The organism is Vibrio sp. 1402 (assembly GCF_033340275.1).
This window is the reverse complement of the sequence record NZ_JAWOWE010000011.1, coordinates 115,343-173,013: the sequence shown is the minus strand read 5'-3', so window position 1 is coordinate 173,013 and position 57,671 is coordinate 115,343. Positions and strand designations below refer to the sequence as shown.

Sequence of the window (57,671 nt, the reverse complement as noted above, 5' to 3'; positions counted from 1 at the left end):
AAGCATTAATGCAGGAGCTTAGAGAGAAAGCGGCATTACCTTGGACACAAAATGGTATTTTTCACGCCGTATATATCGGGGGCGGAACGCCAACGGATTTATCTCCAATACAGGTTCGTGTGTTAGGCCAGGCTATCCGAGACCACTTTCCTTTGGCCGCAGACTGCGAAATCACCTTAGAAGGTCGCATCAATCGTTTTTCTGATGAGTTGTATCAAGGCGCTTTAGACGGTGGGTTTAATCGTTTCTCTTTTGGTGTGCAAAGTTTTAATACACAAGTGCGCCGCAGCGCAAAACGTTTAGATGATAGGGAAGATGTCCTCAAACGAGTGAGCGAGATCGCCAAAGAAGACAAAATTCCGGTCATTATCGATTTACTCTATGGCTTACCTTATCAAACCAAAGAAGTGTTAGAGCAAGATTTAAATGATTTCCTCTCGACTGGCGCACACGGACTGGATTTGTATCAGTTAGTGGTTGGCGGGTCAGCTCCCATGCTCAACCTCGTAGAAAAGGGAAAAATCCCGCCACCTGCGACCACACCAGAAAAAGCGGGAATGTATGAGCTCGGTGTGAACTTTATGGCCAAACACCATATGAAGCAACTGAGTGTGAACCATTGGGCAATCGATAACCGCGAGCGTAGTTTATACAATAGTTTAGCCAAGACTTATGCAGAGGTATTGCCAATTGGCTGTGGTGCTGGAGGTAATATCGGTGGCTACGGGATGATGCAACACCGCACACTAGAGACCTATATTAAAGCGGTCAAAGAAGGTCAAAGCACCATCGCGATGATGATGAAGCAAAGCCCTCTAGAACCACTTTTTTCTGCACTCAAATCTGCGTTTGACCGTGGCATTGTTCAAGCAAATCAACTTCCATCATTTATGGGAGAGGACGCGTTCGGGTTTTTATTGCCTCTATTTAAAGTGTGGCAAGCGAAAGGCTTAGTACAACTACATGAACGTAGCGCAATCCTTACTCTTGCAGGCAGCTTCTGGGCAGTGTCATTGGCTCAAAGTTGTATTCAGGTACTCACGTCAGAGATGCACGAAACCGTACCGAAAGCATCCAATAATTAATGAAAACAAATTGAACAAAAACGGAAGACACAATGGAATCAATCAAGCAACAAGTTGAAGTATTACTAGAGCAAGAAGCACAATTATTGCCAGCTGCGATGGCAGAGCGTCTTGGCATTTCCGAGTTTGAGGTTGTTGCGGCTCTACCTCAGGAAATGGTGGCTATTGCACCAGGAGAGCAAGCGCAAAGCATCTTAGAAAGTTTGGTTGGTTTTGGCCCGGTGACGACCATCGTCCACTCTTTTGGTTCTATCTTTGAAGTTAAAGCGCCGTTTCCAAAAGGAAAAGTGGCGCGTGGCTATTACAATTTAATGGGTAGAGAAGGTGAACTGCACGGCCACCTTAAATTAGATAACGTTAAAAATGTCGCATTAGTCAGTAAACCGTTTATGGGTAGAGAGAGTCACTATTTTGGTTTTTTCTCAGAGTGCGGAAGCAATATTTTCAAGGTTTATTTAGGCCGTAACGAAAAGCGCGAGTTGATTGAAGAGCAAGTCACCGCATTTCGCGCCCTACAAGCCGAATTAAAAAAGTAATCACAAACATAATCGAGGCTTAACTCGAATACTAATTAGTAAAGTCAGGTATCAATATGGATCAACAAGTTAAACAAGAGCGTTTGCAAGGTCGTTTAGGGCCAGAGATCAAAGAGTTCCGTCAGGAGCGTCGTACACTTCAGCTTGCAACTGTCGATGCAGAAGGTCGCCCGAATGTAAGCTACGCGCCTTATGTCCAAAACCAGGAAGGTTATTTCGTTCTCATTTCTAAAATCGCTCGTCATGCCCGTAACCTTTTAGAAAACCCAAACGTTTCATTGATGATGATCGAAGATGAAGAGTCTTCAAAGCAGCTGTTTGCTCGTAAGCGCTTAACTTTTGATGCGGTAGCAAATGTAGTTGAGCGAGACACAGAGATGTGGCAACAAGTTGTTGGACAAATGAAAGAGCGTTTTGGTGAGATTATTGATGGTCTAAGCCAGCTAGAGGATTTCGTTTTGTTCAACTTAAAGCCAGAATCGGGGCTATTTGTTAAAGGTTTTGGTCAGGCGTATCAAGTGTCTGGTGATGATTTAGTAGATTTTGTTCACCTTCAAGAAGGCCACAAGAAAGTCGAAAGTGCCTGATTGTAAACCGATCATATGAATGTCGATCATTTGGCATAATGAACGTTTAAAGGGAGTTAGGTTATACTGACTCCCTTTTTTATATTGGAACAAAAGCATGAAACCTGTAAGTAAGGAATTGAGCGAGATTTGCTATCCGTTTATTTACGAGGACAGTCCGGTTTGTGACTTTGAAATTACAGCAGATGAACTTTGTAGTCGTATTGGCCTTGTTCTCGCTATGGAGTTGGACGAGTTTAGCCGCGATATACTGACAAGAATGCAGCCTAATGTTTATCATCTAAATGGTTCGGTTCGCGGAAAATTAGCGATTACAGAGGCGGAAGTTGAAGAGTTAAAGGCCGATTATGCTTTGCTCAAGCAACGTATTGATGGCGGCTTCAAAGGCTTTGTTCTACCCGGAGGGCACCCGGCAGCCAGTCAATTGCATTTGTGCCGTTGCCAAGCTAAAAAAACGGTACGAGCATTAGTTGCCGTTGAACATACAGGTAAGAAGCAGCCCGCACCTATTTTGTTTCGTTACGCGAACTTATTAGCGAATGTACTTTACAGCCTAGCTTCTTATATTAATCATGCTCAGCAAGTCAAAGAGACGGAATTCGTTTCTCGTAGTTACGCGATGCCAAAGAAGTGAGCTGAGAAATTAGCGGATGTGAGCATCAGGGATAGGACAAGCACTGCATTATATTCTCAAATCAAGTCGTCCAATAAGAGTTAAGAAGTCATAGCTTTGGCTTCTAGCTCTTTTGCTCCGCGAAGCATCGCTTCGATTAGTTCTCCTGCATTGAATTTCTCAAGTGCCTCATGCGCGCCAACTTGGTGAGCTCTGTCTACACAGATTTCGCTCGATAACGATGTATGTAAAATGCGGTATGAATGGTTCAGAGAGGAATTATTCTGAACTTCAAATGCTAATTCATAACCGTCTAATCCGGGCATTTCAATATCGCTGACCAGAATATCAATTGGGCGATGAGCCGCAGCGTCACTTTTCATCAGTTCCAATGCATCTAAACCATTTTTACAGATTTGATACCCAATATTGATGCTATCGAGTGCGTCACACAGCTGTTTACGAGCGATGGAAGAGTCATCCACCAATAGAATACTGAGTGCTTTTAGGCGTTCTCGCTCAATATCTGTCAGCATTGGGATCTTTGAATTCTCGTACTGCGGATAAATTTTGGAAAGTAGCAGTTCCACATCCAGCATTTGAACAGTTTTATCCTCGTAGCGAGTAATTCCAGTCACGAAAATATTTTTTCCAGCGCTCGGAGGTGGCGTTTCAATAGCTTTCCAATCGCACTCAATGATCTTCTCTATACTACGAACCATAAAAGCTACCACGGTTCGCAAGCAATCTGTCACGATCAAGTAGCAGCTTTTATATTCTTCTTCACTTATAGGACGAAAGCCAACAGCCGCTGACATATCGATCACTGGTACTGTTAAGTTACGTATCGTAACGGTTCCAATGACGTGATGATGCGAGTAAGGGATCTTTGTTGTTGGCATGTACGGGACGATTTCACGGACTTTTAGCGTACCGATAGCGAAACTCTGTTGCAGGGTGAGCTTAAACATCAACATGCCCTGAGATTGATTCGCTTTGCTAATGACTTTTGCCATGAAAATAACCTTATAAACACCACCGAATTGTGTCTAATCTAATCTTATCAGACGAAGGCTTCAACCATCGGAGAGACAAATGTGAGCTTTTTAGACAATCTTTTAGAGACATAGTGATTAACTGAGCAAAACTTGTTTGTATTTTAAACTCATTATGTAGACGATTTTATATTCCTCGTGTATTAGGGCCTTTACCGCTGAGCTATTATTAAGAAATGTTTGGTCTGTTAAAAAGGATTGGGTACACTTGCGCGACCAGAATAGTGAGAGATAGATCAATGGCAAATACAGCAGCCGCATTACATATTCTTGTGAAGCACAAAGAGCAAGCGGAAGACATAATCAAGCAACTGAAAAAAGGCGCAAAGTTTCAGACATTAGCGAAGAAGTATTCAACTTGCCCGTCAGGCAAACGCGGTGGTGACCTTGGTGAATTCCGCCGTGGTCAAATGGTACCTCAGTTCGACAAAGTGTGCTTTTCTGGCGAAGTGTTAACGCCGCATTTAGTTAAAACCAAGTTCGGTTGGCATGTTGTGAAGGTGCTTTACAGAACATAAGGCTTGGTATCGACCTAAACATTGTCAGATGAAACCCACAAGCATTAAATATCATCTGTACGGTCTCTTTTCACCAATCACTACCGTTATGACATGGCAGATACATTCTGATCTGCCATGCTCAACCAAACGCTAATCTTTCCAAACTAGAAACTCATTTATATGCAATTAACTTGGCTTTTCTCATAAGTCGTTATCCTATTTCAAGCTTTGGTATGAGAATACGTTTGCTGGTTGTATCAATTATCAATGCTATTCCTTGCTGGCGAACTTTGGTTCATGTTCGGACGCCATTCGCATATGATAGCGACCTTATAAAAATTAACCCTGTTCATAATTTAAGATGTCCCTGACTCATAAAGACTATTTTAAAATCGCATTTCCTTTCATCGTTTCTACTGTTACCCAACCATTATTGGGGGCGGTGGACACCGCGGTGATCGGTAAACTCGGTGTGGCTGAGATGATTGGTGGTGTAGCGATCGGCACCGTCATCATGAATACCTTGTATTGGCTGTTTGGCTTCTTCCGCGTCAGTACTACCGGGCAAAGTGCAATCGCATTAGGTAAAAATAGCCCAGAGGATCAAGCGAGTAGCTTATTGCGTCCTTTCGTGCTTTCGCTCTGCCTTGGCTTGATTTTCATTGCGTTGCAGTCCGTGATTTGGATGGGGGCAGAGCTGATTATCTCCCCTGATGCAGTCGTGGCCGAAAACGCTAAGACTTACTTCGATATCATGATCTTTGGTGCGCCGTTTGTACTGCTGAACTACACCGTGATTGGTTGGTTGATGGGGCAGGCGAAAGCCAAAGAAACCTTGTTCACGCAAGTGTTTGGTAATGTTCTGAACATCGTGCTGGATATCGTATTTGTGTTGTACTTTGATATGGGCATTGCTGGTGTTGCGGTGGCGACACTTATCGCGCAAATCTCGACGTTTGTTATTGGTGCGGTGCTGGTGCTGAAAACTTGTCGCTTCCCGCTGTTTGATTACATTCAGACCGCAAAAATGACGCGTAAAGATCTCAAAGTTATCGCATCTTCCAATATGGATCTGCTGCTTCGTACTGTGTGTCTATTGGTGTTCTTCAACATGATGGCGCGTGTAGGCTCTCAACTAGGTTCTGATGTGCTCGCGGCGAACGCAATCATGATGCAAGTGACCTTTATCGTCAGCTACATGTTTGATGGTGTGGCGAATGCGTCGAGTGTCTTCGCTGGTAAAGCGGTAGGGCAGAAGAATCCGACATTGCTTGATAACGTGATTAAGCTAAACACGCAATGGACCGCGGCGTTCATTGTTGTATTGACCTTGCTGTTGGTGCTGTTCAAACACCAAGTGGTGACGTTGTTTACCACTTTGCCAAACCTTGTTGCGTTGTACCTAGACATGAGCCCTTGGTTATTGGCATTCCCGTTGGTTGCTGGTTTTGGTCTTACGTTTTACGGCATCTTTACTGGCACAGGGACGACGCGACCAGTACGTAACTCTACCTTTCTAACCATGGTGTTGTTCTTAGTGACTCAATTTATTGCGGTGCAATATTGGGGCAATCACGGTTTGTGGCTGGCATTCACCTTGTTCTACGTTGGGCGCTTTGTCTTCTTGTTCCCATACCTCGAACAAGTCAAACAAAAGTGTCAGTAATTCACACTGTCACAAACGACCTAATTTAGATGTTCTTATAACAAGGGTGGGCTCATCTGCCCTTGCTGATAAATCTGAAAAAGGTGATGAAATAACCTTTCCGACTGGTTTCCTTGCTTTAACCCGCATGATATTATTTGTGATGTTATATTATTACATTTAGTTTTATGCCGTGATTTCTCAACCAATACTCTCCGTTAATAATCTCAGCCTTACAGACTCAGAGCGCACACTCTTCAAAGACATTTCTTTTGAGCTGTTTCAAGGTGAAGTTCTTGCCATTATGGGACCTTCCGGCATTGGTAAATCCATGTTGTCGAAAGCCGTCGCAGGTTTTTTGCCGTCTGATATTTGGGTAGACGGAAGTATCCAGCTTAACAGCAGTGAGGTCGCACAAACTGCCATGCTGCAACGGAGTCAATCTCAGCGTCCTGCGGTCATTTTCCAAGATGCACTTAAAGCACTGAATCCATTGGCCTCTGTCGAACAACAACTGTGTTTGGCATTGACGGGCAACAAAACGCGCTTGTCTTCAGCAAACCGAGAAACGGTGACGACCTTGTTGTCTCAACTCGGATTTGCGGATCCAAAAGCAGCATTAGCGCAGCATCCAAGTCAGCTATCTGGTGGTCAACGTCAGCGTATTTGTATTGCCATTGCATTGCTTGGTAGTGCCAACTTGATCATCGCTGATGAGCCCACCAGTGCGCTCGATCCAATCACCGAAGCGGAGATCCTTGAGTTGTTCCGCTGCAGTGTTCAGCAACGCAGCATCAGTGGTTTGTTGATCACGCACGATCTGTCTGCGGCTTTGGCGTGTGACAAAGTCTTGGTGATTGCGGACAACACCATGGTGGCTTATGGCGCACCGTGGCAAGCCATTCAGCAAAGTTCGCATCCTTTCTGCAAACAACTTGCGCAACTGCTGCCTTAACCTCATCTCTGGAGCCTATTTTGACTAAGCACAACTTGAGCGGGCACACACAGCCTAAATCGGCGGAAGTTCGCTTTGAGCAAGCCAGTGTTCACTATTACTCCAAACCAAGTTGGTTAGGGGGCAAACCGTTCAAAGCGCTCGAACAATTGGATCTTGCCATCGACACAAAGAACATTGCGATTGTTGGTCCTTCTGGTGCGGGTAAATCGACTTTGATTGAGCTTCTGTTTGGTCTTCGTAAACCCACATCTGGTGAAGTGTATGTGTGTGGTTATCCGTTATCGCGTAGCTCGGCTAAGCAGCGACAAGAGTTGTGTCAGCACATTCAGCTGATCCCACAAGAGCCGCAATCGAGCTTGAATCCGTACTACACCGTTCGCCAGATCTTACTGGAGCCGCTAAGCAATATTGGTTTAACGCAAGAGCTTAACGAGAAGGTGGAAAAGGTTTTGGCGGATGTCGGTTTAGATCTCACATTGTTAGATCGTAACCCGCAGCAATTATCAGTTGGGCAAGCCCAACGTGTGGCTATCGCTAGAGCTTTGATTGTCGAGCCTTGTGTGTTGGTTGCCGATGAGCCAACCAGCAGCCTAGACCCCGTCAGTCGTAAACAGGTTCTTGACCTGTTGGCAGGCATTCAAAAGAGTCGTCAGATGCGCCTGATTTTGGTGACGCATGACCTCGATGCGGCACAAACCCTATGCGATGAAATCCTAGTGTTAGACAAAGGACGTGTTGTCGAGCACGGCACAGCACAGAACGTGACAAATAACCCATCACACTTGATCACGAGAGCCTTGATGAGCGCTCAACACAAAAGTAATGAATTCACAAAAACCATTGGAGAGGTTTCTTATGCACCTTAGTACTCCCAAGTTAGCTTTGTCGCTGGCTTTAAGCGCACTGCTGACGGGTTGTTTTGACTCTGGCGAAAGCAAGCCAGAAGCGGAAAAAGCAGCTGCACCGCAAGCAGCGGAAATTCGCGTTGCGATGATGCAACCACCACGCACAGGTTTGTCACCACTTTCAGATGACGCGTTCAAACTGTCACGTTGGAGCACAGCAGAAACGCTAGTGAACTTAAACGATCAGTCGGTAGCAGAGCCTATGCTGGCAACAGAGTGGGAACAAGTTGATCCGATGACGTGGCAATTTACGGTACGTAAGGGCGTGGAATTCCACGATGGTTCTGACCTTGATGCCAACGCGGTTGTGAACTCTCTACAAAAAGCATTAGATGCCGCACCAAAGCCACGCATTTTGGATGGTATCGAATGGCAAGTTCGCGCATTGGACGACTTCACTGTTGAAATCAAAACGACCTTTAACGATCCATTGTTGCCAAGCCGTCTATCTAGCCCACAGCTAGCGATCCTTTCTGGTGCTGCATATCAAGAAAACGGTCGCGTTGTGCCAATTAATGCGGGTACCGGTCCATTCGTTCTGACAGAAATCAACGGTACAACCAGCGCTAAATTGAAGCGTTTTGACGGTTACTGGGGCGAAAAAGCAAAAGTAGACAGTATCTTTGCTGAATACGTACCAAACGGTTTTGCTCGTGCTGCGGCACTACGTACCGGTGAGGCGGATGTCGTTGAAGCCGTTCCTGTATCGCAAATCGCGATGATGGAATCTTCACAGCTGCACGAAGTCGCAATGCCACGTACCAACACGCTTTACCTAAACAATAAATCAGATGTGTTTAGCCAGTTCGGTTTGCGTAAAGCAGCGGCTCAAGCGGTTAACCGTGAGCAAATCATCAAAACGGTTTACGAGAACCACGCCGACTCAGCGAAAGGTTTGTTAGGTCCTGCATTGGCATGGGCTCAACCAATTCGTGATGCGAACCCTCGTATGGAAACCATGGAAATGCGCCACGCGAACGGTGAGAAGATCACCATCGGTACATTTACCGACCGTGCTGAGTTGCCAGAAGTGGCGGTGCTGCTAAAGCAACAACTTGAAGCGGCTGGCTTTGTGGTTGAGCTAGATGTTCGTGAATACGCACAAATCGAAAACGATGCACTAGCAGGTAAGTTCGATGCGTTCTTGTTGTCACGTGCAACGGTGCTGGATTCTGGTGACCCAGTGGCGTACATGCAAAGTGACTTTAGCTGTAAAGGTTCTTACAACCTAGGTCAGTTCTGCTCTGAAGAAGTGGACGCAGCATTGAAACACGCTGATCGTCAGCCTTTGGGTGAGAAACGCCAACAAGCGATCATCGAAGCAGAAAGCAAAATCCTTGAGCAATACGCTGTGATTCCACTGCTTCACGAGCGTGTAATCCAAGGTGAGAGTGACCGCGTGAAGAATGCACAACGTGACCCACGTGAGCGTCGCCTGATCGACCAGTTTACTGAGGTGAACTAACTCGATGTCGTCTGTTGCCAACATGCGCTCTCGTTGGAGCGCTTGTATGCCTGAGTGGTTTACACGTTTTTTGTCGCGCTTCCTGTCACTCGGGGTAGTGGTTGTGCTGGTGGGTTTGATGCCGGATATTGCCGGTATCGATCCAAGCCAATCAATCCTCCGTGCCCGTGCGGGGGCTCAACAATTGCTGACGGCAGAAGCTCTGCAAGCAATTCGAGAAGATCTTCAACTTGACCGCAGCGCTGCTGAGCGACTGTGGGATTGGTTGGCGCTTGCCATGCAAGGTGACTTAGGTGTCTCTTGGGTGAGTGGCGCATCCGTGATGGAGAGCGTTCAACAAACTGCAAAAACGTCGCTACTATTGATGCTTACAGCGCTGGGCATGGCATTTGTAATGTGCATGGCGAGCGTGCTTTACACCGTGCGTCGTTGGCAACAGAATCGTTTAGACAAGCATCATGACACGCTCAGTTCGGTGTTGGTTTCATTGCCTGAATACGTGATTGCTTCGCTGCTGATCATGGTATTTTCCATCTGGTTGGGTTGGTTCCCGCCTTATGGTTGGCAAGGTGTACAAAACCTTTGGCTGCCCAGTTTGGCAATGGCATTGCCTGCTGCTGGCTTGTTCGGTCGCTTGCTCAATGACAGCCTCAAGCGTGTACTAGATGAGCCTTGGGTGATCACTTGGCTATCGGCGAACGTCAGTAAGTTTCAAATCTTACGCTTTGCCTTGTGGCGTGCCGTTAGTAACTTGATTCCTCAAATCGCAATGACGGTGATTGGTTTAACCGGCGGCGCGGTTGCTGTGGAACAAGTGTTTTCCATTCCGGGCATCGGACGACTAATCTTAGGCGCAGCGAAGTCACAAGATCTGCCGATGCTGCAAGGTGGCTTGTTGGTGTTACTGGTGTTCTCGATGTTGATCAGCAGTGCGAGTATTTTATTGCAACGCTGGTTACTCGGACACAGTGTCACAAGTGGCAAGTTGATCAGCAGTCACAGTACGTTCCGTTTTACCCAAAGCACTACCAAACGCATCGTCAGTGCCACAATCTTTGCCTTGCTGATTGGTTGTGCGGGATGGGCGTTAATGCGCGATCCTTACACCATCCAATTTACTCGCCTTGAATCGCCAAGCTTAGCAGCCCCGTTTGGTGCCGATGCGGTCGGGCGAGATCTGCTTGCTCGTGTTGGCGGGGGTATGATGTCGACAATCAAAATGGGCATCATCGCGACGTTCCTAAGTTTGGTGATTGGTTTGCTGCTCGGCTTTGTGACTCGTTATAGCCAAGGCTTAATTGAGATCACCAAAGGTGTGCCATACATTGTGGCGGGTCTGCTGATCGCTGGTCTAACGGGAATGAACCCAAACAGTGCCTTGATTGCGATTGTTATGGTGTCATGGGCACCATTAGCGGCGCACTGTGCGAGCTTGTTGATGGAAGCCAAAGCGCAGCCTTATACGCATCTTGCGCCCATTTGGGGAACCAATCAGTGGCGAGTACTCCGCTACTACTTGTTGCCTTATGTGCTGCCGCCATTGATTCGTCACGCGTTTCTGCGTTTGCCGTACATTACGCTCAGTCTGACGTCTCTGAGTTTTATCGGACTTGGCGTTAAGCCGCCAGAACCTGAGTGGGGCTTATTGATTGCAGAGAATCTGCCTTATATCGAGCGCTCGCCATTAGGTGTCTTACTACCAATCTCAGGCTTGGTTTTGATGGCAATTGCGGTGAATTTGATTTTTGATGACAAGTGACGAGCAGCGATAAAGCGAAGTGAGCTTCCATATCCAGATGTAATCAGTAATTTGGTAATTTAGAAAACAAAAGGATGTGTTTTCTGCCAGAAAGTACACAGCACGGTCTACGTATATTGGAAGCACCTATAAATTAACGAGTATAAAAGTTACGCGAACTCAGATGTTTAGGTAGTATTACTCTTTATACACACGTAATCCTTTATCCGTTAATTCTTGAGTGACCACTTCGGATAGGTTTCGATCGGTAATAATTCCGTCCAATTGCTCGATGTCTAATGCATGAAAGCTCGCTATCTGACCGTATTTAGTTGAGTCTGAGATCAGATAATTGGTTTGTGCCGCCTTGATGATTGCTTTTTTAACGAGAACTTTATTTTCATTAGGTGTTGATAAGCCTTTCAAGCTCCAAGATGAAGTCGAAATAAAGGCGATATCAATATTTAGCCCATTCAAGAACTCTGCGACTTTTCCACCAATGGTGGATTGGTTCTCGCGGTCAATTTTTCCCCCTGTGTGGTAAAGCTCACATTCACTGTGCGTCATAAGGAAAGCAGCAATAGAGAAGTCATTGGTGATCACTAAAAGATCATTACGATTTGCTATTTGATGGGCGATTTCTAGAGAGGTTGTTCCCGCATCCAAGTAAATCGTAGCGTCTTGACCAATTAACGTAGCCGCCAGCTTACCAATTTGAATCTTTTCATCCGCTTGTTGCTCGACCTTCGCATCATGGGAAAGTTCGGAATGTAGAGCTTGAGCGAGTTGCACTCCACCAGAAACAGAAACGACTTTACCTGAGGATTCAAGCTTCACGATATCACGACGAATGGTCATATGTGATACGCCAAGGTGGTCGGTTAAATCTGAAATGCTTAACACTTCTTGATGTGATAACAGGGATAATATGGTTCTTTGACGTTCTGCTGGGATCATAGTTTCACTTCTATATTCTTGTTTTTCAGTATCCTACCAATCTTTTCATTTGTTGTGAATATCTGTGAATTATGTTCTCAACGTTGTAAGAACAGCCTTCGCTTGTGTTAACTGCTCGGAATATCTCTGCCCATAAAGAGGTATATATCACGACATTGTTAATTTGTGTGAAAAAATGTGATTCAAAGCGAGGTCTTAGTATTAATCTTCACATATAATCACATCAACCAAACAAGAATTAACAAAGTTTAATAGACCAGAAGGCATTGTTTTTATGAGTGAAGTTCAATCTGTAGGTGTTATCGGTTTAGGCTCTATGGGAATGGGCGCCGCAAAGTCATGTGTGCGTGCAGGCCTAGATGTCTATGGTTTCGATTTAAATTCTCAAGCGCTTGAAGAGTTAGGTTCATTCGGTGCAAAAGCTGTTTCTACAAATGCAGTTGAGTTTGCAGATAAGCTTGATTCGGTTCTAGTTCTTGTTGTGAACGCAGCTCAAGTTAACACGGTCTTGTTCAAAACCGGTCTTGCTACAGCGCTTAAGCCGAATACGCCAGTAATGGTTTCAGCAACCATCTCAGCAGAAGACGCAAAACAAATTGAAGCGAAATTGGCAGAACACAATCTTGTGATGCTTGATGCACCGGTATCTGGTGGTGCTGCAAAAGCAGAATTAGGTGAGATGACTATTATGGCGTCGGGAGCGCAAAGCACATTTGATGCACTTGAACCAGTACTCAACGCAACGGCAGCTAAAGTCTACAACATCGGTGAAGCGATTGGCCTAGGCGCAACTGTGAAGATTATCCACCAATTGCTAGCAGGTGTTCATATCGCAGCTGGTGCTGAAGCAATGGCATTAGCGGCACGTGCAAACATTCCTCTTGACCTGATGTACGACGTGGTGACGAATGCAGCGGGTAACTCTTGGATGTTTGAGAACCGCATGAAGCATGTAGTTGATGGTGACTACTCCCCTAAATCTATGGTCGACATCTTTGTGAAAGATTTAAACCTCGTATCGGACACAGCAAAAGATCTCAAATTTCCACTTCCTCTATCAAGCACAGCACTAAACATGTTTTTGAGTGCAAGCAATGCTGGTTTTGGGCAGGAGGACGACAGTGCCGTTATCAAGATTTTTGATGGTATTGAGCTTCCAGGTGTAGAAAACAAACAGAAATAAGCGCACGTAAAACGGAGAAAAAATGATGTTATTAGGCGTTATCGCAGACGACTTTACTGGCGCAACAGACATCGCAGGTTTTCTTGTAGAAAACGGCATGCGCACAGTTCAGCTTAACGGTATTCCAAAAGAAGAGATTGATGTAAACGCAGATGCGGTCGTGATCAGTCTTAAATCTCGCTCTTGTCCTGTAGATGAGGCAATCGAGGATTCAGTAGCAGCGCTTAAGTGGCTGCAAGCAAATGGCTGTCAGCAGTTTTACTTCAAGTACTGCTCAACGTTTGACAGCACAGCAGAAGGTAACATTGGTCCTGTAACGGATGCACTGCTTGAAGAGCTAGGTGAAGCGTTCACCATTGTATGCCCATCATTACCAGTGAATGGTCGCACAGTTTTCAACGGCCATCTATTTGTATTCCAAGACTTGCTAAGCGACTCAGGTATGCGTAATCACCCTGTGACACCAATGACTGATTCAAGCCTAGTTCGTATGATGGATGCTCAATCTCAAGGCAAATCTGGCCTGGTGAACTTCCAAATAATTGAACAAGGTCCAAAAGCGGTAATTGAGCGCTTTGAAGAGCTAAAAGTACAAGGCAACCGCTACGCAGTGGTTGATGCATTCAATGCAGAGCATCTCGTCACACTTGGCCAAGCAGCGAAGTCTCTAAAACTGGTAACTGGTGGTTCTGGTTTGGCTGCGGGTATTGCTAAGAACTGGATAGAGAACCTTGAAGATCAAAGTGATGCGAAGCAAGAGGGGAACCCTAAAAAGGCACCAACCGTTGTGTTATCTGGATCTTGTTCTGTCATGACCAACCAACAGGTCGCTGTTTACAAAGAAAAAGCGCCACACTTTGCTATTGATGTGAAGGCGTGTCTGACGGAAGAAGACTACTCAAATCAAGTGTTTGATTGGGTCATGACCAACATCGAAAGCGAGTTCGCACCACTGGTTTACGCAACCGCAGATGCAACGGCGTTAAAAGCGATTCAACAAGAGTTTGGCGCGCATGCTTCAAGTCACGCGGTTGAACAGTTCTTTAGCCAACTTGCAGTTAAACTTCAGCAGCACGGTGTGAAAAATTTCATCGTTGCGGGTGGGGAAACCTCAGGGGTTGTAACCCAAAGCCTAGCCGTAAAAGGTTTTCATATCGGTCCTCAAATCGCACCTGGTGTACCTTGGGTGAAGTCACTTGAAGGCGAGCTTTCTTTGGCTCTGAAATCGGGCAACTTCGGCGATGAACACTTCTTTGCCAAAGCACAGTCGTTTTTTGAATAGGTGAGGTTGTGATGAATAAAGAATTGATGACAGAACAACAACTGCGAGAGCAAATGGTCACTATGGCTCGCTCTATGTTTGAACGTGGCTATGCGACTGGCGGCGCTGGCAACCTTTCTCTAAAGCTGCCTAATGGACACTTTCTGGCAACGCCAACTGGTTCCTCGTTCGGCCGCTTGATTGCTGAAGAGCTTTCGGTTGTGGATATTGATGGCAACCATATCTCTGGTGAAAAGCCATCAAAAGAAGTGGCTTTTCATCTGGCGATTTATCGAAATAACTCAAAGTGTAATGCGATTGTGCATCTACATTCTACTTACTTGACGGCGCTTTCTTGTCTTGAAGGTTTAGATCGCGAGAATGCCATCAAAGCTTTCACACCTTACTTTGTAATGCGCATTGGCGAACTGCCAGTGATTCCGTACCTGCGCCCGGGCGACCCTCAGATTGCTGAAGAACTTGCGCAGCGGGCAAGTGACTACCGAGCTTTCCTCCTGGCGAACCATGGTCCAGTGATCACGGGTACGGACTTTGAAGATGCAGTGGATAACGCAGAAGAGCTAGAAGAGACAGCGAAGCTAGCGTTCATTCTTAAAGACAGCAACATCCGCTACTTAACGGATACTGAGATTCAAGACCTAAAAGGGAGAGGTAAGTAATGGCTAAATTCGCGGCAAATCTGACAATGTTATTCACAGAAGTTCCTTTTCTAGATCGTTTCGAAAAAGCACACCAAGCGGGCTTCAAAGCGGTGGAATACCTTTTCCCATACGCATTCGAAGCGCAAGAACTAGCAAGCAAGATACAGCAGTTTGGTTTTGAGCAAGCGTTATTCAACATGCCTCCAGGTGATTGGGATGCAGGTGAACGAGGTTTTGCAGCTATTCCGGGGCGTGAGGATGAATTTAAAACGAGCGTCGAGACTGCGCTGATGTACGCCAAGGCACTGAACTGTAAAAAGGTTCACGCTATGTCTGGCATTGTTGATTCACGCTTCACTCGTGATCAGCATATTGAAACCTTTATCTCAAACATTCGTTATGCAGCGGATAAGTTTGCCGAGCAAGGTGTTGAGCTGATGATCGAGCCACTCAACAATCGCGATGTACCGAACTACTTTGTTGCACATCAACGTGAAGCGGTGGAACTCATCAAACAAGTGGCTCGTCCAAACGTGAAATTGCAGCTCGATCTCTATCACGCACAAATTATGGACGGTGATCTGAGTACGTTGATTCGCGATGTGGCGCCATACACAGGCCATATTCAAATTGCTTCTGTGCCTGAAAGGCACGAACCATCGGAAGGCGAACTGAATTACCCACACCTATTCAATGTTTTGGATGACTCTGGTTACCAAGGCTGGATCGGTTGTGAATACAACCCAAGGCATAGCACGCAGCTGGGCCTTAGTTGGGTTAAACCATACCTATAACAATTTTAATTTCTATCCATAAATAACTTGAAACCAATTACAAAAACAAAGGGTCGTGACTATGAATATTATCATAACTGGAGGGGCGGGTTTTCTCGGAACCCTACTTGCCAAATCACTACTAAAAGAAAACAAAGCTGAAAGTATTACTATTGTCGACATTCAAAAGTCGCGCTTAGAGGGCATTGATGACCGAGTCGTTTCTTTAGTCATGGATATGACAAAGCGAGAAAATATAGACCAAGTTATTACTGCCGAAACGACACACATTTTTCATTTAGCGGCAATTGTATCGAGCCATGCTGAGCAAGATTTTGATTTAGGCGTAGCTGTAAACCTGACGACCACACAGTTATTGCTTGAGCGTTGCCGTAAAGTAAACCCTAATATTCGTTTTACGTTTGCTTCATCTTTAGCTGTATTTGGTGGTGATCTTCCGGAAACGATTACACCAATAACAGCTCTTCATCCTCAGTCATCCTACGGGACGCAAAAAGCCATAGGTGAATTATTGGTTAACGACTATGCCCGTAAAGGCTTTGTTAAAGCTGTATCCGTACGTTTACCGACTATTTGTATTCGCCCTGGGAAACCAAACCTTGCCGCTAGCTCTTTCGTAAGCGGAATTATTCGTGAGCCTTTGAATGCTCAAGAATCAAATTGTCCTGTAGACCCTACGCTAAAACTTTGGATATCGAGCCCGTCTAGAGTGGTGGACAATATTCAATATGCAGGGCTAATGCCTTATGAGCAGTTAAATAATCTGTCCTATAGAACGCTTAATTTACCTGGTATTCAAACTACACCAGCTGAGATGATTCAAACAATGGACACTCTAATGGGTAAACAACTTTCTAATTATATTACCTATGAGCATGATGCGGGTATTGATCGTATTGTGAGTAGTTGGCCACAAAAAATTGATTGTACTAAAGAACTGGAGCTTGGATTTAAATCAGACAGTAATTTCAAGGATGTATTACAACAATTTATTTCTGTTAACAATATGGAGATTGTCTAATGTTACCAACCTCAGTAATTGGACTAATAGTAGCCGTATCAGTCCTTGTTTTTCTTGTATTACGTACAAAAGTACATGTGTTAATTGCGATGTTAATTGCGGCATGTATCGCAGGTATTATTGGTGGGTTAAGTGTTGACGACACGATTGCGACCGTTAGCAAAGGATTTGGTGGAACATTAGGCGGTATAGGGATTGTCATCGGTCTCGGCGTTATGATGGGGGCTATTTTAGAGGCTTCTGGAGCAGGAGAAAGTATTGCCTATAATTTTATAAAGTGGTTAGGAAAAAAGAAAGAAGAGGCCGCTCTTGCTGTAACTGGCTATATTGTTAGCATCCCAATCTTTGTGGATAGCGCGCTTATCATTCTTTATCCAATTGCGAAGTCTTTGTCAAAAACGTCCAATCGCTCGATTTTAACGCTTACGGTTGCTCTGGCGGGCGGCTTGGTCGTAGCGCATCACGCTATTCCGCCGACTCCAGGACCTTTGGGCGTTGCTGGTATCTTTGGTGTCGATCTTGCCAGCATGTTAGGTTTTGGTTTGATGATCGCAGCGCCTTGTGTCATGGGTATTGTTTGGTATGCAAGATGGTTAGAAAAGCAGTTTCCTGAATTCATTCCAACCGAACATTTCTCGAAGTCTAGTGAGCAACTGATTAATGATCACAAAGAGTACATTGCAAGTAAAGAAGCGAAAGACCTACCATCTTTAAGTAAATCTATCGCTCCAATTATTATCCCTATTTTACTTATACTTGCGAAATCAGTTATGGGTTTATTAGAGGGGACTTTCGGTTTCGAAGGGCTGACTGCAACAACATTTGGTCAATTTATCGCTTTTATCGGCAGCCCTACTATTGCACTATCAATAGCGACGTTACTAGCGGTTTACACATTGGGTAATAACCTTACCAAAGAAGAAGCGAATGAAAAGATGGAACAAGGAATCTCCACTTGTGGCATCATTTTGTTAGTAACAGGAGCTGGTGGCGCGTTAGGTGCCGTATTGCGTGAAACGGGTGCGGGCGCAGAGATTGCCAACCAAGTTGCAGGGCTTCCTATTTCTGCGGTTATGATTCCATTTATTATTGCGACGTTAGTTCGTATTATTCAGGGCTCTGGTACAGTCTCCATGATAACCGCTGCTTCTATATCTGCCCCAGTTTTAGTGAATATTCCTGACGTTAACCTTTTATTCGCAGCGACGGCAGCTACGATGGGATCTCTATTTGCTGGCTACTTTAATGACTCGCTATTCCATATTGTTAATCGATTAATGGGGGTGACTGAGGTTAAGAAACAACTCATTATTTGGACTATTCCAACAACAATTGCTTGGGCTATTGGTGGTTCATTAGTCATGATTCTTAACTTATTCTTCGGATCTCATGGTTCAATCTTTGATCCTGTGTTACCACTTGCTGTACTTTTGGGGTGTGTTGCATTTACAAAATCTTACAGCGCTAAGCACGTCGAATTACAAGAGGTATAAAGGTTTACTTGTACTCTTCCATAAAGTAAAAACCTATCACAATATGTATTTTTATCAGATAGTTTAGAGTTTTTTAATAATATGAACGGCCCTATGTTTGGGCCGTTTTAGTTCTTATAAATAAACTATTTAAATTGAACCGATATAGGTTCCGTTTTCAACTTAATCAATATGAAATGGAATTGTTATTTCCCGCTTAGTAAGAGATTACCTATAAAGGTTCTATTCGAGTTTAACTCTAGTGATTTTACTCTAGCGAAGTAGGGTTACTTTATATAAGAGTCCAGTACTTTTAATACGACTTCCATATCTTTTTCACGTTGAGTTTTGTCTTCCTCAAGTACGACGTGTTCAAGTAAGTGACCTTTAATTACTTCTCGCATCAAACCATTTACTGCTCCCCGAATAGCGGCAATCTGCTGCAACACATCTTGGCATTCATGCTCTTCTTCCAGCATTTTTTTAAGTCCATTCACCTGGCCCTGTATTTTACTGACTCGAGTGTTGAGCTTCTTTTGATCTCTGGTTGTATGCGACATGTCTTATCTTCTTTAAGTTACGGGCCGAGTTATTCTAACTGATAATGTAGCACTCAATTTATACTGGGGGGTAGTATTTGATACTAGGGGGGAGTATAGTTTGCGATAAATTAGAATCAACAACAGAGAACAACAATGGATTTTGTCGCGTTACTACAACAAGGTAATGGGTGGTTCTTTATTCCCAGTGCCATTTTGCTTGGCGCCTTGCATGGTTTAGAACCTGGGCACTCTAAAACGATGATGGCGGCGTTCATTGTCGCGGTGAAAGGAACGGTCAAACAAGCCGTGATGCTGGGTTTAGCTGCCACACTTTCTCACACTATAATTGTATGGTTAATCGCTGTTGGCGGGATGTATATTAGCCAGAAATTCACCGCTGAAGCGGCTGAACCATGGATGCAACTTATCTCTGGGGTCATTATCGTGACAACCGGCGTATGGATGTTTTGGCGGACATGGAGCGATGAGCGAGCTTGGAACAAAGCTCAGGATCATGCTCGCGACTGGACGACGCAAGTTGTGGATACAGGACATGGGCATGTTTCGCTTTCGATTACACAGGAAGGGGAGCATCACCGTTTCCAATTGCGAACACTCAGCGGTAAACCTTTAACTGCTGAAGGTATCAAGGTTTCGGTATCGAGTGATGGTTATCAACCTGCTGATATCTATCACTTTATAGAGCGTGATGGATACTTGGAATCGGCGTCTTGCATTGAAGTCTCTAATGGACTTTCTGTCACTTTGATCATCGGGCACCATGATCATACCCATGACTTTGATGTACATTTCCGTTCTGGTTCTCATTTAGAAAGCGAAGATAAGGAATATCAAGATGCTCACGAACGCGCTCACGCTTTAGACATTCAAAAACGCTTTGAGAATCGAGACGTGACGAATGGGCAAATTCTGCTGTTTGGATTAACGGGCGGTTTGATTCCATGCCCTGCTGCGGTAACGGTTTTGCTTATCTGTTTGCAGCTTAAGGCAATGACTCTTGGTGCGACTTTAGTTGTGTCATTCAGTATTGGCTTAGCCTTGACTCTGGTTGCTGTTGGCGTTGTGGCAGCATTGGGCGTGCAAAAAGCGACATCTAAATGGAGCGGTTTGAATGATGTTGCACGTCGAGCTCCTTACTTATCGGGCGTCTTGATCAGTGCAGTTGGTTTATACATGGGTATGCATGGATACATATCGCTGACGAGTTAAACTCTGTGATAAAGACTCTTTTCCTTTCTTTTTGTATGGGTAATGGCTTCATGCCTTGGTTTGCATGTTTTGCTGCCGATTCTTGATTGAGAATCACTCGATCCGACATCGCTGCCATATCTACAAACCAAGTCATTCTCGCTTCACCAAGCATCTCGGATTACAACCGCTGCAATTGTGGCTCTAATATCTGAACCTGAGATACTAAATGATAAAACGGGAGCACTGACCACAGCGCTCCCGACGGCAAAACGCTAATTAGAACTCTTTTCTTTAATGTTCGATACCAATTTGGTCGCATAGTTAAATTTAACTATGCAAACGTTTCCTTTTGCGTACTCGTCCCTTCGCCAAACCTCGTAGAAATGTGACGTTTTGAAGACTTTTTTTCCTTCTGTCTAAAGTAATCGGGAACCAAGCAGATACATAGTTATAAAGTTATGTCTTGCTCTGCCAAACAGACCCAAAATGCAGTTTGGTTGGTTTTGGAGAAGAAAGGCTTAGCGCTCGATTAATGAGCATCAATTGAATTGTATTGAGACAATTATAATGAAAAGAATCATCTTATTAGCAGTCTGCGCCATGTTTGGTATTGCTGTCGTGGCGAGTATGGCATCAACGTACCTAATTTCGAGTCAGAAAATCGATGACATCATCTTAAACAAATCCCAAGTTCAAGCTGAGTTTCTAGCGGGAAATGCGAGTTATATTTTGGAGAACTCAGCCAATCCAATGCAAGATTTACAATCGCTTGTTGAGGGGCTGAAACAACGTTCAGACGTGAGTTATGCCGTTGTAATTGATCGTAACGTGACGGCAGTAGCCCACAGTGATAAGCACAAGCTGAACAAAACCTATAACGATGAATATACTGTTGAAGGCGCGACGAGAGGTGTTCAACAGTACTCAAAGTGGTATGCCGATGTACAGAAAGTATGGGTGTTTGACATCATGGCACCAATTTATGTGGATGGTCAGTTATACGGTACTTTTGATATTGGTATTCCTATTACCGAAGTGAGCCAAGCGACGAATGGAATTATTACTTACCAGTTGATCTCTATGGTGGCGATCTTCGTTATGTGTGTTTTGATTCTGTCACTTCTGCTAAATAAACTGATGAGACCGCTTTCTGCGCTTAAAGACGCTCTACAAGACATCTCAAAAGGAGACGGAGACTTAACTGTTCGTTTGCCAGCGAAAGGTAATGACGAAGTCGCGCAAATTTCTTCTGCTTTCAACGTTTTTGTTGGGAAAGTACATGAGATTATTACACAAGTTGTAAATACTGGTGTGGAGCTTAATAGTTCAGCTGTCGCTTTGCGTGGGCAATCTCAACAAGCGCTCACAAGAGGGCAAGAGCAGAACGAGCAAACCATGCTGGTTGTCACATCCATGAACGAAATGATTGCGACGGTCAATGAAATTGCCTCCAATGCTGCTGGAGCGGCAAATGCTGCGAGTGCAGCAAGTAATGAAGCGCAAGATGGCTACACGACGCTAGAAAGAACCAAAACGGCGATGACTAATCTTGAAAACGAGATGAACAGCACTTCCAACATTATCGTGAGTCTTGCTGAAAATACTCAGTCGATTGGTAGTATTCTAGAGGTGATTAGAGGTATTTCGGAGCAAACCAATCTATTGGCTCTCAATGCGGCTATCGAAGCTGCACGCGCTGGTGATGCCGGCCGAGGTTTTGCAGTCGTAGCTGATGAAGTTCGCAACCTAGCGACTAAAACGGCTCATTCTACCGATGAAATTGACAACATGATTCACCAGCTACAAACTGAAGCTCAAAGTGCGGTGAATTCAATGAGCAATAGTAAGACTCTTATTGAAGAAGGAACGGCAGAAACCGAGTTAGCTCGACAGGCTTTAGAAGCAATAGCTGCACAAGTGACGACTATTTCAGATATCAATACTCAAGTAGCAACCGCAACAGAACAGCAATCAACGGTAGCAAACGAAATTAATATGAACATGGATACCGTCAGCCACTCAGTGAAAAGTGCGCTAACAGCGAGTGAGCAACTAGAAGAATCAAGTCAACAACTCGCGGAGCTATCGCGAACACTCGATCGTCACGTAGGAGCGTTTAGAATCTAAACGCCAACTGACCCTCTTTAATAAAAGCCAGTAAATGTTAATTGCTGGCTTTTTTATTTGAAAAAATCGAGTCTCAAATCGCTTAGCGGTGTTTGTCCTTTCTAGACGATAAAACAGAATACGATAAATTAGTTGAGTAAAGCTTAGCTAGGCGTTAAGTTTTGCGCTTTGCTTTAAATGTTCAACAAACATAGATATTTTCTTAGCTACATGTTTTCTTGACGAGTAAAAGGCGTAAAGCACTAAATCCTCAGGTTCGTACTCTAGAGTGACTATTTCTAGCTCACCATTTTTGATCTCATTTTGGCATGACTCAATTGGCAATATTGCGTATCCAAGCCCTGATAACGCGCCATATCTGGCGAGATGACCGCTGTTTACTTTGAATGAAGATTGCACAGTTTGAGTAATATGGCCCCCAACAGGGTTTCTGAATACCCATGGTGCACCATTTACTGCGGTAAGCGTCGTGATGCAGGGAACATGACTTAGATCCGTAATTTTGTAAGGGGTGGCGTATTTCTCAATTAGTTGAGGCGCGGCTAAAATGGCACTGGGCCAGCGTTTTATCTCTCTCGCCACCCAGTTACTGTCTGACAAAGTCCCTCTATGAAAACTCAAAATGACATCAAAGCTATCAATAACATCATCTTTAGGGTTTAGCGTTGTATCGCAAGACAAAGAGATTGACGGGTATTGCGTGCAAAAGGTGACAACCGCTTTGGCCAGTACAGGTGTGTCTGGCATAAGAATTCGCAGTTCCCCTGTTACCGTGTGCGAGTGGCGCGTTACCGTTTCTAGTGCGGCGTTGAGTTGCTCCAATAACGGACGAGTGCTGCTATAGAGCTCTTCTCCAGCCTCGGTAGGCGTCATTCGCCTTGTTGTTCTATTGAACAACCTAATGTTTAACTTTTCTTCAAGCAGGGCAATGTGTCGGCTGATATTTGATGTTGGTATATTCAAACACTCAGCGGCTCGCTTAAAGCTGTTGTTCTCATAAACACAGTGAAAACTTTTTAACCAGATTTGGTCAACGTTATCAAACATTTCATTATCCCACTTTATTGGATTATCAAGCCAGCATATCGCACTTTATCCCTGTACTAAGTTACATACAATTTTATTTACAAGTTTAAGCGAACAAACAACGAGATATCGCGCTAGAACGTAATCAATAGTGGTGAATTTATGAGCTGGTTAGAACGGTTATTTGAGAATAAAAATATAATAGGTTCGCGCAAAGCGTCTATCCCTGAGGGCGTTTGGACAAAGTGTCCTGAGTGTGAACAAATACTTTATCGTGCCGCGTTAAAAGAAAATTTGGAAGTATGCCCTAAATGCTCACATCACATGAGAATGGCTGCGCGTCAAAGGTTGATCTCTTTTCTGGACCATGGAACACAACAAGAGTTGGCAAGTGAGTTGGAGCCACAAGATATTTTGGGTTTTAAAGACTTAAAGCGATATAAAGAGCGAATTGCTTTAGCACAGAAAACGACTGGAGAAAAAGATGCGTTGGTGGTGATGGAGGGCAAGTTATTGGGGCTGCCTGTTGTTGCGTGTGCATTCGAATTCTCTTTCATGGCAGGCTCAATGGGCGCAGTGGTTGGCGAGAAGTTTGTCCGAGCAGTTGAAAGCGCAATTAATACAAAATCTGGGTTAGTATGTTTTTCCGCTTGCGGAGGGGCGCGCATGCAAGAGTCTTTGGTGGCTCTCATGCAAATGTCAAAAACCAGCGCCGCGTTAAACCACTTATCTGAGCACAGATTACCCTATATCTCAGTATTGACGGACCAAACTTATGGTGGCGTCTCGGCGAGTTTAGCCATGTTAGGAGACATCAATATTGGTGAACCTAAAGCAAGTATTGGCTTTGCGGGAAGACGGGTCATTGAGCAAACGGTACGTGAAAAGCTACCAGACGAGTTTCAGCGAAGTGAATTTTTACTAGCGCATGGTGCGCTAGATATGATTGTCGATAGACGTGAAATGCGCGATCGCGTTGGCCGCTTACTGGCTAAGTTAACCAACGCGAGGGTGGTCTCAGAATAGGTTGTATTAAAGTTAGACTTAGTACTTGCGTTTATTGAGCCGTGATCATTACAAACCGTTCATTTTGCCCCCATCTTGGTTCCGCATTCATTAGGCTGAGATCCAACGCCGTTTGGTATGGGTCAACAGCAAAATGGTCGCTTACTAACCCCCAGAGCATCCAGTTGATTGCGGTTTCATTCTCGGTAAGCTCTTCGAGTGGCGCTTGGAGGAAAAAGTACTCATCTTCGCCATCGTAACCGAGCCGATCATAGATAATGTTGCGTAGCTCTCGATCCAAATCATGTTGGAGGTTGATTGAGTCGTACAGTTGCTCTTCTGTTGGGCCATTCTCATGGTGATAAACATTGCGTTTTGACTCTTTGTGTAAAGTACCTGCGCCAGTTTCAATGCTTACTTTCTTTTGCGAGTGTTGCTCAAGAACTTGAATGATTTCATCCTCTAGTTGATCGAGTTTACTCAGCAAAACTTGATTGTTTATGTCACCAGCGGGGGAGGCCATCGTTTGGAAGGCTTTCACTCTCTCGTAGACTGCTTTCCCGTGAGGAAGGGCTGCAAAACACTGTTCTTGAAGCGCTTCATTGGCTTGCCAAATGCCCGAGTAGAGCTCGTAATCATGTGTATATGGTGGAAGCTCTTCAGTATCTTCCCCTAATAATTCTCGCCAGTGCTTTTGCCACTGTTCTTCTTTTGCGTGTTTTACACGCGCGTATTGCTTAACCCAGCGGTTACGAAGTTTTACCCCAAAAATGGCAAGTCCCCATGGAGCGAGCAAATAAAAATAATAGTGAGAAGAGTTATCCCAAAAGTAACCGTAAACGTAAACACCAAAAGCAAGCACCCAAGTTCCAACAGTACAAGCAATAACCCCGGACATTATTGATGATTGGCGCTTTGTTTCTCTTAATGTATTACCTTCAGAACATAACCAAAAAATGCCGCCAAAAACAAAGGCAAACGTTGTCATGAAGTAGGCAATCCCCGCTCCCCAAAATCCCCAAAGTGACATGTATTATCCCTAGCCAAATATCTGCTTTATTCACTCATCAATGACTGGAGGAGTAAATGTGTTTGATTTGGCGGAGAATTTACCATTAATGCCAACCTTTTGATATGCACTCTATGACTTATTGGGAATGAGTCACAAATAAAAATAGATGGTATCAAGCATCAAAATTTAATTTAGAACCTTTGATTGTCGTGAACTCTATCTGGAAGAGTTAAGGGGGGCGTTTAAGGGCAATTCTCCTCATAAAGTCGTTATTTAGAAAAAGGTAAATTAATGTTTTTATTGATAATTGTGAGTTTTTTTGGAGTGGGACTGCTCCCATTTAATTAGAGTAAAAGACCTATTTTTGGGAGCGGTTTCATAAATTTTATGACACTGATTTCACTGTTTGAGCTGTAAAGAATATAAACCCCCACTCAATGTATGTTAATAATCAATGAGTGTTGTTATGTCTCATATCCGTTTTTTCCCGCGCCATCGTTTGGCGCTTGCTTGTATGCTAGCGAGTGTGTCTGGCTTCTCTTTTGCACAAAATCAGTGTGCTGTTGCTGATTTACAACAATCGCGAGATCTGGCTACTGCCGTTTCTGGTGCTGAGTATGATTGCTACCACGCTTGGTTTTCAGCACCTTCAGAAACGCTGAATGATATCTATAGTGAAGCGAGCCTAAGCCGTATCCAAGTCGCGCTGGATCAAGAAATCGCTCGCTATCGTGGTGAAGCAGATCAAGCTCGTATTCTAGAGAACCTAGGCGAATTTATTCGAGCGGCCTACTACGTTCGCTACAACGCTGGTACTGGTACACCTGAGTTTTCGCAAGCGTTGAGTCAGCGTTTTGCTCAGTCGACGAACCTATTCCTAAACAACCCTCATGCTTTGGATCAAGGTCGTGAACAAGTTGGTGCAATGAAGAGCCTGACTTTGATGGTTGATAACGTTAAGCAGTTGCCGCTGACCATGGATAGCATGATGGCCGCGTTGATGCACTTTAATCGTGAAACCGCGCAGGACACGCAATGGGTCGATGGTTTAAACAACTTGTTCCGCTCTATGGCAGGCCATGCGGCGAACGATGCGTTCTACCGATACATGGCAAACAATACACACCATATTGATACGTTGGTGAAATTCGCATCTGATAATGCTTGGGCATTAGATACGGATGCAAGCTTTATCGTTTTCAATGCATTACGTGAAACTGGTCGTTTGCTCGCGAGCCCAGATCAGGAGACCAAACGCAAAGCATTGGCAGTAATGCAACAGGTGATGCAGCGTTATCCACTGGGTAGTGAGCATGACAAACTATGGCTTGCTGCCGTTGAAATGATGAGCTACTACGCACCAGAAGGCCTAAATGGTCTGAATATTGAGCAAGCCAAGCAAGATTTAGCTGCACGTGTAATGCCAAATCGTTTTGAATGTCAGGGACCTGCCATTATTCGCTCTGAGGATCTGACCGATGCTCAAGCAGCGAAAGCGTGTGAAGTGCTAGCGGCAAAAGAAGCCGACTTCCATCGAGTTGCGAATACGGGTAATCAACCTGTCGCTGATGATTTGAATGATCGTGTTGAAGTGGCGGTATTCGCGAGTAACACTAGTTACGTTGATTACTCTTCATTCCTATTTGGTAATACAACGGACAACGGTGGTCAGTACCTAGAAGGTGACCCTTCAAAAGCGGACAATACTGCGCGTTTCGTCGCTTATCGCTACGCGAATGGTGAAGATCTCTCTATCTTGAACCTAGAACATGAATACACGCACTATTTAGATGCACGATTTAACCAATACGGTTCGTTCAGCGATAACTTGGCTCATGGTCATATTGTTTGGTGGCTAGAAGGTTTTGCTGAATACATGCATTACAAGCAAGGTTACCAAGCTGCGATTGAGCTGATTGCAGATGGTAAACTGAGCCTTTCCACTGTGTTTGATACCACGTACTCTCACGATACCAATCGTATCTATCGTTGGGGTTATCTAGCTGTTCGATTCATGTTAGAAAATCATCCACAAGACGTCGAAAGCTTGTTGGCATTGTCGCGCTCTGGCCAGTTCGAACAATGGGCACAGCAGGTGACGTCTTTAGGTCAACAATACGATGCTGAGTTTGAACGTTGGTTGGACACATTAAAAGTGGAACCTGAGCAACCTGATACAGACCCAGAAGAGCCAACAGAACCAACAAGCCCTGAAGCACAAGTGACTGAATTGACGGCGAACCAAAGCCTTCAGCTCAGTGGCGAAGCATACAGCGAAAAACTGTTCTACGTTGATGTTCCAGCCAACACCGTTAACTTCAATGTATCTATTGAGGGTGCGGGTGATGCGGATCTTTACATGAGCTACAACAAAGTCGCGCATTACTATGATTTCGAAATGAGTCAATATGCTGATGGCAGCAATGAAGAGATTGTGTTTGAACCAGAGCAAGATGGTTACGTTAAAGCGGGTCGTTACTACATCAGCTTAACTGGACGTGATAGCTATGACTCAGTAAATCTTGTGGCTGCGTTAGAAGTGGAAGCGCAAACACCGCCAACCCAAGTGCAAGATGATTTAGCACCTGTGGTACTAGAGTCTGGTGAAGCCAAAATGCTTACCGTTCACAAGCAGCGTTATGCAGCAGTTCATGTGCCTGAAGGTGTAGAAGAGGTTCGTGTATGGCTAACGGCTCACTCTCAAACTGGTAATGTCGATCTATACGCGAGTAGGGAGCATTGGCCTACAGTAGAGCAGCACGAGTATGCGTCCAACTATGCAGGCAGCAATGAATACCTTGCGATTCCTGTTACTGAAGCAGGGTACGTGCACTTCGCTCTTCAGGCTCCAGAGCAAGGCGATGACGTTGAAATGCTAGTGCACTTCAACTAAACAGGTTCGATTAACTAAAGTCGAGATAAAACGTCGCTGATACAGCGACGTTTTTGTTTATATCGGACACGATTATAAACAAACAGCGGCGAATGCTAGTTAATCGGCTGATCTATCGAGTTATCAGTTGCCCTTTTTCTAAACGGCTTTAGGTTTGTATTGCAATTTACCGCGCACATAAACTTTTTTAGCGACGCGTTCTGTGACCTAGCTTCTGATTTGTGTTTCCCAAATGGATACAATATATATGCACCCCGTGCAATAAAGTGAAAAGGGAAAGACATGAAAACGCTTATTTATGAAACGTTGATTAGCCTTGCTAACCAAGAACCAGAACAACATGCAAGAATCCGACAAAATCTCTATGAACAGTTGGATCTGCCGTTCGATAAGCAGCTGGCTTTGTATTCTTGTGCCCTTGGTCCTGCAAGTTCAGGCAAGTTGGAGAGCAGTCAAGGCATTAACAACGCGGTAGATTGCGCGGTTAAACTGCTTGAAACTCCTGAGCGCTAATTCACTCGTTGTTTTAATCACGGCCCGAACCCCAAGGGCCGTTTTTAATTGCGGTTAAATTGATTTCAACGTCGTTATTGCTCTGCTCTTTCCGCTAGCACTTCTTTGAATGCAAACATGCCGTTTAATGCCGCGGGAAACCCTGCGTAGACGGACATCTGCAAAATGATCTCTTTAATCTCATCCTCGCTACAGCCTACATTCAGCGCTGCATTTAAGTGCACTTTTAGTTGCGGCGCGCAATTCCCCATTGCCGTTAGCGCGGCGACGGTTGCGATTTCTCTCGATTTTAGGTCTAAGCCCGGGCGAGCATAAATATCGCCAAACGGATACTCAATGGTGTACTGAGCTAAATCTGGACAAATATCTTGTAAGCTTTCGATGACATTATGACCAGCGTCGCCATCAATTTGAGAGAGTAGTTCTAATCCTTTGTTAAAGCGTGATTGTTCCATCGGTATGTTCCTAGTGAATAAACGTAAACACACCTTAATCGTTAGAGTTAACTCTAAGTCAACGAACTTTTCCGCTTTTATACAAGGCAATTTTTTCTTCTAGAGCCGATAAGTGCTTTTTCTGTTGTTCAATGTGGCGTTTGAGGTTTTCTTGGTGGCGTTCTAACAGGGCTTGACGTTGTGGTACAGATTGAGAGCCGACTTCCCTTAATTTGGCATACTCTAGAATCTCTTCAAGTGGCATTGCAGTTTCTTTTAAACGCTTAACAAAGCTTATCCAGTTTAGATCTTTCGAACTATACATTCGATGTCCACTCGCGTTTCTATGGACATGTTTAAGTAAACCGATTTTTTCATAGTATCGAAGTGTATGAGCAGATAGCCCGACGAGGTCAGAAAATTCTTTGATATTCATTATTATCCTCCAAGGTAGAGCATACCCCATAGAGATAAGCTAAGTTTCGCATTTTGAAGTCATTTCGGGACAGATACAAACAGAAATCTTTAGTCTTTTAACGCTAGGTATGGTGATTTACTGGATTTTTGAAACGCGCCAAACGTGATCCATCTGCCAGTTTCGTTTTATTAACAATTGATTACTCAACGGGTTGGCTTGGCTATTTTTATCCTTTGGGCCTATTTTAGGGCGTACATAGGTCTTATGTTCTATCTTTTTGAATTTAAGTTTTTGTTAATCAAAACAATGCCTTAGTTTTGTGTTGGTCTGTTCGGGTTGTATGTCGTGTGCCCGTTATTCACTCAGAACGATTTATCGCTGTGCAATGGATGAGTCGCTACGCCTTCGATTTCAGCCTTGAGTTAGTGCTAAAAGGGTGAGTGCCTCTGATGAATAGCTTTTATAATTTCGATTATTGAATTCACTCACAAAAAAATGCAAACAAGTAATCGTGAGTGGAAACGAGCAGGAGAACAACATGAGTGGCTCACAGGAAACACAATCATTCGGTGCAAACGTTATCTTACATGCGTTTGATTGGAAGTATGCTGACATTGCCCAACGAGCAAAAGAAATCCGCGAGCTTGGTTATGGCTCTGTGTTGGTTTCGCCACCAATGAAAAGCGCACACGATGAGCGCTGGTGGCAGCGTTATCAACCACAGGATTATCGTGTTATCGATAATGCCTTGGGTGATACCAAAGATTTTATTCATATGGTTCGTGAACTGGAGCAAGTTGGTGTGTGGGTTTATGCCGACGTAGTGTTTAACCATATGGCAAATGAGGCCCACCTTCGCAGAGACCTTCAGTACCCAAGACAAGAGGTCTTGGAGGAATACCAGAACAACAAACAGAAATATCAGTCGCTAGCGTTGTTTGGCGATCTATCTCAACCACTTTTTGATGAAGAGGACTTTGTTGAAGCATTCGGCATCAAAGACTGGAAAGATAAGTGGCAGGTTCAAAACGGACGTATCACAGGTGGGCCAACCGACCCTGGCTTGCCAACTCTTCGTGTTTGTGACCATGTCGTTGAACAGCAGCGAGCGTACCTAACGGCGCTGAAAGCTATTGGTGTGAAAGGTTTTCGTATTGACGCTGCGAAACACATGACGTTAGAGCATCTTAAGCGTGTTTGGACAGACGACATCACGCGGGATGTGCACATATTTGGCGAAATTATTACCGATGGCGGTGCGACGGAAGAAGAGTATCAGCTGTTTCTTGAGCCGTATCTACAGGAAACTCGCCTAGGTGCGTACGATTTCCCTTTGTTCTCAACCATGTTTAAGGCGTTTGCTAAAAAGGGTAGCTTCAAGTCTCTGATTGATCCCTATTGTTTTGGTCAGGCTCTGTCCCCCGGTCGTGCGATTACATTTGCTATCACACATGATATTCCTAACAATGATGTCTTTCTTGAGCTCATCATGGACGAGGAAAACGAATGGTTAGCTTATGCCTATATTCTAGGCCGAGATGGTGGTGTGCCGTTGATTTATACCGACTTAAACACTAGCGGTATTAAAGGTAAAAATGGTCAGCCAAGATGGCAGGGTGCATGGAGCGATCCGAGAATGGCAAAAATGATCCAGTTCCATAATATGACGCATGGCGAGCCGATGAGTGTTCTTGAAGGTAACGATGACATGCTCGTACTTAAGCGAGGTGACAAAGGTATTGTGGTGCTTAATAAATCACAGCGTCAACAGTCTTTGACATTAAAAATCGATGGTGATTGGGTTGATTTGATGACAGAACAAATCATTCCAAGTGACGGTAAGTTAATCGTACCATCTAAGTCGTCGATGTTACTCGTCGCGAACTAGAAGATGTACACACCGAGGTTAGCAATTTCGGTGTGTATGTTTATCATCGTCATTCACGTTCTGCTGAAATTCAATATAAACTCAAACTCTCTCGTTTTTGCTAGAAATTTATGAGCACTCGTTAACGCAACATTCTGCTTTTAAAAAAACAATTACGTCATCTAAGCACTGATATTCTGCAACACAAAAAAGGGTTCTACCCTCTCGGCGCTGGGTGAGAAGACCAGCTGAAGCAAGGCTCGAGATATGATGAGAGAGAGTGGATGCTGGAATGCCAAGCTTTTCTTGTACGCCGCCTACCGCGATACCTTTGTATCCCGCTTTGACGACTTCTTTGTAAATACTTAAACGAGTCGGATGCCCTAACTCTTTTAGTGCTTTAGCAACGGCTTCAAGCTCCATACTGACCTCTAAAGAATGACCACAGTAATTTTGTTTCGATAATAGGGAAAGTCTCAGTAAATGCCAACTATTACGATCTCAGAACAATTTAAATCAGATGAGATTCATACTGGCTCATGCCTTCATGACAACAGTTGTCTGTTCTAATGAGACAGATCAATCTTCATTATTATTTCACGCCACGTTCAAAATCCCTCGTCTACACTCAATGTTGAGTTGTCAGTTGGCAGACCAAGGAGGCGGCCATGATTGCGGTTCATAGAGATTATTGTTTGTCTAACAGTTCGGAGTTACATGCCCACGTTAAAGTCAATCCTGTCGGTAAATTAGAAGTTGAGATTGTTGAACTTCAAGAGCGCCACACCACAGAGTTTGATGATTTGTCTTTTGAGAGTCGTGGGTGTGAAACTCGAATCTGTGGTAAAGAAGACACAACTCCGTGGCAGTTCAATCTTGCAGTTACTGATGCGTTAGAGCTTTCTCATTTAGTGGAAGAAGCAAACGAAGAGTATGAGATTTTAATGAATGATCTTATGTAATATCGAGAAGATCATTTTATCCTGCACGGCGTGTGGCTCTGTACTGAAAAAATAAAAACCTCCCAAGCGGGAGGTTTTTAATATGGAGTGCGTTATCGTTGGATAGGCTCTTCTCTTGGTGGTGTTAGCTCTTGGACGTTATCTTCATTAAAGTCATCGGCGTAACCTTTAGGTGGCGGTGTCCAACCACGTTCTGACCGCGATAGTTTGTCATGACGATCTTTTTGCATCTCTTCCGCCATTTTCTCCTCTAACTGAATAAACAGTTGTCGGAAATTGTTGTCATAGCGTTCACCTTCAGAATCATCCTCCCAAGCTTTGTAAAGTATTTCTGACTTACGTGCTTCAACACGCTTATATGTCGCCTTCTGTTGTTCAACAAAGAAGGGGTGAATGCCAAGGGCTTTCATTGTGTGACCGCCCATCTCCAATGCAGAATGGTAGGTCTCTGATTCAATAATATCAGCCCCCGCTTGACGCAAAAGATAGCCATGTCCACGGTCAAAGGCACGTGCAATCACTGTTACTTTTGGGTACGTGTGCTTAACGTACTTCACCAGTTCTACACTCGATTCTTGGTTATCAATCGCCACAACCAAAGCAGCGGCGTGCTCAATGCCGGCTGTATGTAGCATATCTGGTCGAGTCGCGTCGCCAAAATAGGCGCGAGTGCCAATTTGGCGCATGTTATCGACTTGGTCAGATTGATGGTCAAGTACCACGGTAGTCACGCCGTTTGATACCAATAGGCGATTCACTATTTGTCCAAAGCGGCCGATGCCGGCGATGATCACCGTGCCTGTTTCCTCAATCGTATCGCTTTCGCGTTCATTTGACTGGCTTTCAAAGCGCGGCAGAATCACTCTATCAAACAGAATAAACAAACCTGGTGTCAGGAACATCGAAATCGCAACCACTAACGCAAGAGTTTGTGAGAGTTCAAATGGGATGACGTGGTTTTGCACTGAAAAGCTTAGAAGCACAAAGCCGAATTCACCTGCTTGAGCCAAGCTTAGGGTAAACAGCCAGCGGTTGCTGCCTTTCACCCTAAATATCAGTGCAAGAATAAACAGCACCAAGGCTTTCAAAACCATCACGCCAATGGTCAGCGCCATGATCAGCCAGAAATCACCAAATAGAACCGAGAAGTTGATCCCTGCGCCAACGGTAATAAAGAAAAGACCCAGCAATAAGCCTTTAAATGGTTCGATGTTGGACTCTAATTCGTGGCGGAATTCACTGTTTGCCAATACAACGCCAGCCAAGAAGGTTCCTAGGGCAGGAGATAAGCCCACTAAACTCATCAGCGCAGCGATACCAATGACCAGCATGAGTGCAGTTGCGGTAAAGATTTCTCGCAAACCAGAGCTAGCCACATAATTGAGCAGCGGTCGACTTAAAAAGTGTCCACCAACGACGACGATTGCTATCGATGCTGTGATTACGATGCCGTATGCCCAGCCTGGCAACCCCGCAACGAGGCTTAATTCTTCATGGTGCGCTGCGGCTGTTTGTGCTGCGGACTGTGCCTGTTCAATTAATTCAGGTAAGGCCAATAGGGGAATGAACGCCAACATTGGTATCACTGCAATATCTTGAAAAAGCAACACGGAGAAAGCGTTTTGTCCACCTTCCGTCTTCGTTAATCCTTTTTCGCTAAAAGTTTGCAAAACAATCGCAGTAGAAGAGAGAGCGAAGATCAAACCTATGGCTAAGGCTATGGTCCAAGGCTGGTCAAAGTATAAGGCAATACCCATAATCGCCGCGACGGTACCGCCGACTTGCAGACCTCCTAAGCCCATTAAGCGATTGCGCATCGCCCACAACATTTTGGGTTCGAGCTCTAAGCCAACGAGAAACAGCATCATCACCACGCCAAACTCGGCAAAGTGCTGTATTGTCGTTGTTTCTTCACCGACTAAACCGATAATTGGGCCAATGACCACACCTGCGATGAGATAGCCTAAAACGGACCCAAGTCCCAAACGCTTAGCAAGTGGGACTGCAATTACAGCAGCAATCAAATATACGAAGGCTTGTAAGAATATCCCTGTCATGAAGCCTCCTTAATGAGCTCTGGCAATGCGCTGTTAAGCTTGATTAATGACGCCGCAGCTTCAACATCCAACCTATCTTCGACTAAAGCTGTTAGCAGGCTCTTGTACCGCTCGACATGACGAGGGATTCGCCCTTCTTCATCTGCTGTACGTGCGCCAAACATCGCGAGAGGGGCAATGTAGTTCATGCCGGTCAGTGCGGACATTTGTTCAATAGGCGCAAGCAGTTGACGAATCGTAAAGTGGTTGTAGCCCTCTGCCTTATAAGCTTCTTCTTTACCCCCTGCAGACAGCACACAAAGCATGGTCTTATCTTGCAGTGCTGTGCCATCTGTACCGTAAGCAAAGCCATATTCCAAAACCAGATCTTGCCACTCTTTTAAAATCGCAGGCGTTGAATACCAATATAGTGGAAATTGGAAAATCACCACGTCATGCTCACGTAAGCGTTGCTGCTCACGGTCGATATTAATATCGAAACGAGGGTATTCGCCATAGAGATCAACACATGTCACGCCTTCAATTTTTTGAGCTTCTTTGAAAAGTGGAGTATTCACTTCTGAACGATGCTGGGAAGGATGAGCAAAGAGAATGAGTACTTTTTTATTTGCCATAGGGATCCTTGCTATCTAAATAACCATGCCCAGTAGGAGCGCGGGTTGGTTAGAAAATGTAACTCATAAATGATCGCCAAGCTAGTTTGGAAAACTGTTTAAGCTGTTTCAATATCAATAAAAAACCACCAAATAAATTGGTGGTTTTGGGAAGCGTTACGTTTTACTAATCATGAATAGGGACGACTAGAATATCCACCGGTGACTTGTTAATTAAGTGTCTCGAGTAAGAAATAATCTTGCTCCAGAAATCTTGGTGGTGGCCACAAATCAGAAGATCCACTTCTTGCTCTTTAATGGTGACCTCTAATTTATCAGCCAAGTCGCCAGTACCTACGAAGAAATGTTTAAGTGGGTAATCCATGTAATCACTAAATGTTGTTAAACATTCCATTGAATGCTCATTCAATGGCCTTTGATCCGGGTTTTCTTTAATGTCTACAAGCTCACGATAGATTTCTCCGTGCGTACCATCAATATGAATAAAGGAGATATCGGAGTCGAGATAGTTTGCCATTGATACCGCTCTGTCGATAAGCACGGTGCTTTCATCTGACAGTTCGAGTGCAACAAGGATATGTTTGTATTTCATAACCACGCCCTTATGTGGATTATCTTTACCCTAAGCATAGTATGGCTTGGATAAAAATTGTGTTGCTAAGATCTCGAAATTGTTCAAAGACTTGTTAAAAAGTTAATGTGATATAACAACTTACTGTGAAACTTTCTTTTTGTTCACATTTGGTTAGAAAGCTTGCTTTTTGAACAAAAAAGCGGCTACACTCTGTGCATCATTTCTCTAGGAGATTACGCCAACATGAAGAACTAAACCTGTCATCCATATTTTTACTTATTTTTTGGATCTGCAGGGTTAGTAGGCGTAGCTCACTTTCCGATATTTCTTTGCAACAAGACGACTTTTTGATTTGACGTATATCGTCGAGCTTTACATAGAGCTTAATGCGTTTGTGCACGCGTTTTGTTGCCATTTCAAATCATAGCTACGGCTGTTGTCCCTGTCATACAGGAGGCAAATTATGCCAGTTTTACAAGCTTTTAATGTTAGCCATCAGTTTGATAATGGCGATACGCTATTTCAGTCTATTTCTTGTTCCATGACTAAACGACGTGTTGGTTTGGTTGGGCGCAATGGCATCGGCAAGTCGCTTTTGACTTCCATTTTAGCGGGAGAAATTCAGCCTGCCAGCGGTGTTGTGACTGCTCCCTCTTCTTTCATGATGTATCGCCAGCAGCCGTCTGATCTGCTTTCAGGTCAGCAATCGATCGCCCAATTTCTGGGAACAGACTCGGCCTTACATGCTTTGAAGCAGATTGAACAAGGTGATGTTTCTGAGCATTGGTTCGAACTGGTTGGCGAACAGTGGGATATTGAACTGAAACTCAAACAGCAGCTTGCTGCGATGGGCTTGCCGCAAGACCCTGATTTCTCTTGTGCTCGGCTCAGTGGTGGTCAGTTGGCGCGTTTGCAGTTATGGCAGTTATTTGAAAACGAAACGGATCTTTTGATTCTCGATGAGCCATCCAATCACCTCGATACCGAGGCGAAACAATGGCTGATAGAGTCTATGACGCATTTCAGCGGTGCGATTTTACTCATCAGTCACGATCGTGAGCTGCTGCGAGAGATGGAGGAAATTTGGGAGCTATCGGGCCTAGGTTTACAGGCTTTTGGTGGAAATTACGATGTGTACGCCGAGAAAAAACGCACTGAACTGCAAGCGGTCGAGAGGCAGTTAGCGCAAGTCGATAAACAGAAAAAACGGTTAGCCGAGCAAGCCCAGAAAAATCGTGAAAAAGCAGACCAACGCGCCGCGCAAGGGAACAAACTGCGCAAAGACGGCAGTCAGCCCAAAATTTTTCTTGATGGAAAAAAGGATAGCGCGACCGCCAGCGCTTCAAATCGCAATAAGAATGAGCAACTCAGACAAGCGCATTTACAAGCCAAAGAACAGGCGTTGCAATCGCGACATGAGCAACTCAAGGCGCAAAAGCTTTATCTTACAGATAATCCGAACCGTTCGCGAAAAGTGTTGTCGATACAAGAAGGTATATTACCTTTTGGGAATTCTACGCCTATCACGTTGCAGATTTTTGCGAACGACAAAGTCCATCTCAAAGGGAGAAATGGCTGCGGAAAATCAACCTTGTTAAAGACGTTGCTTGGCGAGTTATCGTTGCAGAGTGGTGAGTTGCAAGTGAATACGCCTTTGTATTATCTCGACCAACATTTTGGTGCAGTGAATCCAAATCTTTCGTTACTTGAGAACGTAATGGAGAGCTGCCAAGAGATGACGGAAAGTGAAGCGAGGACCTTATTGGCCGGGATCGGTTTTCGTCGAGATGCAGTGTTTCGATTGGGGCGCCTACTGAGCGGTGGCGAGAAGATGAAGCTCGCGATGCTGATAGTCAGCCACCAAAATTCTCAGCCTTTGCTGCTGCTTGATGAACCAGATAACCATCTCGACCTCGAGTCAAAAATAATGCTTAGTCAGGCGTTAAATGTATACAAAGGTGGATTTGTTCTGATTAGTCACGACCAAGATTTCGCTTCTGAGTCTGGGGTTTTGCGCCAAATCGAGCTGACTTAGACGAAAGAGAGTAAACGCCATCGTGGCTCTTCAGTATTGTTCCCAAGTTCTACACTTCCACTTACTAGTTTGTAGAACTGGAAGGAAATGAGGGAGTTAGGATGGCTTTCACAACTCGTTTAATGAAATTAGATTCATTTTGTCGATATATAGTAGAGTTCTGATGTATTGCACAAAAAGACAACAGAAAAATAAAAAGGAATTTCATGAAAAAGAACACCCTAGCACTCACAACAGCTCTCGCACTCGGAAGTGTGTTGTCTGTGGCGCATGCCAATGAAGCGGCGCAATCGTCGGTTGAACAGGTAAGCCCGAAAGCCATCACGTATCCAACCACACAAAAAGTGGATATTGTCGATGACTACTTTGGTACAAAAGTGAGTGATCCTTATCGCTGGTTGGAAGACGATCTCAGCCCAGAAACCGCAGAATGGGTGAAGGCGCAAAATGCAGTGACGTTTGATTATCTGGCGAAAATCCCTTACCGCGAGCAGATTGAAGAGCGCATTACTAAGCTCATGGATTACGAAAAACAAAGCCAGCCGTTCAAAGAGGGTAAGTTCACTTACTTCTACAAAAATGACGGGTTACAAAACCAAGACGTGCTTTATCGGCAGCTAGGTGATGGTGAAGCAGAAATTTTCCTCGATCCAAATACTTTTAGTGAAGATGGCACCACATCGTTAGCGGGAGTGAGCTTTTCACGAGATGGATCTTTGGTTGCATACAGCATTTCGGAAGGCGGTAGCGATTGGCGCAAAGTCATTGTGTTAGACACAGAAACCAAAAAGCCCGTCGGTGAAACGCTGGTGGATATTAAGTTCAGTGGCATCAGTTGGCTCGGCAATCAAGGCTTCTATTACTCAAGTTATGACAAGCCAAAAGGGAGTGAACTTTCCGCGAAGACAGACCAACACAAGCTCTACTTTCATAAACTAGGGACGAAACAAAGTGAAGACCAATTAATTTTCGGTGGTGTAAAGGACGAAAAGTATCGCTACGTTGGGGGTTACACGTCGGAAGATGAACGCTACTTGTTTATCTCAGCCAGCGTATCGACGTCGGGCAACAAACTGTTCTTTAAAGACCTGAGTAAGCCAAATAGCCCGCTGAAAACCATTTTAGATAACACCAGTTCTGATACTTGGGTGATAGACAACCAAGGCACGAAACTGTACTTGGTTACGAACCTTAATGCGCCGAACAAACGCGTCGTGACGGTGGATGCAAGTCAGCCGCAGCCCAAAAACTGGAAAGATTTGATTCCTGAAACAAAGAACGTGTTACGTGTTTCTACCGCGGGTGGCAATTTGTTTGCGAGCTATATTGTTGATGCGATCTCGATGGTGAAGCAATACGACATGAACGGCAAACTCATCCGAGAAATCAAATTGCCTGATATTGGCAGCGCATACGGTTTCTCGGGGAAAAAAGAAGAAACCGAAGTCTACTACTCTTTCACCAACTACAAGATGCCAAGCACTACCTATCGTCTGAACATCAAAGATGGTGATAGCGAGGTGTACTACAAATCTAAAGCGCCATTTGACCCTGTTTTGTATGAATCTCGCCAGGTGTTTTACACCTCAAAAGACGGAACAAAAGTGCCGATGATCATCACCTATAAAAAAGGGACACTGATGGACGGCAGTGCACCAACCATCCTATATGGTTATGGCGGTTTCAACATTAGCCTCACGCCATCTTTTAGCCCGACACGTGCGGCTTGGTTAGAGCTTGGTGGTGTTTACGCGGTAGCGAACATTCGTGGTGGTGGGGAATATGGCAAAGAATGGCACAACGCTGGCATTCAAATGCAAAAGCAAAATGTGTTTGATGACTTTATTGCGGCGGCTGAATACCTAATTGATGAAAAGGTAACGTCATTAAACAAGTTAGCCATTAACGGTGGATCGAATGGTGGCTTGTTAGTGGGGGCCGTTATGACGCAACGTCCAGAGCTATTTAAAGTGGCGCTGCCAGCAGTCGGCGTACTGGATATGCTGCGTTACCATACTTTTACCGCAGGTGCTGGTTGGGCGTATGACTACGGTACGGCAGAGCAAAGTAAAGAGATGTTCCAATATCTGAAAGGTTATTCGCCAGTGCACAATGTAAAAGCGGGGGTGGAATATCCAGCAACATTGATTACAACGGGTGATCATGATGACCGTGTTGTTCCTGCTCACTCATACAAATTTGCTGCTGAGTTGCAATCGAAGCAAGCGGGTTCAAATCCGACCTTAATTCGCATCGAAACCAATGCAGGACATGGTGCAGGCACACCAACGCGTAAAATAATTGAGACAAATGCAGATATTTATAGTTTTGCACTGTTCAATATGGGAATAGAGAAACTGCAATAGTGCGAATTGTTTGCGTTTTAGTTATCGAAACGCATCGGCGCTTTATCGCTCGATAATAAAAGGGAATCACAGAGAGTGACTCCCTTTTTATTTATTATAGGCCTACTATTCTAATCTGATGCTAGGCTAATCAAACTAAGGTTTTTTAAATTATTATAATGTTCTAATTAATCTGAAGAGTGTTGTACGATCGAAATGAAACATTGATCGCGATCACCTAAATCCATTGCACTCTCTATTTATATGGTAAAATTAATTAATCATTTGTTCTAATGATAATTGAATTTTCATAAGTTTTAATATTTCCTTCTTCATTGGTATTACCAAATTTCAAGTTATATAAGATATAAGTAGCGGTGATTGAACTTTTACGATGCTTTATTTTATTTTAATTAAAACGTCGAATGTTTCGTCATTATTGAATTTGCTTTGATAATTTATGTTATCCAAAGCGAGTTGTGTTGCTTGCTATTTATGATGACCTCATGACGTGAATAATTTTATAATCATTAAAATGGATACAGTTTTATGAATTTAGTGAAACCGTCTGTTGCCATTATGGTTGCAGCCCTACAACTCGCGTCTTCTGCCTATGCGCAGACAAACAATAACGAAGAACTACAAGATATGTCTGACCCACTTGCGGTATACACCCAAGCTGGCTTTGGTATTACTGATAAAGGCGCGAACATCAAAATCGGTCAAACTTACCAATCTAGCCAGCCTGGTACCATGGCGATGAACATCATTGAAATGAAAGGCATTGGTGGTGAGCTATTTGGCATTCGCGACAATGACGATCCAATATATGCCAACGTTGATGACAGCATTGACTCTTTCCGACTACGTAATTTCCAAGTAGAAGTCGCAAAAGGTCTAGGCCGTCAATTAGATGTAAACTACGACGTTGATAACGATAAATTAGATGCATCTTATAGCTTTATTCAAGGTCTACCTAAGTTTGGTATGTTGCAGCTATTTCCTTTAGCTGGTGCGGGTGTCACTATTGCTAATGATTTTAGTGGTGATGACAAAGGTTATGAAATTCCAGGTACTTTCACTGTTGTGGGTATGTACTCAAAAATTGAATTAACCGATAAAATCTGGATTAACTACAACCCAATGTATATGCATACGTTGTCAGGGTCTAGTCAATATAAAGATACTTATTACGCGGGTGAAGATAATATCTTGACTCATGAGTTTGCGTTGTCTTATCAAATTAATCCTCGCGCAAATATTCGTTACTTTGCAAACTGGAATGAGCACGTTAATTTCTGTGATGGTGATCACCGTATCGAATTTAACTACCAATTCTAACTCCCTCGTTTATTTCCAGAATATAAAGTGTGTTTATCCATATATTTAAATATTTAGGCTAGGGCACTTTCTAAATAAAGTAGGTTTATCATGAAAGCCAAATATAAATTTGCGTTGGTATCTATTGCTATATCTTCTGCATTACTATCAGGATGCAAAACTGGCGATATCGCAACGAAAACAGCCCAAGCACCCTCTGTTGAAACCGTTACCCTAACCGAAACAAAAATCACTCCTTATCATACTTTTATCGGTCGAACTGAAGCGGTAAATGACGTTGATATTATGCCGCGAGTCGGTGGCGAATTAACCGCGATTCATTTTAAAGATGGCGATATGGTCGAAAAAGGCCAATTGTTGTTTGAAATCGACGACCGTCCTTACAAAGCGGCACTGGCGTATGCAAAAGCGTCGTTGCAAAAAGCAAAAGCACAACTCGTTCAAACTACGCGTGATGCAGAACGTGTGAAGAAACTCATCAAAGATAAAAGCATCAGTGAGCAGCAATACGATGACGCCATTGCAGCGCACGCCGCAGCGATTGCTTCGGTAGAAGAGGCGAAAGCGACGCTGGTTTCAGCAAGGCTCGATCTTGAATTTAGCTCTGTGCGCGCTCCTTTCTCTGGCCGCGTGGGTTTCAGCAACTTCCGAGTGGGTGACCGTATTTCGAAAATTCAAATCGTTCCTCTTGTTTCGATCACTCAAGTAGACCCAATTCGCTTTGGCTTTGATGTGGATGAGAAGCTCTACCGCCGAGTAAGAAGTGCCATTGATGTGGCTCATCGTAACGATGACAAACTGGATGTTGATTTAACACTGACGCTTTCAGACGGCTCATTGTATCCACTTGATGGCAAGATCTACGCCGTTGGCAACAAGATCGATTTAGAAACAGGCTCAATTCGAGCAGAAGCACAATTCGATAACCCAACTTACGCGCTTATGCCGGGTGAATATGGCAACTTGACCATCAAGCTGCGCAACAAAACCATTGATGGTTTGCTTATCCCATCGGCGGCTGTTCAACAAGACCAAGCGGGTGACTACGTCATGGTGGTTGGTGATGATCACGTGGTGTCTCGTCGTAACGTTGAACTCGGTCAGACCTACGGTGTGAAACGTGCTGTGCTGACTGGTTTGGCGGCTAACGAAAAAGTCATCGTCAATGGTCTACAAAAAGTGCGTCCGGGTGCAACGGTGAAAGACGTTGAGCTACAGAGTGAACAAGGCTGAGTGAGTACTGATGTTAAGTAAATTTTTCATTCACCGGCCGAAGTTTGCTTTGGTGATCTCACTGGCTATGACATTGATGGGCATGATCGCCCTGAAAGTCTTGCCAATTTCTGAGTATCCTCAAATCTCTCCAACGGTAATTACGGTGAGCACCATGTATCCGGGGGCAAACGCGGACGTGGTTAAAAAGACCGTAGCACAACCGATAGAAGCCAAAGTCAACGGCGTTGAAGACATGATTTACATGTCTTCTGTGATTGGTAACGATGGCTCATACACATTGCGTATTTACTTCCGAGTGGGCGCAGATGGCGATATGGCGCAGGTTCGTGTGAACAACTTGGTGGCACAGGCGACGTCGTCTCTACCACAAGAAGTAAACCAAATCGGTGTGACGGTTAAGAAGAAATCTTCCGACATGCTGGGCGTTATCACACTGCGTTCTCCGAAACAGTCTCACGACAGTATCTACCTTTCTAACTACGCGGATCTCAATATTGTCGAGCGTCTAAAACGTATCGAAGGTATGAGTGACATTACGCTGCTGGGTAAGAAAGACTACTCAATGCGAATTTGGTTGAACCCAAATAAACTGGCTACCTTGAAGCTTTCTGCTAGCGACGTTATTGGCGCAATTAAAACGCAAAACATCCAAGTGGCGGCGGGTAAGATCGGTGGTATGCCAGCTCCAGGTGATCAGCAATATCAATATGTTTTGCAAACCAAAGGTCGACTCACTTCTGCGGAAGAGTTCGAGAACATCATCATTCGTGCGAGCAAGAAAGGTTCTTTGATTCGCTTGAAAGATGTGGCTCGTGTCGAAGTTGGTGCACAAGGTTACGAAGCTGATGGTCGTATGAATAACGAACCAGCCGCCGTTCTGGCCTTGTACCAGTTACCGACCGCGAACGCGCTAGACGTGATGGAACGCGTGAAAGAGGCCATGACAGAGTACGAGAAATCGTTTCCTGGTGATTTGGTCTACGACATCGCGTATGACTCTACCGAATACGTAGAGACATCGATTGATGAAGTGTATGAGACGCTGGTGATTGCGGTACTTCTTGTCACCTTCGTTGTGTACGTTTTCTTGCAGAACTGGCGAGCGACCATCATTCCAACCTTAGCGATTCCGGTTTCCATTATTGCGACGTTCGCAATCATGGGCGTGATGGGCATGACCATTAACACGATCTCGTTGTTTGGCTTGATCCTCGCCATCGGTATCGTGGTGGACGATGCGATCATCGTGGTAGAGAATGTGGAGCGGGTTATTCATGAAGAGCATTTAGACCCGATTCCGGCCACTATCCAAGCTATGAAAGAAGTGACGGGGCCAGTATTGGCAACAACGCTTATTTTGTTGGCGGTATTCGTACCGGTTGCGCTATTGCCGGGTATTTCTGGTCGAATGTTCAACCAGTTCGCGGTCACCATCTGTGTATCGGTGCTGATCTCTGCGATCAACGCATTGACGTTAACGCCAGCGCTTTGTGCGTTGATGTTGAAATCTACTCACTCGCAACCTATTGCGCCTTTGCGTGCGTTTAACCGAGGTTTTGAAGCAATAACGCGCAAATACCAAGGTTTAGTTGGCTTCTTGAGCCGTCGTATTGTGCTGAGTATCGGTGTTTATGGCGCGCTTATTGCGGTGCTGGCATTTGCGTTCATGACCGTACCTTCTTCTTTCGTACCGAACGAAGATAAAGGCGTGTTCATGGTCGAAATGCGTTTGCCAGACGCAGCAGCATTGCAGCGTACTGCACCATTAATGAAGAAGTACGTTGATGAGCTAAAACAGATGGAAGGTGTGGAGAACGTGGTTTCGGTTGCGGGCTTCTCGGTAATTAACATGGCGTCGATTCCAAACTCGGGCATGTTGATCATCAAACTGGATAACTGGAGCAAACGTAAAGACCCTGAGCTACACCAACGCGCATTGATGAATAAAGTTAACCAAATGCTGAACTCAACGCCAGATGCCGCTTCGTTCGTTTTCGCGACGCCGGCAATCAAAGGTATGGGTGCGGTGGATGGTTTCAACCTTGTGCTGCAGGACAACTTGGGCCGTTCTCCACAAGAGTTGGCAAAAACAACCGCTGATTTTGTTGCCCAAATCAACCAACTGCCTGAAGTGGCACGTGCGTTCTCGATTTTCCGTGCGAATATTCCGCAACGTTACATCGATATTGACCGCGATAAAGCGATTTCGATGGGCGTACCGTTGAATGAAATCTTCAGCACACTGCAAGCGCAGTTGGGCGGTGCCTACATTTCTGACTTCAACTTGTTTGGTCGTTCGTACCAAGTGAAAGTGCAAGCAGAAGAGCAATATCGTGACAACATCGACGACATCGACCATCTGTTTGTTCGTTCTAGCTCTGGAAAAATGGTGTCACTGGCAACGCTAGTGAAAGTGAAGCCGATCTTCGGCCCTGATACCTTGTCGAACTACAACATGTTCAGTTCTGCAACCGTGAACGGTGCGCCAGCGCCAGGCTACAGCTCGGGTGATGTTGTAAAAGCCATTGAAAAACTGGCTGCAGAATCTTTGCCAAGTGGTTACTCGTACGAGTGGTCAGGCATGACTTACCAAGAGATGAAAGCAGGCAACATGGCACCAATCGCGTTCGCATTGTCTTTGCTGTTCACCTACTTGTTCTTGGTGGCTCAGTACGAAAGTTGGACCATTCCTGCTGCGGTAATGATGGCGGTTCCAGTCGCGATTCTCGGCGCAATGGGCACGCTACTGCTGGTGGGACAACCGTTCGATTTGTATGTGCAGATTGGTGTGGTCATCTTGATCGGTATGTCCGCCAAAGTGGCGATTCTTATCGTGGAATTTGCCAAAGTTCTGCGAGAAGAAAAGGGCTTATCCATCATTGATGCTGCCAAAGAAGCTGCTCGAATCCGTTTCCGAGCAGTACAGATGACCGCATTTGCCTTCATCTGGGGGGTATTCCCGTTGGTGATTGCATCGGGTGCCGGTGCGGCATCTCGTCACTCACTGGGCTTTGCGGTATTCGGCGGCATGATTCTCTCTACGTTTGTTGGCACGTTACTGACGCCAGTGTTCTTCGTGATGATGCAATCTCTGCGCGAGAAGTTTAAGCGAAAGAAACCCACTGAACTTGAGGTGAGCGAGCAATAACGCTGATTTCAACTGACTGACTCCACAACACCCCCACGCTGTGTGCGATTGGCCAATGCCTTTCATTGATATACAACCACCGTCGCAGCGTGGGTTCACCTAACAATAATAGGTTTTAACATGAAAAATCTTTCAAAAATCGTCGTAGCGAGTTCTCTACTGACTTGTGCTGCTGCGCAAGCGGGTGGGTTATACCTTTACGAAACTACAGCATCGGATATTGGTTTGGCATCCGCTGGTATGGCGGCTCGTGCGCAAGATGCCTCAGTAATGGCAGCAAACCCGGCTGGTCTGGCGAATGTTTCTGGTAAATCTTTCTCTGGTAACCTGATTGGCCTTTACGGTGACGCGCAACTAGACACGATGACTGGCGATGCGGGCAACGTGATTGGTTTTGTTCCTATGGCGTCGGCATTTTACAGCCAACAAGTGAACGACAAATGGACGCTGGGTATTGGTCTGTATGGCAACTACGGTCTTGGCCTAGAGTACGAAGGTCTTTTGGATAATCATTTAGATATTCCTACAGCAACGACACAAGCGTTGACCATTCAACCTTCCGCTTCTTACCGCATCAATGATCACTGGTCTGTGGGTGCGGCGCTTGGCATTCAGTACGGTATGTATGAAGTGGAAACGAAGGGAGCCTTGAACTTCAATGACGAAGACCAAGATACTCAGCTCAACGGCCGAGTAGGTGTGCTTTATGAAGCAACACCAGGCACGCGTCTTGGTCTGTCTTACTCTTCTGAAACCGAATTTGAATTCGACAATAGTAACTCCATTGCTCCGCAACAACTGATCTTCAGTGCTTACCACGAAGTGAATGATGACCTAGCGGTGATGTGGAACGTGAACTGGCAAGACTGGAGCGAATACACAACCACGCTGAACGTAGAGACACAAGACACTTACCAAATCGCATTGGGTACTCAGTACAAACTGAATGAAAAAATGATGTGGAATGCAGGTTTTGCATTCGATACCAGCATGTATGAAAGTCAATCAAACGGTGACATTACCGTTCCTACTGGCAAGGCGTACCGCATTGGTACAGGCATTGATTACAAATTGGATTCAGAAAACTCAATTGGTTTCGCGTTTGAAGCGATCTTGATGGAATCGTCAAAAACGCCACGCTTACAAGCTGGTTTTGATGAGCCCGCGCTGTACTTCATGAGCATGAGCTACAACTGGAAAAACTAATCATTCCTAATCGCTAAAACGCCTTCCTTACAGGCCATTCTACCCTAACTACCTGCACTGGATGCTGTCACACCATCTAAGGTAGTTAGGGCGCTTCTGTCACATCCAGTGAGTGATGATTCAAAAAGTATCTGCGCAGCTAAGTGCGGGTATTCAACATCTCAAAGGACTAAAAAATGAAAAATAAACTAGCGTTAGTGTGTACGACTTTGTTGGTTAGTACGCTGGCTCATGGTGCCGAGCATCGAGTAAAAGACAATAAAAACAAGTTGGCGGATGACCCAACAAAAGTCATCACGAAATTTGGCGCGTCGTACGCAAACAACTACGATTTTGATGATCAAAACATCTCATTCTCGGGCTCACTTGCGCTTGACCAAGCGCGTAAAATTAACCTGCGTATCAATGATGATGCGAGCGAGTGGCGTATTGGTGGCTCGTGGTTGTTTCCGGTCGGTATCGTGAACTTCAACTTCGGTAAAAATGAATACGTAAATGGCGCGGATCAAACCAACTACAGCGTTGGTACCTTTATGCCGCTAAGTTATTTCGGGATTGAGCCAGCAGGCTTCCAAATTTTCCCAATGGCAGGCTATACGTACAACACTGGTGATGTTCCTGTTTGTGACGGTGCAGAAAGTAGTCTCTGTAGCGAGCCTAACTTTACGGGGACGCCAAGTGCAGAGAATGGCTTCAACATGATGAGCTCTTCAGGCAGTAGCGGTTACGTTGGTGCATTTGCGCTGAAATTGTTTACCAAAGAGCTGACGTTAATCAGCTTCGCAGCAGGCACTTACGGCTCAGAAAACAGTGAAGGAGAGAACTACAAAGGCTTCTTTGGTGGTATTGGTCTTGGTTACCTCGTGAGCAAACGCCACTCTTTTAACGTAATGACGTTTGTCATGGACAACAACACCTATTTGGATGAAGCAGACAAGCGCATCGTGTTATCATATCAATATCAATTTGAATAAATAAAAACGCAGCCCAAATAGCTGCGTTTTTACTTTGATAGAATGAACTAGTGAATTGAGTTGTTTTCTTCGATCTTTTTCTGGTACTGGTGTTTTAATATATACATGCGCTTAACATCGCTGTAAGCGCCGTTAATAAAGTATTCTTCTACAAGGTGACCTTCTTCGATAAAGCCGCACTTTTTGTATAAGTGAATAGCGACTTCGTTATCCACTGCGACTAATAAGTAGATTTTACGTAGATTAAGAATTGAGAATGAGTAATCTAACGCACGATTAATCATCTCTGTCGCATAACCTCGGCCTTGATGCTCTGGGGCGATGATTATCTGAAATTCCGCGCTGCGGTGAATGTAGTTAATCTCGATCAGCTCAACTAAGCCAATTACGATGCCGTCTTCATCTTCGACGACAAAACGCCTTTCAGCGTCATCATGTATATGTTTTCGATAAAGTTCTTCGAGCTCGTCATAAGACTCGTAAGGTTCTTCGAACCAGTAGGCCATGATATTTCGGTTGTTATTCAGTTCATGAATAAAGCGCAAATCAGAACGCTCTAATGCACGCATTTTTAGGCCTTTCTTCATCATTTTTCTCCAATGAGGGCGGAGAATACCTCCGCACTTGATGCTAGAAAATATTACCGTATTTCACAAGAATAGCGCATCTTTTTTTGGAAAATATCCTGTGATTTTCAATGTGGAAACTTAGAGTTCACGACAAATATAAATTAATCTTTACGATAAAAAACTCGATTAGGTGCTTTGCCTAATATCGTATTAAATACCGCGCAACGACTTAGTGTCTTAATCTAAACAAACAAGGTATTCAATATGTTTTCAATCGGTGACGTAGTAGTAGCGACTAAAGGTATCGATCTTGGCGAAATGGTTGTTACAGGTTTAAGCAGTGGCGGTTTTTACACACATGTAAAAGCAGGCGAAAAAACACTAACTTACCCAGCTAAAGATCTTAAGAAAGCATAATTAAATTTGCTCATTCTTATTTTTAACTGGCTTAAAGTTCGTATTAGTTATTTTAAGCGGGTTAGAATCGATAAAAGGTAGCGCAATGAGTCGCTACCTTTTTTTATTTTTTCTACCTTTCTTCACCAATATGAAACTCAACGCGATTTCTTCCGGTTTCTTTTGCCTTGTAAAGTGCTAAGTCGGCGCGTTTAACGAGTGGTTCAAATGAGTCGTCGAGACGACAGACTTGAGTTACCCCAATACTCGCGGTGAAGCTCATATCACAACCTGAATGTTGAACGGTCGTCGTTTCTAGTGCATTACGAATTGTTTCTAATGTGTCTAGAGCTTGCTGTGATGAGCGACTTCTTAATACGATGGCAAACTCTTCACCGCCAACTCTGGCAAGTAAGTCACAATCAAGTAGATGACTTTTAATAGTATTAACTGCATGGATCAGTGATTTATCGCCTGCGTCATGACCAAATCGGTCATTGAGGCTTTTAAAATTGTCGAGATCTAAAATAGCAACATGGAAGTCAATGCCCAGGGTTCGGTATTCATTTAGGCGGCTTTCGATTTGTCGCATGAACTCTCTGCGGTTTGGAATACCTGTTAGATCATCCGTCGTGGCGAGGTGTTCCATTTTCATAATCTGTATATGAAGGGCAATGTTTAAAGCAATCCAATTAGCGATGCACTGAAGCTGTGCCGCTTGTTCGTTTGTGTAAATGTGCGTTTGATGATGCGCAACGTTAAGCGTTCCTAGGCAGACTTTACCGTGCATTAAAGGCGCGTCCATACACGTACCCATACCATTGGATGCGAGCATCACACAATCGATCTCATCAGATTGCGTAACATCGTCGCAGATCATCAGTTGTTGCTTTTTGAACACTCGGCCAACAAACGCTTGATGAATGGGCACTAAAAATTCAGCGGGAATCGCTTTACTACCAGAGAAAGAGTAGACCTTTAAATGATCATTGTTTTCATAAAGTGTGATACTCGCACGGTCAGAATTAAATATACGATTTATCCATTCTGCCACCGTATCAAGTACTTGCTGTAGTGTTTCCGATTGAGCTAAAAAGTGAACAAACCCTATCGGCATACATATCGGACTTTCCATGTTTTGCATCGATAAGTCATCAGGGTTAAAAGTTCTTTCAAGTCTCAATAGACATCTCCTTGGCAATGTTGCAAATACCAACAATAAATTACGTGAAGCTATTTTGTAGAAAATGTGCTTCTTGGTAAGAGTATGGTTCAATTATCGCCGTTTGTGTGCATTAGGTTGCTTAATGTGGGCGTTAACTCACCCTAAATAAGTAAATCTTATACCTATTTATAAGTAAGTCATTACTCAATAAGTGGTGTTTTTAAGATGGAAGTACAGAATGAGCCCTTCTGGAAGAGAAGGGCTAGAAAAGGATACAAATAGGGTCAGGTGAGTGGTGACTTAATTGTCTTTATACTTTTGTAAAATCAACTGACTTATCTGCGCAACGAGTTGGTCCCTAGCTTGAAGTGAGAGCTCGGTTTCTGTGACATAAATACTAATGTAAACAGGTCGATGATTTTCCTTCCATATAATCGCGTTAATGCCACGCGAACCATGACCTCCCGCACCAGAACGGTCTGCAATAGACCAACCTGTTGGTAATACAGAACGCATTAACGAGTCTGAAACTTTGTTGTCCTGCATCCAGATTTTTAATTGTACACGAGACTCATAAGACAACGTTTCGCCTTCGACCAAAGTTCGAAGAGTGTTTAGTATGGCGTTAGGTGTGGTTGTGTCGCGGCTGTCGCCTGGTGTGGCTTCGTTCAAGCGAGGTTCTATTCTGTCTAGGCGCGTTGCTTTATCTCCAATTGTTCGCAGAAACATTGTTACGGCCTTAGGGCCGCCAATTTCATTTAATACTAAGTTGGCTGCGGTATTATCACTCATTAACATAGCGGCTTCACACGCGTGCTCTATGCGTGTGTTTTGGCCTGCGAGCTTATCCATCACTGGAGACCATACAACGATACTGCGCTCATCGACTTTTGCGGTCGCATTTTTACTTAGCTTACCGCTGTCCATATCACTTAGCATTTTGGCACAAGCTAGGGTTTTGAATGTGCTCATGAGTGGGAAGCGTTCATCGCCACGGTAATCCCAACGCTCGTCTGCTTGGGTATCCCAAACTGACACCCCAATTCTGCTTGAGGTTTGTTGCTCGAGGAGAGAAATGTCCTCATTCAGTTGGGACGCGTAACTTAGGGTTGAGCAAACCATTAGCCCAGCCAACAAAAATAACTTTTTCATGGATCGTGTTCTTCAATTTTAGTTTTAGTTCGCACGGTAGCGATGTCACGTAAACTATAACGAGCCAGTACTCTAAACACTGTTAAATCTATGTCTATTTTATGTAGGATTCTTTGCAATACGCTTAAACGGTCTCAATATGGGGAGAAGAGTGTTGCTATCAAGGCCTGTAGTTTGGCTTATATATTACGTCGGTGATTCGGTCACAAAAATATCTTAGCGTGAGACACTGGCTCAGAATTCCTTGTCATGAGCTAACGAATAGTTTGCTCCAGAGACATAAAAGGAGCTGAATCATCAGCTCCTTTTGCCTATTTGGATAATTACTTACAGTTCAATCTTTTTAACCATGCCCGCTTCTGCATGGCCCGGAATGTTGCACGCGAACTCAATCTTGTTGTCACCGTGGAAATGCCACAACAACTGCTTCGCTTTACCCGGTTCGACCGTCACAGAGTTGCCCGAGTCGTGCATGTGATCACCACTCATTGTTTTCATCATTTCGCGATGTTCTAGCTGCTCTTTAGCCGAACCAATCGTAAACTCGTGGTTGATCTTACCTGTGTTCATGACTACAAACTGCACCACATCGTTTGGCTCAATCTTAACGTCTTTCTTGAACTTGATTGTCATGTCATCACCTAAGATAACGTGTACCACTTTGTCTGGCTTTGCCCCTTTTGCTGGCATACCAACGGCTGACATGCCCGGCATATCCATCATGTTTGAGTGGTCCATTTTGCTGTGATCCATGTTTGAATGATTCATGCTGGAATGGTCCATCTGGCTGTGGTTCATATTCGAGTGATCTATTTGCGCAAAAGCGGTCGTTGTTGTTAGGGCTAGAGCAAGTGTGATTAGTGTCTTTTTCATTTTTATATCCTTGTTTTAATTCATTAATAATTCGGTATTTTCCCCTCAAAACCGAGTGTTTGAGGGGAAGGTAGGGATTAAGCCTTGTTGCCAGTTTGCGTGCTTGTTTGACCAAGAGTTGAGTTATCCGGGCGCAACTCGCGTTGCTTCCAGAGCTTGAAGATGGCAGGAAGTACCAACAGCGTCAGCAGCAGCGCCGATGCCATACCACCAATCATTGGTGCGGCGATACGTTGCATCACTTCTGAACCAGTACCTTCGCCGTACATGATCGGAATCAGACCTATAATGACCGTTAGTACCGTCATCATTACGGGGCGAACACGTAAGCCTGCACCTTCGCGAATGGCATCGGTTAGGTCTTTCGCCTCAAGCTTTAGTTGGTTCTCTTCCGCATCGAGTTTTTTGTAGTGCCACGCTTGGTTGAGGTAGACCAGCATGATGACGCCAATCTCAACTGCGACACCTGCTAGGGCAATAAAACCGACCCCAACGGCAATCGAGAAGTTGTAGTTGAGGATATGCATGAGCCACAAGCCACCGACCATAGCGAGCGGTAGGGTAAGCATGATGATCATCACTTCGCCGACACGACGGAAGCTGAAATAAAGCAGCAGCATAATGATGGCGATGGTGATTGGTACTACGACACTCAAGCGGTCTTTCGCACGCTCCATGTATTCGTATTGACCAGACCAAGCCAGCGAGTAACCCGCAGGAAGCTCCAGTTGATCGGCCACGACCTGTTGCGCTTCCACGACGTAAGAGCCAAGGTCACGACCATCGATATCGACAAATACCCAGCCATTCGGGCGCGCGTTTTCCGTCTTGATCATTGGCGGACCGTCTTCGTAACGGATGTCCGCTACGTCAGCCAGTGCAATACGAGCGCCATTTGGTGTCACCAATGGTAGGTTTTGCAGTTTAACCACTGAATCTCGGTAGTCTTGTGGGTAGCGAACGTTGATTGGGTAACGCTCCAAGCCTTCAATGGTTTCACCTACATTCATGCCGCCGACCGCAGTGGAGATCACCTGCTGAACGTCTTTGATGCTCAAGCCGTAACGCGCTGCGGCACGGCGTTTAATGTCGATCGTGACATAACGACCACCCGCCACACGTTCTGCGTAAACCGATGCCGTGCCTTGTACGCCATTAAGAATTGGCTCCAACTGAGAACCTATCTTCTCAATCACTTTCAGATCGGGTCCAGCGATCTTAATGCCGATAGGGGTTTTGATGCCCGTTGCGAGCATGTCGATACGCGTTTTGATCGGCATAACCCAAGCGTTAGTAAGACCAGGGAACTGAACCAGATTATCGAACTCTTTGCGCAGTGACTCGGTTGTTACCCCTTCACGCCATTGATCGTGCGGTTTCAACTGAATCACGGTTTCAATCATGGTGAGTGGCGCTGGATCGGTTGCGGTCTCAGCTCGACCAATCTTGCCCCATACGGTTTTCACTTCTGGAACGGTTTTGATCAGCTTGTTGGTTTGTTGTAGAAGCTCGCGCGCTTTACCAATCGAGATACCCGGGTAGGTCGTTGGCATGTACATCAAGTCGCCTTCATCCAGCGGCGGGATGAACTCGCTGCCCAGTTTACTGGTTGGGTAATAAGCCGACGCCATTAGACCTAATGCAATAACAATCATGGTCTTAGGGTATTTTAGGCTGGTATTCAACAGCGGGCGGTACAACGCAACCAAGCCGCGGTTAACCGGGTTTTTGTGTTCCGGTAACACTTTACCGCGAATGAAGTAGCCCATAAGCACGGGCACGAGCGTGATTGCCAAACCTGCTGCCGCTGCCATGGCGTAAGTCTTAGTGAACGCAAGCGGCGAGAACATCTTGCCTTCTTGACCTTCTAAGGCGAACACAGGCACAAAGCTCAGAGTAATGATCAGCAATGAGAAGAACAGCGGTGCGCCAACCTCTTCAGCGGCTTTGCCAATTACTTGCCAGCGGTTCTTGTCGGTCAGTGGCGTTCGTTCAATGTGCTTATGAACGTTTTCAATCATTACGATTGCACCATCCACCATGGCACCGATGGCAATCGCAATACCACCCAAGGACATGATGTTGGCGTTGATGCCTTGCCAATGCATCACGATAAACGCACTAAGAATACCGACCGGTAGGCTCAGAGCGATAACCAATGAAGAACGAATGTGGAATAAGAATAAGGCACACACAATCGCAACCACGATGAACTCTTCAGCAAGCTTCTTCCATAGGTTTTCTACCGCTGAATCGATAAGGGTAGAGCGGTCGTAGGTTGCAACAATTTCCACGCCCTCGGGTAGACTGCGTTGTAGGTCTGCGAGCTTGTCTTTGACTTTCGCAATCACTTCACTGGCGTTTTCGCCAAAGCGCATCACGATAACGCCACCCACGGCTTCACCTTCGCCATTCAGTTCTGAAATACCACGGCGCATCTGTGGACCAAGGTTAATGTCTGCGATGTCTCCTAATAGCAACGGCGTGCCTTTCTCGGTGACTTTGAGAGGCAGTGATTTAATGTCTTCAATGCTGGTTAGGTAACCCGTGGTACGAACCATGTGTTCGGCTTCCGCAACTTCGATAACAGACGCGCCGGTCTCTTGGTTACCGTTTTGGATTGCCATGTTCACTTGTTGCAGAGTGAGGTTGTAAGCACGCAGCTTGGCAGGATCAATCTGCACTTGATACTGCTTCACCATACCGCCCACGGTAGCGACTTCAGACACGCCATCCACGGTTTGCAATTCGTACTTCAAGAACCAGTCTTGCAGGCTGCGAAGTTCGGCTAAATCGTGTTTACCCGTTTTGTCTTGCAGTACATAGCTGTAAACCCAACCCACGCCCGTTGCATCAGGACCTAGGGTTGGTTTTGCGTTCGGTGGCAGCTTTGGTGCTACTTGGCTTAAGTACTCCAACACGCGTGAACGTGCCCAGTACATGTCGGTATCATCGTTAAAAATGATATAAACGTAAGAGTCACCAAAGAAGGAATAACCACGAACTGTCTCAGCACCCGGCACGGCAAGCATGGCGGTGGTGAGTGGGTAAGTGACTTGATCCTCGACGACTTGAGGAGCCTGACCCGGATAGCTGGTTTTGATGATCACCTGAACATCGGAAAGGTCAGGGATCGCATCGACAGGTGTGTTCTTTACACTGTAAAGTCCGCCGAAAATAAGCGCTAAGGTCGCGATCAACACGAGGAAGCGGTTGCTCAGTGACCAACGAATAATAGCATTGATCATAATTAACCCTCGACCGCTGTTGTTGCAGGAACTAGCTGTTTAAGAACGTAGTCAGATCCTTGTTTTTCAACTAGAAACTGAACTTTCTGTCCTTCTTCAAAACCTGATAAATCCACGTCTTCACCCACAGAGAAGTTCATCTCGCCTGCATCCCAGTTCCATTCAGTTACTGGTAGATGGTTTAAGGTGATCATGCCAAAATCAGCCATCAGCATGGTGATGTCACCAGTCAGCCAAACTTCTGTCGCAATGACGCTGTTGTCAGCTGTGCTTTTTGATGAATGGAAGTCGATGATTTGGTACTGACCGGATTCTGTCTTTTTCATCTCAAATTCAATGGATTGACCTTTTTTCAAGTCACCCATCTCAACGCCATCGGCGAAAGTAAAGTTCATCACCATGCCAGGCCAATCCCATTCTGGTACGGGCTGGTGGTTGATGGTCAGCATACGGTGATCTTTCATCACATCCGTGATCTCACCTTTGGCCCATGCCGTTTCTGCTGCCGTTTCTACTCCATTGATGCGAGATAGATCCGCCGATTGGTTTGATTCAGAATCGAGCATGAAGTGAGATGAAGTAACGATCTTATCGCCCTGTTTAAGTCCTTGTAATACTTCGATTTGTTCGCCAGCTTCACGACCAACTTCAATTCGAGCTGAGCGGTATTTGCCGTCGCCTTCAGCCAGAACGACGCGAGTCATACCACCAGAGCGGATAACAGATGATTTAGGAATCGTTAATACTGCGTCGTCAGTGACAGGCTGCAAGGCAATATTGGCGAACATGTTTGGCTTCAATGCGCCATCTGGGTTAGGGAATTTAAGACGCACACGCAACGTACGTGTTTTCGGATCAAGGATTGGGTACACGTAATCTACGACACCTTGCCATTCATTGCCCGGAATCGCGTCAAGGGTCATCGTGGCTTGAGAGCCGGCTTTCATCCAATGTGCTTGACGCTCAAAGACTTCCGCATCAACCCAAACATTGTCCAAAGGACCTGCACTGATCACCGCTTGAGCAGGGGACAAATAGCCACCTTCACGCACGTTTAAGCTCGCGATAACGCCATCAGCAGGCGCTTTGATTTCAATGGTTTGCGATGCTTTACCACTACGAGTAATGGATTTGATTTGAGCACGGTCAACACCAAGCGTTACCAAGCGCTCGGTCGCGCCTTTTACAAGACCTTTGCGGCCAGTGCGGTACGCATTCAGCAATTCTTCTTGTGCTTTAACCAGTTCCGGAGAGTAGAGCGTGAACAGCACATCGCCTTTCTTCACTTTCTCACCCACGGCATTGATGTAGAGTTTTTCTACCCAACCCGCCACACGAACGTTGGTTTGCCATAACAGACTTTCATCAAAGGCAATATAGCCAACCGTTTCGATGCGTGGTGATAGTTGTTGTAGTGTCGCGTTTGCGGTTTTAACCCCGAGGTTGTTTTCTACTGAAGGGTCAATAGTCACTGTACCCGGTGCGTCTTGTTCACCGGATAGGTCTTCTGCGTAAACCGGAATCAAATCCATGCCCATTGGGGACTTACCCGGCTTGTCGCGTTTGTAATTCGGATCCATTGGGGCAACCCAGTAAAGCGGATCATTAGAGCTTGCAGCAGATTCGCCACCCATCGCACTCATGTCGTGAGCCGAGCCCGTAAGAAAATGATTAGCACCAAACCCTAAAGCACCACCAACAATCAGCGCGATGGTTGCAATCTTAAATGTTTTCATTGTTTTACCTTATTTTCCCCTTCACATTTGACGCTACAGCGTTGTTGCCTGCTCCCGTTCACCCAAATCACATAGCAGATCTATGCTCATGGGATTCTCTCGTTTGCCGCCTAGCTGTAGCCCCAACTGTCTTGGGGAATCACAAATTAATATGTCGAAATAGAGCGAGCTTCCGGTGAAGCCACTTGGTAGTCGAAACCACCGAGTAGGGTGGCTAAATTGCTGTTTGCGATGTTGAGATCGGTCAGCAGACGTTGTTGCTCTAATTGCAGAGCCAACTCGTCTGTGGTGGCAGAAATCACATCGTTAAACTGCGCTGTGTTGTTTTGATAACCTCGCTCAACGGCTTGAATGCGCGCTTTCGCTTGAGGCAATAAGGTGGATTGATAACGTTCTAAACGCTGGGTTAAGTTGCCGCGATCAACCAGCAAAGTGTTCACCTTGGCATTCATCTGCGTTAGTAAGGTGTCTTTTTGCGATTGTGCCGCACCAACTTGGTATTGAGCGGCCGCGAGATTGCGATCTTGGCGGTCACCTGTGAACAGTGGAATGTC

The 57,671-nt window shown here is 44.9% G+C and carries 49 protein-coding genes (2 of these 49 running past the window's edge); 31 read left to right on the top strand and 18 right to left on the bottom strand.

The genetic code is table 11. From position 1 onward, the window contains the following. From hutW to R7044_RS18935, 4 genes are all read left to right on the top strand, one after another. Positions 1-1,085 carry the 3' portion of a heme anaerobic degradation radical SAM methyltransferase ChuW/HutW gene (hutW, locus tag R7044_RS18950; protein ID WP_225455762.1) on the top strand. It extends 286 nt beyond the left edge of the window, so 1,085 of the gene's 1,371 nt are visible here — the last part of the coding sequence; the start codon falls outside the window, past its left edge; its stop codon occupies positions 1,083-1,085. 32 nt (positions 1,086-1,117) lie between these two features. Then, on the top strand, positions 1,118-1,621 hold the full coding sequence (gene hutX / locus R7044_RS18945; RefSeq protein WP_225455761.1) for a heme utilization cystosolic carrier protein HutX: 504 nt from the start codon (positions 1,118-1,120) through the stop codon (positions 1,619-1,621). A 56-nt stretch (positions 1,622-1,677) separates the two neighbouring features. Further along, positions 1,678-2,208 (top strand): heme utilization protein HutZ, encoded by a 531-nt coding sequence (gene hutZ, locus R7044_RS18940; protein WP_005375331.1) that lies wholly within the window; start codon positions 1,678-1,680, stop codon positions 2,206-2,208. 97 nt (positions 2,209-2,305) lie between these two features. Then, positions 2,306-2,842 (top strand): ATP:cob(I)alamin adenosyltransferase, encoded by a 537-nt coding sequence (locus tag R7044_RS18935; protein ID WP_225455760.1) that lies wholly within the window; start codon positions 2,306-2,308, stop codon positions 2,840-2,842. 80 nt (positions 2,843-2,922) lie between these two features. Here the strand turns inward: R7044_RS18935 and R7044_RS18930 are convergent, their stop codons facing one another. Then, on the bottom strand, positions 2,923-3,837 hold the full coding sequence (locus tag R7044_RS18930) for a chemotaxis protein (protein ID WP_033906782.1): 915 nt from the start codon (positions 3,835-3,837) through the stop codon (positions 2,923-2,925). A 215-nt stretch (positions 3,838-4,052) separates the two neighbouring features. Here R7044_RS18930 and ppiC point away from each other — a divergent pair, with 215 nt between their 5' ends. From ppiC to R7044_RS18900, 6 genes are all read left to right on the top strand, one after another. Then, positions 4,053-4,394, top strand: coding sequence for a peptidylprolyl isomerase PpiC (ppiC, locus tag R7044_RS18925; protein ID WP_080276970.1), 342 nt, complete (start codon positions 4,053-4,055; stop codon positions 4,392-4,394). A 343-nt stretch (positions 4,395-4,737) separates the two neighbouring features. Then, positions 4,738-6,042, top strand: coding sequence for an MATE family efflux transporter (locus tag R7044_RS18920; protein WP_225455759.1), 1,305 nt, complete (start codon positions 4,738-4,740; stop codon positions 6,040-6,042). Positions 6,043-6,214: 172 nt separating this feature from the next. After that, complete coding sequence (locus tag R7044_RS18915; protein ID WP_225455758.1) at positions 6,215-6,976, top strand: ATP-binding cassette domain-containing protein; 762 nt, start codon at positions 6,215-6,217, stop codon at positions 6,974-6,976. Positions 6,977-6,996: 20 nt separating this feature from the next. Beyond that, positions 6,997-7,845: an ABC transporter ATP-binding protein gene (locus R7044_RS18910; protein WP_054577077.1), complete on the top strand. Its 849-nt coding sequence runs from the start codon at positions 6,997-6,999 to the stop codon at positions 7,843-7,845. Next, entirely contained in the window at positions 7,835-9,349 is a 1,515-nt protein-coding gene (locus tag R7044_RS18905) for an ABC transporter substrate-binding protein (RefSeq protein ID WP_054578660.1), read from the top strand. Before R7044_RS18910 ends, R7044_RS18905 begins: the two co-directional genes overlap by 11 nt. Positions 9,350-9,353: 4 nt before the next feature. Next, positions 9,354-11,108, top strand: a complete 1,755-nt coding sequence (locus R7044_RS18900) for an ABC transporter permease subunit (RefSeq protein WP_086047267.1) — start codon at positions 9,354-9,356, stop codon at positions 11,106-11,108. Between the two features lie 177 nt (positions 11,109-11,285). On the opposite strand, the gene R7044_RS18895 is transcribed toward R7044_RS18900, so the two are convergent. Next, the gene (locus tag R7044_RS18895) at positions 11,286-12,044 is read right to left on the bottom strand and encodes a DeoR/GlpR family DNA-binding transcription regulator (RefSeq protein WP_005375354.1); all 759 of its coding nucleotides are present in this window, start codon (positions 12,042-12,044) and stop codon (positions 11,286-11,288) included. 274 nt (positions 12,045-12,318) lie between these two features. On the opposite strand from R7044_RS18895, the gene ltnD reads away from it, so the two are divergent. From ltnD to R7044_RS18865, 6 genes are all read left to right on the top strand, one after another. Continuing rightward, positions 12,319-13,227, top strand: coding sequence for an L-threonate dehydrogenase (gene ltnD, locus R7044_RS18890; protein ID WP_005375356.1), 909 nt, complete (start codon positions 12,319-12,321; stop codon positions 13,225-13,227). Between the two features lie 25 nt (positions 13,228-13,252). Further along, complete coding sequence (otnK, locus tag R7044_RS18885) at positions 13,253-14,509, top strand: 3-oxo-tetronate kinase (RefSeq protein ID WP_086047604.1); 1,257 nt, start codon at positions 13,253-13,255, stop codon at positions 14,507-14,509. Positions 14,510-14,520: 11 nt separating this feature from the next. Then, complete coding sequence (locus R7044_RS18880) at positions 14,521-15,168, top strand: aldolase (RefSeq protein WP_005385078.1); 648 nt, start codon at positions 14,521-14,523, stop codon at positions 15,166-15,168. Next, the gene (gene otnI / locus R7044_RS18875; protein ID WP_047101720.1) at positions 15,168-15,944 is read left to right on the top strand and encodes a 2-oxo-tetronate isomerase; all 777 of its coding nucleotides are present in this window, start codon (positions 15,168-15,170) and stop codon (positions 15,942-15,944) included. Before R7044_RS18880 ends, otnI begins: the two co-directional genes overlap by 1 nt. 61 nt (positions 15,945-16,005) lie before the next feature. Beyond that, positions 16,006-16,965: a D-erythronate dehydrogenase gene (gene denD, locus R7044_RS18870; protein WP_005375367.1), complete on the top strand. Its 960-nt coding sequence runs from the start codon at positions 16,006-16,008 to the stop codon at positions 16,963-16,965. Next, positions 16,965-18,458 (top strand): GntP family permease, encoded by a 1,494-nt coding sequence (locus R7044_RS18865; RefSeq protein ID WP_005375369.1) that lies wholly within the window; start codon positions 16,965-16,967, stop codon positions 18,456-18,458. The genes denD and R7044_RS18865 overlap by 1 nt, the downstream gene beginning before the upstream one ends. Before the next feature lie 266 nt (positions 18,459-18,724). On the opposite strand, the gene rcnR is transcribed toward R7044_RS18865, so the two are convergent. After that, entirely contained in the window at positions 18,725-18,997 is a 273-nt protein-coding gene (gene rcnR / locus R7044_RS18860) for a Ni(II)/Co(II)-binding transcriptional repressor RcnR (protein ID WP_005375370.1), read from the bottom strand. A 135-nt stretch (positions 18,998-19,132) separates the two neighbouring features. On the opposite strand from rcnR, the gene R7044_RS18855 reads away from it, so the two are divergent. Both R7044_RS18855 and R7044_RS18850 read left to right on the top strand, forming a co-directional pair. Further along, the gene (locus R7044_RS18855; protein ID WP_225455757.1) at positions 19,133-20,209 is read left to right on the top strand and encodes a nickel/cobalt efflux protein RcnA; all 1,077 of its coding nucleotides are present in this window, start codon (positions 19,133-19,135) and stop codon (positions 20,207-20,209) included. Positions 20,210-20,758: 549 nt separating this feature from the next. Continuing rightward, positions 20,759-22,318 carry a methyl-accepting chemotaxis protein gene (locus R7044_RS18850; protein WP_017635256.1) on the top strand — a complete coding sequence of 520 codons (1,560 nt, stop codon included), beginning with the start codon at positions 20,759-20,761 and terminating at the stop codon, positions 22,316-22,318. 147 nt (positions 22,319-22,465) lie between these two features. Here the strand turns inward: R7044_RS18850 and R7044_RS18845 are convergent, their stop codons facing one another. Further along, positions 22,466-23,365, bottom strand: coding sequence for a LysR family transcriptional regulator (locus R7044_RS18845; RefSeq protein WP_225455756.1), 900 nt, complete (start codon positions 23,363-23,365; stop codon positions 22,466-22,468). 141 nt (positions 23,366-23,506) lie between these two features. Between R7044_RS18845 and accD the strand changes: the two genes are divergently transcribed. Next, entirely contained in the window at positions 23,507-24,370 is an 864-nt protein-coding gene (gene accD, locus R7044_RS18840) for an acetyl-CoA carboxylase, carboxyltransferase subunit beta (RefSeq protein ID WP_213871222.1), read from the top strand. Between the two features lie 31 nt (positions 24,371-24,401). Here the strand turns inward: accD and R7044_RS18835 are convergent, their stop codons facing one another. After that, positions 24,402-25,379, bottom strand: a complete 978-nt coding sequence (locus tag R7044_RS18835; RefSeq protein ID WP_225455755.1) for a hypothetical protein — start codon at positions 25,377-25,379, stop codon at positions 24,402-24,404. 448 nt (positions 25,380-25,827) lie between these two features. Here R7044_RS18835 and R7044_RS18830 point away from each other — a divergent pair, with 448 nt between their 5' ends. Together R7044_RS18830 and R7044_RS18825 are read left to right on the top strand one after the other, a co-directional pair. Beyond that, positions 25,828-28,254, top strand: coding sequence for a M9 family metallopeptidase (locus R7044_RS18830; protein ID WP_054574450.1), 2,427 nt, complete (start codon positions 25,828-25,830; stop codon positions 28,252-28,254). Positions 28,255-28,536: 282 nt separating this feature from the next. After that, positions 28,537-28,767: a PAS factor family protein gene (locus R7044_RS18825; RefSeq protein WP_005375384.1), complete on the top strand. Its 231-nt coding sequence runs from the start codon at positions 28,537-28,539 to the stop codon at positions 28,765-28,767. 74 nt (positions 28,768-28,841) lie between these two features. Here R7044_RS18825 and R7044_RS18820 read toward each other — a convergent pair whose 3' ends face one another. Continuing rightward, a complete protein-coding gene (locus tag R7044_RS18820; RefSeq protein ID WP_054728771.1) occupies positions 28,842-29,222 on the bottom strand; it encodes a carboxymuconolactone decarboxylase family protein in 381 nt (126 codons plus the stop codon). 58 nt (positions 29,223-29,280) lie between these two features. Then, the gene (locus tag R7044_RS18815; protein ID WP_047101703.1) at positions 29,281-29,637 is read right to left on the bottom strand and encodes a MerR family transcriptional regulator; all 357 of its coding nucleotides are present in this window, start codon (positions 29,635-29,637) and stop codon (positions 29,281-29,283) included. A 520-nt stretch (positions 29,638-30,157) separates the two neighbouring features. Between R7044_RS18815 and R7044_RS18810 the strand changes: the two genes are divergently transcribed. Further along, positions 30,158-31,507 (top strand): alpha-amylase family protein, encoded by a 1,350-nt coding sequence (locus R7044_RS18810; RefSeq protein ID WP_047101701.1) that lies wholly within the window; start codon positions 30,158-30,160, stop codon positions 31,505-31,507. A gap of 108 nt (positions 31,508-31,615) precedes the next feature. Here the strand turns inward: R7044_RS18810 and R7044_RS18805 are convergent, their stop codons facing one another. Next, entirely contained in the window at positions 31,616-31,909 is a 294-nt protein-coding gene (locus R7044_RS18805) for an ArsR/SmtB family transcription factor (protein ID WP_047101698.1), read from the bottom strand. A gap of 245 nt (positions 31,910-32,154) precedes the next feature. Here R7044_RS18805 and R7044_RS18800 point away from each other — a divergent pair, with 245 nt between their 5' ends. Next, the gene (locus R7044_RS18800) at positions 32,155-32,448 is read left to right on the top strand and encodes a hypothetical protein (protein WP_005375389.1); all 294 of its coding nucleotides are present in this window, start codon (positions 32,155-32,157) and stop codon (positions 32,446-32,448) included. 92 nt (positions 32,449-32,540) lie between these two features. Here R7044_RS18800 and R7044_RS18795 read toward each other — a convergent pair whose 3' ends face one another. From R7044_RS18795 to R7044_RS18785, 3 genes are all read right to left on the bottom strand, one after another. After that, entirely contained in the window at positions 32,541-34,505 is a 1,965-nt protein-coding gene (locus R7044_RS18795; protein ID WP_206958965.1) for a monovalent cation:proton antiporter-2 (CPA2) family protein, read from the bottom strand. Further along, positions 34,502-35,119, bottom strand: a complete 618-nt coding sequence (locus R7044_RS18790) for an NAD(P)H-dependent oxidoreductase (RefSeq protein ID WP_047101696.1) — start codon at positions 35,117-35,119, stop codon at positions 34,502-34,504. Before R7044_RS18790 ends, R7044_RS18795 begins: the two co-directional genes overlap by 4 nt. A 166-nt stretch (positions 35,120-35,285) precedes the next feature. Next, positions 35,286-35,711, bottom strand: a complete 426-nt coding sequence (locus R7044_RS18785) for a universal stress protein (protein ID WP_047101695.1) — start codon at positions 35,709-35,711, stop codon at positions 35,286-35,288. 445 nt (positions 35,712-36,156) lie between these two features. Between R7044_RS18785 and R7044_RS18780 the strand changes: the two genes are divergently transcribed. The 7 genes from R7044_RS18780 to R7044_RS18750 all read left to right on the top strand — a co-directional run bounded on the left by R7044_RS18780 (position 36,157) and on the right by R7044_RS18750 (position 47,978). Then, entirely contained in the window at positions 36,157-37,728 is a 1,572-nt protein-coding gene (locus R7044_RS18780; RefSeq protein ID WP_225455754.1) for an ATP-binding cassette domain-containing protein, read from the top strand. A 206-nt stretch (positions 37,729-37,934) separates the two neighbouring features. After that, positions 37,935-40,094, top strand: coding sequence for a prolyl oligopeptidase family serine peptidase (locus R7044_RS18775; RefSeq protein ID WP_225455753.1), 2,160 nt, complete (start codon positions 37,935-37,937; stop codon positions 40,092-40,094). A 528-nt stretch (positions 40,095-40,622) separates the two neighbouring features. Next, on the top strand, positions 40,623-41,414 hold the full coding sequence (locus R7044_RS18770; protein ID WP_047101690.1) for a hypothetical protein: 792 nt from the start codon (positions 40,623-40,625) through the stop codon (positions 41,412-41,414). Positions 41,415-41,504: 90 nt separating this feature from the next. Continuing rightward, positions 41,505-42,647: an efflux RND transporter periplasmic adaptor subunit VmeP gene (gene vmeP / locus R7044_RS18765; RefSeq protein ID WP_005375406.1), complete on the top strand. Its 1,143-nt coding sequence runs from the start codon at positions 41,505-41,507 to the stop codon at positions 42,645-42,647. A gap of 10 nt (positions 42,648-42,657) precedes the next feature. Further along, complete coding sequence (vmeQ, locus tag R7044_RS18760) at positions 42,658-45,798, top strand: efflux RND transporter permease subunit VmeQ (protein ID WP_225455752.1); 3,141 nt, start codon at positions 42,658-42,660, stop codon at positions 45,796-45,798. A 120-nt stretch (positions 45,799-45,918) separates the two neighbouring features. Continuing rightward, the gene (locus R7044_RS18755) at positions 45,919-47,004 is read left to right on the top strand and encodes an OmpP1/FadL family transporter (RefSeq protein WP_017821523.1); all 1,086 of its coding nucleotides are present in this window, start codon (positions 45,919-45,921) and stop codon (positions 47,002-47,004) included. A 176-nt stretch (positions 47,005-47,180) separates the two neighbouring features. Continuing rightward, on the top strand, positions 47,181-47,978 hold the full coding sequence (locus R7044_RS18750) for a hypothetical protein (protein ID WP_017821522.1): 798 nt from the start codon (positions 47,181-47,183) through the stop codon (positions 47,976-47,978). Positions 47,979-48,025: 47 nt separating this feature from the next. Here the strand turns inward: R7044_RS18750 and speG are convergent, their stop codons facing one another. Further along, the gene (speG, locus tag R7044_RS18745; RefSeq protein WP_005375417.1) at positions 48,026-48,565 is read right to left on the bottom strand and encodes a spermidine N1-acetyltransferase; all 540 of its coding nucleotides are present in this window, start codon (positions 48,563-48,565) and stop codon (positions 48,026-48,028) included. A gap of 246 nt (positions 48,566-48,811) precedes the next feature. Between speG and R7044_RS18740 the strand changes: the two genes are divergently transcribed. After that, positions 48,812-48,964 (top strand): hypothetical protein, encoded by a 153-nt coding sequence (locus R7044_RS18740; RefSeq protein ID WP_005375418.1) that lies wholly within the window; start codon positions 48,812-48,814, stop codon positions 48,962-48,964. Positions 48,965-49,076: 112 nt separating this feature from the next. Here the strand turns inward: R7044_RS18740 and R7044_RS18735 are convergent, their stop codons facing one another. The 6 genes from R7044_RS18735 to R7044_RS18710 all read right to left on the bottom strand — a co-directional run. Beyond that, positions 49,077-50,126 carry a sensor domain-containing diguanylate cyclase gene (locus R7044_RS18735; RefSeq protein WP_025998663.1) on the bottom strand — a complete coding sequence of 350 codons (1,050 nt, stop codon included), beginning with the start codon at positions 50,124-50,126 and terminating at the stop codon, positions 49,077-49,079. A 282-nt stretch (positions 50,127-50,408) separates the two neighbouring features. Continuing rightward, positions 50,409-51,260 (bottom strand): carbenicillin-hydrolyzing class A beta-lactamase CARB-42, encoded by an 852-nt coding sequence (locus tag R7044_RS18730; RefSeq protein ID WP_005375420.1) that lies wholly within the window; start codon positions 51,258-51,260, stop codon positions 50,409-50,411. A 327-nt stretch (positions 51,261-51,587) separates the two neighbouring features. Beyond that, the gene (gene copI / locus R7044_RS18725; RefSeq protein WP_225455751.1) at positions 51,588-52,133 is read right to left on the bottom strand and encodes a copper-resistant cuproprotein CopI; all 546 of its coding nucleotides are present in this window, start codon (positions 52,131-52,133) and stop codon (positions 51,588-51,590) included. A gap of 77 nt (positions 52,134-52,210) precedes the next feature. Next, on the bottom strand, positions 52,211-55,381 hold the full coding sequence (locus R7044_RS18720; RefSeq protein WP_225455750.1) for an efflux RND transporter permease subunit: 3,171 nt from the start codon (positions 55,379-55,381) through the stop codon (positions 52,211-52,213). Positions 55,382-55,383: 2 nt separating this feature from the next. Next, the gene (locus R7044_RS18715) at positions 55,384-57,117 is read right to left on the bottom strand and encodes an efflux RND transporter periplasmic adaptor subunit (RefSeq protein WP_225455749.1); all 1,734 of its coding nucleotides are present in this window, start codon (positions 57,115-57,117) and stop codon (positions 55,384-55,386) included. A gap of 146 nt (positions 57,118-57,263) precedes the next feature. Then, positions 57,264-57,671 carry the end of a TolC family protein gene (locus tag R7044_RS18710; protein ID WP_045394664.1) on the bottom strand. It continues 984 nt past the right edge of the window, so 408 of the gene's 1,392 nt are visible here — the last part of the coding sequence; its start codon lies beyond the right edge, outside the window; its stop codon occupies positions 57,264-57,266.

Excerpts from the sequence above, each read along its gene's own strand:
- hutX (WP_225455761.1), top strand. The coding sequence starts at position 1,118 with ATGGAATCAATCAAGCAACAAGTTGAAGTATTACTAGAGCAAGAAGCA.
- hutZ (WP_005375331.1), top strand. The coding sequence starts at position 1,678 with ATGGATCAACAAGTTAAACAAGAGCGTTTGCAAGGTCGTTTAGGGCCA.
- R7044_RS18935 (WP_225455760.1), top strand. The coding sequence starts at position 2,306 with ATGAAACCTGTAAGTAAGGAATTGAGCGAGATTTGCTATCCGTTTATT.
- R7044_RS18930 (WP_033906782.1), bottom strand. The coding sequence starts at position 3,837 with ATGGCAAAAGTCATTAGCAAAGCGAATCAATCTCAGGGCATGTTGATG.
- ppiC (WP_080276970.1), top strand. The coding sequence starts at position 4,053 with ATGTTTGGTCTGTTAAAAAGGATTGGGTACACTTGCGCGACCAGAATA.
- R7044_RS18920 (WP_225455759.1), top strand. The coding sequence starts at position 4,738 with ATGTCCCTGACTCATAAAGACTATTTTAAAATCGCATTTCCTTTCATC.
- R7044_RS18905 (WP_054578660.1), top strand. The coding sequence starts at position 7,835 with ATGCACCTTAGTACTCCCAAGTTAGCTTTGTCGCTGGCTTTAAGCGCA.
- R7044_RS18900 (WP_086047267.1), top strand. The coding sequence starts at position 9,354 with ATGTCGTCTGTTGCCAACATGCGCTCTCGTTGGAGCGCTTGTATGCCT.
- R7044_RS18895 (WP_005375354.1), bottom strand. The coding sequence starts at position 12,044 with ATGATCCCAGCAGAACGTCAAAGAACCATATTATCCCTGTTATCACAT.
- ltnD (WP_005375356.1), top strand. The coding sequence starts at position 12,319 with ATGAGTGAAGTTCAATCTGTAGGTGTTATCGGTTTAGGCTCTATGGGA.
- otnK (WP_086047604.1), top strand. The coding sequence starts at position 13,253 with ATGTTATTAGGCGTTATCGCAGACGACTTTACTGGCGCAACAGACATC.
- R7044_RS18880 (WP_005385078.1), top strand. The coding sequence starts at position 14,521 with ATGAATAAAGAATTGATGACAGAACAACAACTGCGAGAGCAAATGGTC.
- otnI (WP_047101720.1), top strand. The coding sequence starts at position 15,168 with ATGGCTAAATTCGCGGCAAATCTGACAATGTTATTCACAGAAGTTCCT.
- denD (WP_005375367.1), top strand. The coding sequence starts at position 16,006 with ATGAATATTATCATAACTGGAGGGGCGGGTTTTCTCGGAACCCTACTT.
- R7044_RS18865 (WP_005375369.1), top strand. The coding sequence starts at position 16,965 with ATGTTACCAACCTCAGTAATTGGACTAATAGTAGCCGTATCAGTCCTT.
- rcnR (WP_005375370.1), bottom strand. The coding sequence starts at position 18,997 with ATGTCGCATACAACCAGAGATCAAAAGAAGCTCAACACTCGAGTCAGT.
- R7044_RS18855 (WP_225455757.1), top strand. The coding sequence starts at position 19,133 with ATGGATTTTGTCGCGTTACTACAACAAGGTAATGGGTGGTTCTTTATT.
- R7044_RS18850 (WP_017635256.1), top strand. The coding sequence starts at position 20,759 with ATGAAAAGAATCATCTTATTAGCAGTCTGCGCCATGTTTGGTATTGCT.
- R7044_RS18845 (WP_225455756.1), bottom strand. The coding sequence starts at position 23,365 with ATGTTTGATAACGTTGACCAAATCTGGTTAAAAAGTTTTCACTGTGTT.
- accD (WP_213871222.1), top strand. The coding sequence starts at position 23,507 with ATGAGCTGGTTAGAACGGTTATTTGAGAATAAAAATATAATAGGTTCG.
- R7044_RS18835 (WP_225455755.1), bottom strand. The coding sequence starts at position 25,379 with ATGTCACTTTGGGGATTTTGGGGAGCGGGGATTGCCTACTTCATGACA.
- R7044_RS18830 (WP_054574450.1), top strand. The coding sequence starts at position 25,828 with ATGTCTCATATCCGTTTTTTCCCGCGCCATCGTTTGGCGCTTGCTTGT.
- R7044_RS18825 (WP_005375384.1), top strand. The coding sequence starts at position 28,537 with ATGAAAACGCTTATTTATGAAACGTTGATTAGCCTTGCTAACCAAGAA.
- R7044_RS18820 (WP_054728771.1), bottom strand. The coding sequence starts at position 29,222 with ATGGAACAATCACGCTTTAACAAAGGATTAGAACTACTCTCTCAAATT.
- R7044_RS18815 (WP_047101703.1), bottom strand. The coding sequence starts at position 29,637 with ATGAATATCAAAGAATTTTCTGACCTCGTCGGGCTATCTGCTCATACA.
- R7044_RS18810 (WP_047101701.1), top strand. The coding sequence starts at position 30,158 with ATGAGTGGCTCACAGGAAACACAATCATTCGGTGCAAACGTTATCTTA.
- R7044_RS18805 (WP_047101698.1), bottom strand. The coding sequence starts at position 31,909 with ATGGAGCTTGAAGCCGTTGCTAAAGCACTAAAAGAGTTAGGGCATCCG.
- R7044_RS18800 (WP_005375389.1), top strand. The coding sequence starts at position 32,155 with ATGATTGCGGTTCATAGAGATTATTGTTTGTCTAACAGTTCGGAGTTA.
- R7044_RS18795 (WP_206958965.1), bottom strand. The coding sequence starts at position 34,505 with ATGACAGGGATATTCTTACAAGCCTTCGTATATTTGATTGCTGCTGTA.
- R7044_RS18790 (WP_047101696.1), bottom strand. The coding sequence starts at position 35,119 with ATGGCAAATAAAAAAGTACTCATTCTCTTTGCTCATCCTTCCCAGCAT.
- R7044_RS18785 (WP_047101695.1), bottom strand. The coding sequence starts at position 35,711 with ATGAAATACAAACATATCCTTGTTGCACTCGAACTGTCAGATGAAAGC.
- R7044_RS18780 (WP_225455754.1), top strand. The coding sequence starts at position 36,157 with ATGCCAGTTTTACAAGCTTTTAATGTTAGCCATCAGTTTGATAATGGC.
- R7044_RS18775 (WP_225455753.1), top strand. The coding sequence starts at position 37,935 with ATGAAAAAGAACACCCTAGCACTCACAACAGCTCTCGCACTCGGAAGT.
- R7044_RS18770 (WP_047101690.1), top strand. The coding sequence starts at position 40,623 with ATGAATTTAGTGAAACCGTCTGTTGCCATTATGGTTGCAGCCCTACAA.
- vmeP (WP_005375406.1), top strand. The coding sequence starts at position 41,505 with ATGAAAGCCAAATATAAATTTGCGTTGGTATCTATTGCTATATCTTCT.
- vmeQ (WP_225455752.1), top strand. The coding sequence starts at position 42,658 with ATGTTAAGTAAATTTTTCATTCACCGGCCGAAGTTTGCTTTGGTGATC.
- R7044_RS18755 (WP_017821523.1), top strand. The coding sequence starts at position 45,919 with ATGAAAAATCTTTCAAAAATCGTCGTAGCGAGTTCTCTACTGACTTGT.
- R7044_RS18750 (WP_017821522.1), top strand. The coding sequence starts at position 47,181 with ATGAAAAATAAACTAGCGTTAGTGTGTACGACTTTGTTGGTTAGTACG.
- speG (WP_005375417.1), bottom strand. The coding sequence starts at position 48,565 with ATGAAGAAAGGCCTAAAAATGCGTGCATTAGAGCGTTCTGATTTGCGC.
- R7044_RS18740 (WP_005375418.1), top strand. The coding sequence starts at position 48,812 with ATGTTTTCAATCGGTGACGTAGTAGTAGCGACTAAAGGTATCGATCTT.
- R7044_RS18730 (WP_005375420.1), bottom strand. The coding sequence starts at position 51,260 with ATGAAAAAGTTATTTTTGTTGGCTGGGCTAATGGTTTGCTCAACCCTA.
- copI (WP_225455751.1), bottom strand. The coding sequence starts at position 52,133 with ATGAAAAAGACACTAATCACACTTGCTCTAGCCCTAACAACAACGACC.
- R7044_RS18720 (WP_225455750.1), bottom strand. The coding sequence starts at position 55,381 with ATGATCAATGCTATTATTCGTTGGTCACTGAGCAACCGCTTCCTCGTG.
- R7044_RS18715 (WP_225455749.1), bottom strand. The coding sequence starts at position 57,117 with ATGAAAACATTTAAGATTGCAACCATCGCGCTGATTGTTGGTGGTGCT.